Below are 57,671 nucleotides of genomic sequence, written 5' to 3'. Positions count from 1 at the left end.
CCAGATCCACCAGAATGCAGTCAGACGGCAGACGCGGTAGTTTGGCGATCACCTGCTCGGTGACGTGGATCGGCACGCTGACGATCACCATGCCGGCATCAGAGACGATCTCCGGCGCGCGATCCCAGTCCTGCTGTTCTAGGATCCGCACCTGGTAACCTGACAGGGTGAGCATTTTTTCGAACAGACGCCCCATCTGACCGCCGCCGCCGACAATCACCACCGGCCGCAGAGAAGGACAAAGCGTTTTAAACCCTTTGTCGTTCTCACTGGAGTAGGACTCACGCATAACGCGGCGTAGCACATCTTCAATCAGGTCCGGCGGCACACCCAGGGCTTCCGCTTCCGCCCGGCGAGAGGCCAGCATAGAGGCTTCCCGTTCCGGCACGTAGATCGGCAGCCCAAAGCGGCTTTTTACTTCACCTACTTCGGCAACCAGCTCCAGGCGGCGTGCCAGTAAATCCAGCAGCGCCTTGTCGACTTCATCAATTTGATCGCGTAATGCGGTCAATTCAGCAACCATAACCAACCTCTTATGCTACACGCGCCGACAGCTGGCCGCTTAAATCCTGGCTAATTTCACGCAGCAGCGCATCCGTCATTTCCCAGCTAATGCAGGCGTCAGTTACGGATACGCCGTATTTCATTTCGCTGCGCGGCTGTTCGGAAGACTGGTTGCCTTCGTGAATATTACTTTCAATCATCAAGCCAATGATCGAGCGATTGCCATCTTTGATTTGTGCAATCACGGATTCAGCCACGGCAGGCTGACGGCGGTAATCTTTATTGGAATTACCATGACTGCAATCTACCATCAGAGAAGGTCGTAGTCCCGCCTGCTCCATCTCTTTTTCGCACTGGGCGACATCTGCCGGGCTGTAGTTCGGCGCTTTACCCCCGCGCAAGATCACGTGACCGTCCGGATTCCCCTGTGTTTGCAGCAGTGCAACCTGCCCGGCCTGGTTAATACCGACAAAACGGTGCGACTGCGCAGCCGCACGCATGGCGTTAATGGCGGTCGCCAGGCTACCGTCGGTACCATTCTTAAAGCCAACCGGCATCGAAAGACCGGAAGCCATTTCACGGTGAGTCTGCGATTCCGTAGTACGGGCACCGATTGCGGACCAGCTAAACAGATCGCCCAGGTATTGCGGGCTATTTGGATCCAGCGCTTCAGTTGCCAGCGGCAGTCCCATATTTACCAGTTCAAGCAGCAGCTGACGCGCAATTTTCAGACCTGCTTCAACATCAAAAGAGCCATCCATATGAGGATCGTTAATTAACCCTTTCCAGCCGACAGTGGTACGGGGTTTTTCAAAATAGACGCGCATTACCAGGTAGAGGCTATCGCTGACCTCTGCGGCAAGGGCTTTAAATCGACGAGCATACTCAATCGCCATTTCAGGATCGTGAATGGAGCATGGGCCACATACGACCAGCAGGCGCGGATCGCGACCGGAGATAATATCTGAGATGGTTTTACGCGACTGGGCGATTTGCGCCTCTTGCTCCTGGCTCAGCGGAAATTCAGCTTTCAGCTGCTCCGGAGTCATCAGAACCTGTTCGTCGGTAATATGTACGTTGTTCAGCGCGTCTTTTTGCATGATGGTGATCCTGTTTAGCTCGTTTGCGATAGTTGATCCTCAGCGAGGAGGAAATAACGATATCACAACAGGTAAAGATTTCAATCCACAATCCGTAAATTTTAATTTACATGGTGTTATTTTAAGGCAAAAACAGCCCTTATGAATGTACATTTAAATTTACACCACCGAGTTTTCAGATCCACTATGCTTAAAAAAACGAAGGAGCACAGGCAATGAAGCAACTCATCAGCATCTTGTTTCTATTACTTCTTAGCGGATGTCAGATAGACCCCTACACCCATGCCCCTACCTGGACTGGTACCGACTGGTACGACGCCGGGATACAAGATGCCATTTCGGGTTATGCCGTTAAAGATAATGAAACGCTTGCCGACAACTACAATGACCCCGACGTCGATCGTACGGAATACCTTAAGGGTTACGCCGAGGGGCAACGTAAAACCTGCCAGCAGGATTTTGTTTATGCCAGAGGCCTGACCGGGAAAACTTTTCCGCCCAGTTGCGATACTGTCGAAAATGTTGACCAGTTACACAGCGCCTGGCAGCAAGGGGCAAACGAGGGTGCTGCCTCGATAAGGTTAAATTAAACAATGGTTTATATTTTATAAACCATTAAGATTTAACTTAAATCACCAATAGCATTATTCCAGGAATAATGACGGCTTAGGAAAATAATGTTATTTTGTTGCAAACAATCTTGAATGTATTTCGACGTTTTACAGCAAACGCTGGTAGGTAACTATTCATGAGCTATTCTTACCGACTCATACTTCTACTGGCACTGCTCCTGACCGGATTACCGCTGTATGCCCAAAGCGTTACGGAAGAAGCAAAATCTGTACGCGCTATGGTTTCCGGCATCGTCAGTTATACACGCTGGCCTGCACTTTCCGGCCCCCCAAAACTGTGTATTTTCTCTTCATCGCGTTTTTCCAGTGTCCTGAAAGATACCAGTGCAGGCGCATTACCCTATCTTCCCGTCATCATCCGTAAGGAACAAGAAATATTAGTTTCGCAGTGTGACGGTTTTTATTTTGGAAAAGAATCCCCTACTTATCAGGTGGAATTAAAGAATAAATATCCGACTAAGGCATTGTTATTAATTGCTGAACAGAACCCCGAATGCGTTATTGGCAGCGCCTTTTGCCTCATAATTAAAGACGAAGATGTGAGATTTTCCGTAAATATGGATTCCCTTTCACGCAGCGGCGTAAGGGTCAGTCCAGACGTATTGATGCTTGCACGGAATAATAAGCATGGATAAGGGTCATTCTCCCATAGCACGCCCGACGTTTAAGCGAACATTACGGCGTATCAGCATAATCAGCGTTCTGGTAACCATGATGCTGATCTGGCTGCTGCTCAGCATTTCTTCCGTGCTGGCATTAAGACAGTATGCGCAAAAGAATCTGGATCTGACTGCCGCTACCATGACCCGTACGCTCGAAGCTGCATTAGTCTTTTCTGATAGTGTTGCAGCAACTGAAACGCTGGCGGCACTGGGTCAGCAGGGGCAATTTTCCGTTGCAGAAGTTCGTAATAAAAACCAGAAGGTGATCGCCACCTGGCGCTATAACGCGCAGGATACCACTGAAAAGATCAGCGGGATGATCAGCCACTGGCTGTTCCCACAACCGGTCACTCAGCCGATTTTGCATAATGGCAACGTCATCGGCGAAGTACGATTGACTGCGCGCGATAGCGTTATCAGTCATTTCATCTATTTGTCGCTGGCCGTCCTTACCGGGTGCATTCTGTTGGCATCCGGTATTGCATTAATGCTCACTCGCTATTTACACAATGGCGTTGTGGATGCACTGCAAAACATTACCGAGGTGGTACATGATGTTCGTACCAACCGTAACTTTTCACGGCGCGTATCAGAGGAACGCATTGAAGAGTTTCATCTCTTTGCCCTGGACTTTAATAGTCTGCTGGACGAGATGGAGGAGTGGCAACTTAAACTGCAGGCAAAAAACGCTCAGCTGTTGCGTACTGCACTACATGATCCTCTGACGGGTCTGGCAAATCGCGCCGCATTTCGCAGCAGCATTAATGCCTTAATGAATGATGATGCCGCCCACAGCAGCTCGGCATTGTTATTCCTTGATGGCGACAATTTTAAATTTATTAATGATACCTGGGGCCACGCAGCGGGGGATCGGGTCCTGATTGAAGTCGCAAAAAGGTTATCCGAGTTTGGGGGGAGTCGCCATTACCCATACAGACTTGGCGGCGATGAGTTCGCCATGGTGCTGTACAGCGTTCATTCTGAATATGAGGTTCAGCGGATCTGCGCGGCACTGTCACAAGAGTTTAACCGACCTTTTGACCTGCATAATGGTCATCTGGCAAGCATGACGCTCAGCATTGGGTTTGCGCTGACGTGGGAACATGCCTCTGCCGAAAAATTACAAGAACTTGCCGATCAAAATATGTATCAGGCTAAACATTTGCGTTCTGAACGCATTATTAAAAAATAAGGAATTACACACATGCTAAAACGTTTATTATCCCCGTTTCTTCTGCTTTTACTGATTCTGGCTGGCTGTCAGGCACCTCAGGGAAAATTTACCCCAGAGCAAATTGCAGCCATGAAATCATACGGATTTACTGAAGCATCAGGAGACTGGTCTCTCGGCCTGTCTGACACTATCCTGTTTGACAAAAATGACTATAAACTCCGACCTGAAAGTGAAAAACAGATCAAGGAAATGGCATCCAAACTGGCAGCTACCGGGCTTAATCATGCTCGCCTGGATGGTCATACTGATAACTACGGCGAAGACAGCTACAATGAAGCTCTGTCACTCAAACGCGCTAATGTCGTTGCCGATGCCTGGGCGCAGGGCGCTAATATTCCCCGCAGCAACCTGACTACTCAAGGACTCGGGAAGAAATATCCCATTGCCAGCAACCAGACATCAAAAGGTCGCGCTGAAAACCGCCGCGTGGCGGTCGTGATCACGACACCATAATCGTCCCCCAACTGGCTGCGCACCGCGCAGTCCTTCCATTGCCATAAAGAACAAAAGAGTAAACGTCTGGATAAAAAAAGGGCCAGCCTTTCGGCCAGCCCTTTTCTAACAGGATGTCGCTTGCGCGAATCTTAGTTAAGACGCTTTACCTGATTCATTGGTAAACATACATTTTTATTATAATTAGTTTGTTATACCTATCTCTGGTGCAGCCAAATGCGGTCAAAAACATGCTGTGTGGACATTTGATGGACAAATACAGAAAAAATAATTTTACTACGTCTCACTCACCATGGCTCGGTAACGTTCCGTAATTTCAAGAGCCTCAGTGTATGAATCCTCTCCCCAACGCTGATTGAAGTAATCTTCACATGTTAAATCCAGTATCGTTCGGCAAAAACCTACTATCCCCCATAACGGTAGTTCTCCCGGCTCAACAAAATCTGTTTCTTCTAACTCCATAGCGTCTATGAATGGCAAACATTTTTTAATTCTCAATTCGAAATCAGAGACGGTACTATCATATTTTCGAATTTCATTTAATACCTCAGGCAAATGTACTTCATTTAGTTCACGGCCAGGTGAGTACTTCTCTACCAAGGCAACAAGGCTGTCAGAATTTAACATTTCATTAACAAAATTAGCGTTATTTAATTCATCAAACCTCTCCTTATAGTTCAACTTTTCTTTTCTAATAGAATCAAACCTTTCATCTGCAAGTTCAATTAATGCACTAAGTTTGCTTAAATTTCTTTTTATTTCTCTAGGAGCATCATCCTCCTGCTTATAGAGCAATTTATGACTAATTGCTGCCCAAGCATGCATAAGCATCGTCCTAACTTGGATCTCAACCTTAAGACCGCCCAAACCACGATAACTGGGAACACCTAACCACTCATCCTTGACTTTAACTATAAAGTGTCTAGAGGAGTATCCAAATCTATCTACGTCCATTTCCTTCTGCTTGTCAGACTCAGAAATTACATCATATTCTCGTTTTATAACAGCTTCAATGTTATTCAAGTCCGACTCATAATAACAAATCACTCTAACCCCGCATAAATCTTCAATATCATTCACAGGGTTAACGTAAGTTTTCCTTGACACCTTAGATTCTAATGACTCGGTAGTTTTAACGCGTCCATCGATGGAAAATAGGGCAACCCCCTCCTCCTCTAAAATCTTATGAAGAGTGCGTTGAGTTTGATCCATCAATTCATTATATAAAGGAATCTTACGCCTATATTCATCTAAATAATTATTCATCATCTCACCTCTAAATTATAGTTTGGCTATGGGATTATAAATTACTGCCTCTTCCTAATGGCTAGGAACAAAGTGCGCATAACGCATAGTTTCTCGTATGTACAAGTGACCAAATATTCTCTGTAATACAAAGATATTGCCACCATTCATCATAAAGTGGCTTGCAAACGTGTGACGTAAAACATGCATCTTCTGCCCTTCAGCCAACACAATATCGGTCAGTGAGAGCATTTTCTTGAACTCTTGATAGCAAGGATGAAACATTATTCCCTGCAAAGGAGCTAGCTCGTCATACAGCCACCGAGGGATCAGCACCGTGCGATTCTTCTTACCTTTAGTTTTCGTGAAGGTCAGCTTGTGGGGTAAAAGATGTGAACGAATCAGACGTTTGGCTTCACCCCATCTAGTACGCCTCACGAGACGATACTTTTAAGAACACTTTTTCTTAGAGCGACTAATACTACCATCATTACAAACAAATTTTCCGTCAGCGGTGCAATGCGATACTCCACCTTTAGATTTAGAACATGGGTAATTTTTTGCAGATACAGTAGAAGATGAAATTGAGAGCAGTACTATTATTAGAAAAGAAAAGCATACTTTCATTAGTATTATCCTTTAAATAGAGAACATCAAATATTACTCATGATTTTTATTGTTGCTGCCTGACATTCCTCGCACGCTTTAGCACCAGTTAGGTACTAAAATCCTTATCGAGCACTAGCCAGTTACAGAACCAAACCCAGCATAATCACCCAAACAATAATCTTGGTAAATATAGATGCATTGGGTTTCGCAATTACAGACCACATACTATCAAAACAATGTTTACCGTTTGTGATCCGTTTCTAATATGTCGTAAAAACAAGGCGATGCAACCATATCAATATAATTATTTTTATTATAATCACCATCAACATGTAATCAACCGCACTGCATCCACCATTACAACCGTAACAACAATAAACAATGCTTTCTGAACTTCAGTTCCCGCCAAAATATCGGATAATTTATTTATTAACCACACCCCACAATATTTCGACATATTATGGGCAGCATCAATAAAAAAAGGGCCAGCCTTTCGGCCAGCCCTTTTCTAACAGGATGTCGCTTGCGCGAATCTTAGTTAAGACGCTCTTTGATACGAGCAGACTTACCAGTGCGCTCACGCAGGTAGTACAGTTTAGCTTTACGAACAGCACCACGACGTTTAACAGCAATGCTGTCAACTACCGGAGAGTGAGTCTGGAAGACACGCTCAACGCCTTCGCCGTTGGAAATTTTACGAACAGTGAATGCAGAGTGCAGACCGCGGTTACGAATAGCGATAACCACGCCCTCGAATGCCTGCAGACGTTTTTTGGAACCTTCAACAACCCATACTTTCACTTCCACGGTATCACCCGGACGGAAGGAAGGTACGTCCTGCTTCATCTGTTCTTGTTCAAGTTGCTTAATAATGTTGCTCATAATTTAATCTCTTATCCTGGGTAAACTGATATTGGGGGCTTACGCCTGCCCATCATGTTTATGTTGCTGTTGTGCGTGTTCCTTTTTGAACTCCGCCAGCAACCTTGCTTGCTCTTCAGTCAGAGCCAGGTTTTCCAGAAGTTCAGGTCTTCTAAGCCAGGTCCGGCCCAGCGACTGCTTCAAACGCCAGCGACGTATCTCAGCGTGGTTCCCCGACAGTAACACCGCCGGTACTTCCATCTGCTCTAACACTTCAGGTCGGGTATAGTGCGGGCAATCCAGCAACCCATCAGCAAACGAATCTTCGATTGCCGAAGCCTCATGACCCAGAACTCCCGGAATAAACCGGGACACGGAGTCGATCAGCGTCATTGCCGGTAACTCACCACCGCTGAGTACGTAATCGCCGATTGACCATTCTTCGTCAATTTCGGTTTGAATCACGCGCTCATCTATTCCTTCATAGCGACCACATACCAGAATCAGCTTTTGATTCGTGGCCAGTTCGCTGACGCCCGCTTGATCAAGCTTGCGTCCCTGAGGTGACAGATAAATCACCTTTGCGCCTTCACCAGCCGCAGCTTTTGCTGCATGAATGGCGTCCCGTAAAGGTTGCACCATCATTAACATCCCCGGTCCGCCGCCGTAAGGACGATCGTCCACGGTACGGTGCCGGTCATGAGTAAAGTCACGAGGACTCCAACTCTGGATGTTCAGCAGGCCATTTTTTACTGCCCGGCCAGTTACCCCGTAATCGGTAATTGCGCGGAACATTTCTGGAAACAGGCTAACGATACCTATAAACACAAGCCAATCCCCATAACGCCGACTTTTACCGTTTATCCGGTGGTTTAAAAACCAGGATCCCAATCTACTTCGATAGTACGAGTAGCGAGATCGACTTTCTTGATAACCTGCCCATCGAGGAACGGCACAAGACGTTCCTTGATACCAAACGCATCTTTCAGGTTTGCCTTGATGACGATGACGTCATTCGAACCGGTTTCCATCATATCGACGACTTTACCGAGATCGTAGCCTTCAGTAGTCACTACCTGGCAGCCCATAAGGTCTTTCCAGTAGTAGGAACCATCTTCCAGCGCTGGCAACTGCGAGGAATCCACGACAATTTCGCAATTAGTCAGTAGATTCGCCGAATCACGATCGTCAACGCCTTTCAGCTTGATGATCAGATCCTGATTGTGGTGCTTCCAGCTTTCCAGCTGTACTTGCTGCCACTGACCCGCCTTCTGGATAAACCAGGGCTGATAGTCAAAAATGCTTTCGGCGTCTTCAGTGGAAGAAAACACTCTGAGCCAACCACGGATACCGTAAGAAGACCCCATTTTCCCCAAAACGATGGGTTCCACAGGAGCCTGTGCGGCGAGTTGCTTGCTCATCATGACCACCGTGACAGATTAAGCTGCTTTGTTTGCTGCTTTGATCAGCGTAGCTACGCGATCAGAAATAGTCGCGCCCTGGCCAACCCAGTGAGCGATGCGATCCAGATCCAGGCGAGTGCCTTCTTCTTTTTCGCTAGCGATTGGGTTAAAGAAGCCAACGCGCTCGATGAAGCGACCGTTGCGTGCATTACGGCTGTCGGTAACAACAACCTGGTAGAACGGACGCTTTTTAGCGCCGTGACGAGCTAAACGAATAGTAACCATAACATCCTCTTGTGTGAATAAAACACCCAGGCCCCATCGAGGAACGGAGCCCGGGTGTCATATTAAAAGCCCGAAAATTTTACTGATTTCTGGGGAAAATGCAATCAGCAGTTGATAACTCTGCTATAAAAGGCCGTTGGCGGTGCCGTCAGTTCGGTGCCGGCGTGCGCGCAGCCACCGGAGCGTACACGCAGTACGTGAGGATGGCGAGCACACCCCGGTGCCGAAATGGCAAACAAGCCAAGCCGATTAGCGGCCTGGGAATCCTGGGGGCATCATCCCCTTCATACCACGCATCATCTTCGCCATTCCGCCCTTCTTCATTTTCTTCATCATGCGCTGCATGTCGTCGAACTGTTTCAGAAGGCGGTTTACGTCCTGTACCTGCATACCGCAACCGGCAGCGATACGGCGTTTACGGGAACCTTTGATAATTTCCGGCTTAGCGCGTTCTTTCATCGTCATCGAGTTGATGATGGCTTCCATACGCACCAGCACTTTATCGTCCATCTGCGATTTCACATTGTCAGGGATCTGACCCATGCCCGGCAGCTTGCCCATCAGGCTTGCCATACCGCCCATGTTTTTCATCTGGTTAAGCTGTTCAAGGAAATCGTTGAGATCGAAGCCATCGCCTTTTTTCAGCTTGCTGGCTAATTTTTCTGCCTGTGCGCGGTCAACCTTGCTTTCGATATCTTCGATCAGCGACAGCACGTCGCCCATGCCGAGAATGCGCGAAGCAATCCTGTCCGGATGGAACGGCTCCAGTGCTTCGGTTTTCTCGCCGACGCCGAGGAATTTAATCGGCTTACCGGTAATATGACGAATAGAGAGCGCCGCACCGCCACGGGCATCACCATCAACTTTTGTCAGCACTACGCCGGTTAACGGCAGCGCTTCGTTAAAGGCTTTTGCGGTATTCGCGGCATCCTGACCGGTCATGGCGTCGACCACAAACAGCGTTTCTACCGGCTTGATAGAAGCGTGGACCTGTTTGATTTCGTCCATCATCGCTTCGTCAACGTGCAGACGACCGGCGGTATCCACCAGCAGCACGTCGTAGAATTTGAGTTTGGCTTCTTTCAGCGCGGCGTTAACGATATCGACCGGCTTCTGGCCGACATCCGACGGGAAGAAGTCGACACCGACCTGCTCGGCCAGCGTTTCCAGCTGTTTGATCGCCGCCGGGCGATAAACGTCCGCAGAGACCACCAGCACTTTCTTCTTGTGCTTCTCGCGCAGGAATTTACCCAACTTACCGACGCTGGTCGTTTTACCCGCACCCTGCAGGCCTGCCATCAGCACCACGGCTGGCGGCTGTGCAGCCAGATTCAGGGTCTGGTTTTCTTCGCCCATTGCCGCAACCAGTTCGTTACGGACAATCTTGACGAACTCCTGACCCGGCGTCAGGCTTTTGTTAACTTCATGACCAACCGCTTTCTCTTTTACGCGATTGATAAACTCACGCACTACCGGCAGCGCTACGTCAGCCTCCAGCAGCGCCATGCGCACTTCGCGCAGCGTCTCTTTAACGTTGTCTTCAGTAAGGCGTCCACGGCCACTGATATTGCGCAGCGTGCGCGACAAACGATCGGTTAAATTATCAAACATTGTCTCTCGCCTGGGGTGGAAACGGTCGGTCGCGACAGCGACACATCAACAGAAATTTGTCGCAGTATAACATGAAGCCGCCTTTGTTGTTATGCAACGGTTGGAGCAGCGGTCACGTAACGCTATACTGCTTTTCTTTATCACTGGCCAACTGTCGACACCTATATGCCCGTTTTTGCTCTGCTCGCCCTTGTCGCCTACTCAGTCAGCCTCGCGCTGATTATTCCCGCTCTGCTGCAAAAAAACAGCGGCTGGCGGCGTATGGCTATTCTCTCTGCGGTCGTTGCGCTGGTAAGCCATGCTATCGCCCTGGAAGCGCGTATCCTACCCGGCGGTGAAAGCGGACAAAACCTGAGTCTGTTGAACGTCGGCTCGCTGGTAAGCCTGATGATCTGTACGGTAATGACCATCGTCGCGTCCCGCAATCGTGGCTGGCTATTGCTGCCCATTGTCTACGCCTTTGCGCTGATAAACCTGGCCTTCGCCACGTTTATGCCTAACGAGTTCATCACCCATCTCGAAGCTACGCCAGGCATGATGATTCACATCGGGCTATCACTGTTCGCTTACGCCACGCTGATTATCGCCGCGCTCTACGCGCTACAGTTGGCATGGATCGATTACCAACTGAAAAACAAAAAACTGGCCTTCAGCAATGAGATGCCGCCACTGATGAGTATTGAGCGGAAGATGTTTCATATCACCCAAATTGGCGTGGTTCTGCTGACGCTCACCCTGTGCACTGGCCTGTTTTACATGCATAACCTGTTCAGTACCGAGAACATTGATAAAGCCGTTCTCTCTATCGTGGCATGGTTTGTCTATATCGTTCTGTTGTGGGGGCATTACCATGAAGGTTGGCGCGGACGTCGCGTCGTATGGTTTAACGTCGCAGGCGCTGGCATTCTGACGCTGGCCTATTTCGGCAGCCGTATCCTGCAGCAGTTCGTGAGTTAAATCTTTAAGGAACCCTACGTGGAACACATCTCCACCACCACGCTCATTATCACGCTCCTCATCATGGTGGTCATTTCCGCCTATTTTTCCGGTTCTGAAACCGGAATGATGACCCTGAATCGCTACCGCCTACGCCATCGGGCCAAACAGGGAAATCGCCAGGCAAAACGGGTTGAAAAGTTACTTCGCAAGCCGGATCGCCTGATAAGCCTGGTGCTCATCGGTAATAATCTGGTGAATATTCTGGCCTCCGCACTCGGCACCATTGTCGGTATGCGCCTGTATGGCGATGCTGGCGTCGCCATTGCCACCGGGGTACTGACGTTTGTGGTGCTGGTTTTTGCCGAAGTGCTGCCAAAGACGATTGCCGCGCTATATCCGGAAAAAGTTGCCTATCCGAGCAGCGTCCTGCTGGCTCCGCTGCAGATTCTGATGATGCCGTTAGTATGGCTACTCAACACCATTACGCGGCTTCTGATGCGCATGATGGGCATCAAAACGGATATCGTAGTGAGCGGTTCGCTGAGTAAAGATGAACTGCGAACGCTGGTGAATGAATCGCGCTCGCAAATCTCACGCCGTAACCAGGATATGCTGTTGTCAGTGCTGGACCTGGAAAAAGTCAGCGTCGATGACATCATGATCCCGCGTAATGAAATCATCGGCATTGATATTAACGATGACTGGAAATCAATCGTGCGTCAGCTTTCGCACTCCCCGCACGGTCGTATTGTGCTGTATCGCGACTCGCTCGACGATGCCATCAGTATGCTGCGCGTACGTGAAGCCTGGCGATTGATGGCCGAGAAAAAAGAGTTCACCAAAGAGACCATGTTACGCGCCGCCGACGAAATTTATTACGTTCCGGAAGGCACACCACTCAGCACCCAGCTCATTAAATTTCAGCGCAATAAGAAGAAAGTGGGCCTGGTCGTTAATGAATATGGCGATATTCAAGGACTGGTTACGGTCGAGGATATTCTGGAAGAGATTGTTGGTGACTTCACGACCTCAATGTCACCCACGCTTGCCGAAGAAGTCACGCCGCAGAATGACGGTTCGGTGATCATTGACGGTAGCGCCAACGTTCGTGAAATCAATAAGGCGTTTAACTGGCACCTGCCGGAAGATGACGCACGTACCGTGAACGGTATTATTCTTGAAGCGCTGGAAGAGATCCCGGTTGCCGGCACACGTGTGCGTATTGGGCAGTACGATATCGATATTCTCGACGTGCAGGATAATATGATTAAACAGGTGCAGGTGTTGCCCGTTAAACCGCTGCGGGAAAGCGTATCGGACCAGTGAGAGTAATCCAGACCGGGTAGCGCATCAGCATTACCCGGTCTGAGGCTAATTAGCCTTTGGCTTTCGCCACAGAGACCATCGCCGCACGGATGGTACGTCCGTTCAGGGTATAGCCTTTCTGCATAACCATCAGCACATTACCGGCAGCAACGTCGTCAGACTCTACCATTGCAATCGCCTGGTGCACGTTCGGGTCCATCGGCACGTCGATATCTGCAACCACCTGTACGCCAAACTTCGCCACGACATCCAGCATTGACTTACGGGTCAGCTCAATACCTTCGACCATAGCCGCCATAGCGTCATTGCCTTTGTCCGCAACTTCCAGCGCACGGTCCAGGCTATCCAGCACCGGCAGCAGTTCGTTGACGAATTTTTCCAGTGCAAACTTATGCGCTTTTTCTACGTCCAGTTCGGTACGACGACGCAGGTTTTCCATTTCCGCTTTGATACGCAACACGCTGTCGCGTTCGCGCGTTTCGGCTTCAGCAAGCTGAGCTTCCAGATTCGCAATTTTTTCATCGCGCGGATCCACCTGCTCAGCAGAAGCGTCTGGTTCAACCGCCTCAACTTCTTCGTGCTGATCCATGATAATTTCTTCCGGGGCTTGCCCCTCAGGCGTTTTCTGTTCTTTACTACTCATGAATTTCTCCGCGTTTTTTTCGCATTCATCTCGCTAACTTGGCTTATTATGGGGATCAGATTCAGGGATTCAAGGGAAGTACTCACATTGTCACTAATCTTCGTTACAAGGACCTCGAGAAAATGAACAAACATTTCAAGTGTATTGGCATTGTGGGGCATCCACGTCACCCCACTGCACTGACCACACATGAAATGCTCTACCGTTGGCTGTGCGCCAAAGGTTATGAGGTTATCGTTGAGCAACAAATCGCCCACGAGCTGCAGCTGAAAAATGTGAAAACCGGTACGCTCGCAGAGATTGGCCAGCAGGCAGACCTCGCCGTGGTAGTCGGCGGCGACGGCAATATGCTGGGCGCCGCACGCACCCTGGCACGTTATGACATCAAGGTTATTGGCATTAACCGCGGTAATCTTGGTTTTCTGACCGACCTTGACCCAGACAATGCTCAACAACAGTTAGCTGACGTGCTGGAAGGCCACTACATCAGCGAAAAGCGCTTTTTACTTGAAGCCCAGGTGTGCCAACAGGATTGCCAAAAGCGTATTAGCACTGCGATCAATGAAGTTGTGTTGCACCCCGGAAAAGTGGCGCACATGATTGAATTTGAAGTCTATATCGATGAAATTTTTGCCTTCTCCCAGCGTTCGGACGGCTTGATTATTTCCACACCGACCGGCTCTACCGCCTATTCGCTCTCTGCCGGAGGTCCGATCCTGACGCCTTCGCTGGATGCTATTACGCTGGTCCCGATGTTCCCGCATACACTTTCCGCACGACCGCTGGTGATCAACAGTAGCAGCACCATTCGCCTGCGCTTCTCTCATCGCCGTAACGATCTGGAAATCAGTTGCGACAGCCAGATCGCCCTGCCTATACAGGAAGGTGAAGACGTATTAATTCGCCGCTGTGATTATCATCTGAACCTGATACACCCAAAAGATTACAGCTATTTCAACACATTAAGCACTAAACTAGGCTGGTCAAAAAAATTATTCTAATTTAACGCCAACCTCTTTACTGTATAAAAAACCAGTTTATACTGTATGTAATTACAGTTATGGTTTTTCATACAGGAAAACAGCTATGTTGGCACAACTGACCATCAGCAATTTTGCTATCGTTCGTGAACTTGAGATCGATTTCCAGAACGGAATGACCGTTATTACCGGTGAAACTGGTGCGGGTAAGTCCATTGCCATTGATGCTCTCGGTTTGTGCCTGGGCGGACGCGCAGACGCCGACATGGTACGTGCAGGCGCCACGCGAGCCGACCTCTGCGCGCGATTCGCCTTAAAAGACACCCCCGCGGCTCTGCGCTGGCTGGAAGAAAACCAGCTTGAGGAAGGCCGTGAATGTTTGCTGCGTCGTGTTATCAGCAGCGATGGACGTTCACGCGGCTTCATTAACGGCACTGCCGTACCGTTGTCACAGCTGCGCGAGCTGGGCCAGTTGCTTATTCAAATCCACGGTCAGCATGCGCATCAGCTCCTGACAAAATCAGAACACCAAAAGTCTCTGCTGGATGGTTACGCCAATGAAGCGTCCCTGACTCAAGAAATGGCTGCGCGCTACCAGCTGTGGCACCAAAGCTGCCGTGACCTGGCGCATCATCAACAACAGAGTCAGGAGCGTGCAGCCCGGGCGGAACTGTTGCAATACCAGTTAAAAGAACTGAACGAATTCAACCCGCAGCCGGGTGAATTTGAGCAAATTGATGAAGAGTACAAGCGTCTGGCTAACAGCGGGCAATTGCTCACCACCAGCCAACAGGCGCTGGCTATCCTGGCGGATGGCGAAGACATCAACCTGCAAAGCCAGCTGTACACTGCAAAGCAGCTGGTCACTGAACTGGCAGGCATGGACGGCAGACTTTCCGGTATCCTGGATATGCTGGAAGAGGCCACGATCCAACTCAGCGAAGCCAGCGACGAGCTGCGCCACTATTGCGATCGTCTGGATTTGGACCCTAACCGTTTGTTCGAACTTGAACAGCGTATTTCCAAACAAATCTCATTGGCCCGCAAGCATCATGTTGCCCCTGAAGCGCTGCCACAGTTCTATCAGTCATTGCTGGATGAACAACAGCAGTTAGACGATCAGGCCGACTCGCTCGAAACCTTAACCCTGGCGGTGAACAATCACCACCAGCAGGCTCTGGAAACGGCAAAAATGCTGCACAAACAGCGCCAGCATTATGCTCAGGAGCTGGGACAACTGATTACAGAGAGCATGCATACTCTCTCAATGCCGCACGGTGTCTTTTGCATTGATGTGAAATTTGAGGAACATCATTTGAGCGCAGACGGTGCCGATCGCGTAGAGTTTAAAGTGACCACTAACCCAGGCCAGCCGTTGCAGCCGATTGCGAAAGTGGCTTCAGGTGGGGAACTGTCGCGCATTGCGCTGGCTATTCAGGTTATTACCGCACGCAAAATGGAAACACCGGCGCTGATTTTCGATGAAGTGGATGTCGGTATCAGCGGCCCGACTGCTGCGGTAGTGGGAAAAATGCTGCGTCAGTTGGGCGAGTCAACTCAGGTAATGTGCGTTACTCACTTGCCGCAGGTTGCTGGCTGTGGTCATCAACACTTCTACGTCAGCAAAGAAACGGATGGCGCGATGACCGAAACACACATGCAGCCGCTTGATAAACGCGCTCGCCTGCAGGAATTAGCCCGCCTGCTTGGCGGTAGCGAAGTGACGCGCAATACCCTCGCAAATGCAAAAGAACTACTGGCGGCATAAACTTTTTTACCTTGTTAAGGTCTGAGTTCAACATAAAATCGCCGACCGACCCGACAGCAAAAGGTTTTAAAGTGGTGAAAGGTCTATTATCATCGGCATATTACATATGAGCCGCGTACTGCTCGGGCCCGAAAAGGAATCAAATCACTATGCGCTGTAAAACGCTGACTGCTGCTGCAGCAGTACTACTGATGTTGACTGCAGGCTGTTCCACTCTGGAGCGAGTGGTTTACCGCCCTGACATCAACCAGGGAAATTATCTGACACCTACCGATGTCGCCAAAGTGCGCACGGGTATGACGCAACAGCAGGTTGCTTATGCTCTGGGTACACCAATGATGTCCGATCCTTTTGGCACTAACACCTGGTTTTATGTGTTCCGTCAGCAACCTGGTCATGAAGGCGTAACCCAGCAAACACTGACACTGACCTTTAACAGCAGCGGCATTTTGACGAACATTGATAACAAACCTGCTTTGACCGACAACAAGTAGGATTAACAGATCAAAAAAAGGTGCTCAATGAGCACCTTTTTTATTGTCTGCTATTTTTTAGCAGATTTCTCTGCTCGCTGTCTGCGCAGCTCTTTCGGATCGGCAATCAGTGGCCGGTAAATTTCCACCCTATCACCGTCCTGGAGAACATCAGCAAGCTTTACCGGACGGCTGTAAATGCCCACTTTATTTTTGCTGAGATCGATATCGGTACGTAATTCCAGCAGCCCGGAAGCGCGGATAGCCTCTTCCACCGTAGCGCCCTGTTGCAGCGTCACACGCTGTAGATACTGTTTCTCGGGCAGCGCATACGCCACTTCAACGACAATTTTAGCTGACGCTGACACTGTAAACCTCTTTCGCGCGGACCGTGAAGGCCTGCACCATGTTCGAAGCCAGCTCTTTAAAGATACGACCAAATGCCAGCTCGATTAACTTATTGGTAAACTCAAAATCGAGATGAAATTCAATGCGGCACGCTTCATGACTCAGTGGCGTAAACTTCCATCCGCCAATGAGTTTCTTGAACGGTCCGTCGACCAGATGCATCAGGATGCTCTGGTTACTGGTCAATTGATTGCGCGTGGTGAACGTTTTGCTAATCCCTGCTTTCGAGACATCCACCGCTGCGGTCATCTGTCCCGGAGTCGACTCCAGCACACGGCTACCGGTGCATCCCGGTAAAAACTGGGGATAGGATTTAACATCATTCACTAGCTGATACATCTGTTCCGCACTGTAAGGTACTAAAGCGGTCCGGCTAATCTGAGGCATAACAATTTCCATCAATATCAATCACACAAATAATACCATTTATCCCCCGCTAAAAAAAACGCTATAGCCTAACTCGTGCTAAGATAGCGCCTTGCGCCCCGCTGGATGAAATGGGGTGTTTTTCGATTCCAGATTACCTATACTGAGCGGCATTATGACGAAGAAAAAAGCACACAAACCTGGCTCAGCCACAATCGCGCTTAACAAGCGCGCACGACACGAATACTTTATTGAAGAAGAGTTCGAAGCAGGACTCGCTCTGCAAGGTTGGGAAGTCAAATCCCTGCGGGCGGGTAAAGCTAACATCGGCGACAGCTACGTCATCCTTAAAGACGGCGAAGCGTTCCTGTTTGGCGCCAACTTCACGCCAATGGCTGTTGCCTCAACGCATGTGGTATGTGATCCCACCCGTACCCGTAAGCTGTTGTTAAACCAACGTGAGCTCGACTCCCTGTATGGTCGAATGAATCGTGACGGTTATACCGTTGTTGCGCTTTCACTGTACTGGAAAAATGCCTGGTGCAAAGTGAAAATTGGCGTCGCGAAAGGTAAGAAACAGCACGACAAGCGCTCCGATGTGAAAGAACGCGAATGGCAGTTAGATAAAGCGCGTATTATGAAAAATGCTGGTCGCTAAACGCTATTCTCCTGTGACCAGTCTCTCATCCTGAGACTGGTTCTTATTTTTTAGTTATTGAAACCCACTCAATACATTCATCAGGTTTATGGTTTATTTGTGCTGAATCGTTCAGGTATGAAATAAACTCCCCTGGCATTACCGTAGCGCCCCATAGTCTAATAAAATAAAACTTCAAGACCATGTCACCTATATTCAAACTTATTTAATAACACTATTATTACTGTTGTTTATTATATCACCTCTCATTTCAATTAAAATACAAAGCCTTTAAATACAATAAGTTAACTAAAAATAAATCATTAAATACACACCGGAAAGTATACTTTTCAATTAGCCAAATATATTTTTAATATGGATAAGTTGCAGAATACATTCTTTCTGACTATATCATCTAATACGAAAGAACTATTCAGCTAACAGGGCCCGAACGTATTTGATAAGTAAATGAACCTCTGCATGACCTAATCAATGTAATTACCTGTGTAAATTCATCTTTATGGTGAACGGGGTCCCTGTCTGCTCATTTTCCCAGCGCGCTGTTGCGGATTAATACTCCCGACATGCCATCAGGAGTGAACATATGCGTCTACTCGCCGTTGTATCAAAATTAACTGGCGTTTCCACAAATGTTGAATCCTCTGAAGTTACGCTCAGTTCGCCTTCTATCGTGAAACTGTCGGTGTCACGTGAGGAGGTAAGTCAACTGACTCGCGTGAATCAGGATCTGGTTGTCACACTCCGCTCAGGTGAAACCATCACCATTAAGAACTTCTATGTCGGAAAAGGTGATGCGCAAAACCAGCTTGTTCTGGAAGACAGTAATGGCGCGCTGTGGTGGGTTCAGGATACTGATGGGGCATTCCATTTCCAGCATCTGGACGATCTCACTCCGCTAATGACTGCCGAGGGAAGCCATGAAGGCGGCGCCGTCTGGCCGTGGGTTCTTGGTGGGATCGCGGTCGCAGGCGGAATTGGCCTCGCGGCGGGTGGTGGAGGTGGCGGCGGTGGTGGCGGCGGGAGTGATAATAACGCCGGCAACGGAAATGGCGGAAATGGCAACGGTAATGGCAACGGTGGTAATGGGGATGGTGGTTCACCGCCAACAACAACCCCTAACATGCCTGACGTACCCGTTATCACCAGCGTAATCGATAACCAGGAGCTGATTACTGGCCCTGTTAATCAGCAGGAATCCACCAACGATAATATGCCTACTCTCCAGGGCACCGGCCCCGCAAATGCCACATTGCATATTTTTGATAACGGCGTCGAAATAGGCCGGGTCACTATCGATGCCAACGGCAACTGGTCGTTTACGCCATCCTCTCCACTCACAGACGGTACCCACAAGTTTACCGTCAGTGCATCAGACGGTACGGGCAGCAGCGACATGTCGGACAGTTGGGAGATTATTGTCGATACGCTTGCCCCCGACGCCCCTGTGGTCACAGAAGTAACTGACGATTCAGGCTCCATTAAAGGCTTGATAGGTAATAACGGTGTAACCGACGATGCCACGCCAACCCTCACAGGCACTGGTGAAGCGGGCTCTTACATCAGCATTTCTGATAATGGCATTCTGATTGGCATGGTTCAGGTGGATGACAATGGTAACTGGACGTTTACACCTGACACGCCGCTTAGCGACGGTGTTCATAATCTGACGCTGACGCAAACTGACGATGCGGGTAACGTGAGCGCGGAAACGAGTGTACCGACATTCACCATCGATACTACCCCGCCTGAAGGCGCGGTCATTTCCTCCGTAAACCTGCAAGGCACCGAGGTAACCGGTAGTGCTGAGGTAGGAAGCCAGGTCATTATCATCGGTAGTAATAATCAGGTTTTGGGTTCAACTACCGTTGATCAAACCGGCAATTTCGTCATCGCGATTTCACCTTCACAGACGCACGGTGAAGCGCTGATCGCGAAGATTCAGGACCAGGCAGGCAACGTCGGGCCAGACACGTCCTTCAATGCCACCAACTCTGGCTACCCGGGCGTGCCTGTTATCATCAGCATTGTGGATGATGTTACCCCCTCAACAGGGCCATTGAACAATAATCAGGCCACCAACGACCCAACGCCTACGATCTCGGGTACCGCAGACGCCAACAGCACGGTTAACATTTATAACAACGGCGCGCTTGTTGTAAGCGTGCTTGCCGATTCCAGCGGCAACTGGACCTGGACCTCCAACACCAACTTGCAGGACGACTCATACTCCTTCACCACCACAGCAACCAACCACCTGGGCACGGGAGGAACGTCAGCGGCATTCAATATCACTATCGATACTCAGCCACCGTCAGCGCCGGACGATCTGAACGTATCTGCCGACGGCTCTGTCGTCACCGGTACAGCCGAACCAGGAAGTACCGTGACCATCAATAATAATAACGGTCTTCAGATCGGCAGCGGCGTCGCCGGAACGGATGGCTCATTTACCATCACCATTAACCCGCCTCAGACCAATGGTGAAACCATTACCGCTATCGCCACCGATCCTGCCGGGAACCCAAGCCTACCGGAAACCGCGCTCGCGCCAGACATCACGGCCCCGCTGCCGCCAGCTAATCTGGTGATTAATCCTACAGGCGATCAGGTTACCGGCATGGCGGAACCCAACAGTACGGTACATATTCTGGATCCTGGTGGCGCGATAATTGGAACAGTAACCGCCGGCTCGAACGGAGAATTCACCGCCACGCTGGTTCCGCCGCAGACCAACGGAGAACATCTTGTCGCCAACGCGACGGATGCTGCTGGCAATACCAGCGGCAACAGCGCGATTACCGCCCCGGATACCACGGCGCCTGACGCGCCAACCGGCGTCACCGTCGCCGGGGACGGTGGTTCTGTAAGCGGACATGCTGAAGCGGGAAGCACCGTCACCGTAAAAGACAGCAATGGTAATCAGATCGGCACAGGCCAGGCAGACAGCGGCGGCAACTTCACGGTGTCGATTACGCCGTCGAAAATGAACGGCGAAACGGTAAAAGTTACCGCAACGGACAGTAGCAATAACGAGAGTCAGCCAACTTCCGCGGTGGCTCCGGATATTACCGCCCCCGGAACACCCATCATCACCGCCGTGACGGATGACCAGCCCATGTACCAGGGCCCTCTCAATAACGGCGACGTCACCAACGATAGCAAACCTAAACTGGAAGGCACCGCCGAAGCAGGTTCTCAGGTCAAAATTTACGATAACGGCACCCTGCTGACGACCGTTGTCGCAGATATCAACGGTAACTGGAACTATACGCCAGCCTCGGCGCTGAGCGAGGGTGCTCACATCTTCACGGTGACCGCCACAGACGCCGCGAATAACACCAGTAGCGCGGCAAGCTGGAAAATAATTGTCGATACAATTGCGCCAACTGTTCCAGTGATAACGTTGGTTAACGATGACGTTGGCAGCATTACGGGCAGCGTTGCAAATAACGGTTGGGTCACCAACGACAATACGCCAACCATCTCGGGTACCGGTGAGCCAGGTTCACTGGTAAACCTGTACGATGGCATTCAGTTATTGACGGTTATTCTTGTCGACAGCTCGGGTACCTGGAGTTATACCGTTCCGGGGAATCAGGTGCTCAGTGATCGCACCCATCAGTTTACGGTATCGGCAACTGATGCCGCCGGTAATGTCATCACCTCACCCACAGTGGTCAGCGTTACCGTAGATACCCAACCGCCAGGCGCTCCTGTCATTTTGGCTGCTACCGACGACGTTGGGAATGCACCGATCGATCTGCCTACCGGAAGCCGTTCAAACGATACCTTGCCAGAGCTGAAAGGAACCGGAACAGACGGTTCTAAGATCACTCTTTATGATGGAGCTACGCCAATTGGAAGCACGACTGTTTTGCCCGGAGGCACCTGGAGTATTCAACTCGACCAACCGCTCAGTGAAGGCACACACAATTTATCCGCTATTGCCACGGACGTTGCAGGCAACGCCAGCAATGCCGGAAACTTTACGCTAACGATTGATACCACTCCACCAGCAGCCCCGGTTATCAGCTCCGCAGAAGGTCTGATTGGCACAAATCTACAAACGCTGAGTAACGGCAGCAGTACCAAGAGCTTGAATCCCGAACTCTCCGGAACCGGCGAGCCCGGCGCGAAGATTACGATTTATGATAATGGCGGTTCCATTGGTACCGTCACCGTACAGCCAGACGGCACCTGGACATTTACCCCAACCTCACTCACCGACGGGCCGCATAAGTTCACCGCTACAGCGACTGACGTTGCAGGCAACACGGGGATCCCATCGGCCAGCTTTACCTTGACGGTAGACAACACACCTCCCGCACAACCAGCCGCGCCAATCATTACCGACGATGTGGCTCCGGTAACGGGTGTGGTCACTAACGGCAACACCAACGATACCACACCAACCTTTAGCGGTACGGGAAACGTCGGGGATTTGATTACCGTTTACCTGAACGGCACTCCTCCTTTGCAGGGAACGACAACAGTAGGTGCAGACGGAACCTGGAGCTTTACTCCGCCAGCACCGGTTACTCCAGGTGCTTACCAGGTAACCCTCACCGCAACCGATCCGGCAGGCAACGTCAGCCAGCCATCAACAGCTATAACACTGAACATCGACACGACGCCGTCTGCGCCGCCGGTGATTATCGCCGCCAATGATAACGTCGGCGATATCATGGGTGACCTTGCACCCAACGCCGTGACCGATGACACCACGCCAACCATTCGTGGTACAGGTGTCAATGGAGACATCATCACTCTGTATAACGGCGGTACGGTGATCGGTACTGCAACGGTGGCTGGCGGCACCTGGAGTATTACTCCCGGGACTGCACTAGCAAACGGGAACTACACATTAAGCGCTACCGCAACAGACCCCGCAGGTAACGTCAGCAACAATTCAAACAGCATTTCGTTTACGGTTAACAGCACGAAGCTGACACTGCCGCAGGTAACGGATATCCAGGATAACGTTGGCGTCTTTACCGGTTCGCTAACCAGCGGCAGCGTCACGGACGATACAACGCCAACCATTAGCGGGACCGGCACACCGGGCAGTACGGTGTTAATTTACGATGGCAACAATCCCATCGCCATTGCGACGGCTACCGTTGCCGCAAACGGCATCTGGAGTGTGGATGTTCCCCTCACGCCCAACGTCACTCACACACTGACTTTCGGCGCCGTAGATAACGCAGGTAACTCACTGGCAGCAGATAACCCGCTGACGTTGTTTGTCGATACCCTGCCACCTGCAACACCAACGGTTACCAATGTAGACACTAACGGGACGCTGGTTAGCGGCACCGCCGATGCAGGCAGTACCGTCATCATTCGCAGCGGTAGCACCATTCTCGGCCAGGGGGTGGCAGACGGTTCAGGTAATTTCTCTGTCACAATTTCACCGGCACAAACAGCCGGCCAGGCGCTCAACGCCATCGCTCAGGATACCGCCGGAAATCAAAGCGACCCGACAACGTTTAACGCTGCTACCTCCAGCGTTCCGCATCCCCCAACGCTTGAGATCGTTGATGACATTGCGCCCATCATGGGGGTGATTGGCAACGGTAAAACCACCAACGACACCTTACCGCTGCTGCAAGGGACGGCCACTGCCGGGGCGACTGTTAAAATTTATATAGATGGCGGAACGCCCCCCATCACGGTAACCGCCGATGCCGTCTCTGGCGCATGGAGTTATCAGTTACCCACCCCGCTGACTAACGGCACAACCTATAACTTCACGGTGTCACAAACTGTAGGCGGCATCACCAGCGGTTTATCGCCCAACTACGCTATCACCATCGACACGACGGCACCACAAGCGCCAACGATCACCAGCATTATCGACGATGTTGCCCCCGGCACTGGATCGTTGGATAAAGGGCAAATTACAAATGATTCACGTCCGACGCTCAACGGAACTGGCGAACCCGGGGCAACCATTACCCTCTACGATAACGGTGTCGCTTATGCCACAACGACCGTAAACAGTAACGGATTCTGGAGCTTTACCCCGACAGCACCGCTGGGAGAAGGCGATCATCTCTTTACCGCCCGCGCAACGGACGCCGCTGGCAACCAGGGAGATCCATCCAGTGATTTCCGGATCATTGTCGATACCCTGGTACCGAATGCGCCATCTATTGTGACGGTCACGGACAACGTTGGTACGATCCAGCCCCTGACCTCAGGGCAGTTGACCAATGATAATACCCCAACGCTTGCTGGCGTTACCGAGGCGGATTCGGTTGTTACCATCCGCGATAATGGCACGGTAATCGGCACAACCACCAGCGACGAAAATGGCAACTGGAGCTTTACGCCTGCCCCAGCTCTCGGAGAAGGAAGCCACTCGCTGACTGCCAGTGTTACAGATAACGCGGGTAACATTAGCCCGACAACGCCACCATTTGTGGTCGTCGTCGACACGCTGGCGCCAGCCGCACCGAGCATTACCTCAGTAATTGACGATCAGCCCGGCAATACCGCGCTGACCAACGGACAGCTTACAAACGATGCTCAGCCTACCCTGAACGGCAAAGGCGAGATTGGCGCCATCATCACGATCCGTGATAACGGCGCTGAAATAGGTACAACTCAGGTGGACGAGTCGGGTAACTGGAGCTTCACTCCGGATGCTCCGCTGGGACAGGGGCAACATATTTTCACCGTCGTTGCCACAGATCAGGCGGGAAACACAGGCGGAGTATCATCATCGTTTACTATTGAGCTGGACTCTATTGCCCCGTCAATACCGGTCATCAGTTCGGTGCAGGACAATACTGCGCCGACAACCGGGCCTATCTCCAACGGGCAAATCAGCAACGAAAGTCGCCCGGCGCTCAGCGGTACCGGTGAAATTGGCGCGACCATTACCGTGCTGAGCGATGGTCAGCCGATTGGCACCACCATCGTCGGCGCAGGCGGAAGCTGGAGTTTTACACCCTCCGCGGCATTGGGTAACGGCCAGCATACTCTGACCGTCACGGCTACAGATAGCGCAGGCAATACCAGCCTGCCTTCTGGTGGCTTTACCTACACCGTCGATACTCTGGCACCGACAGCACCAGTGATTACTCAGGTTGCGGATGATGTCGGCCCACTGATTGGAAATCTGAACAACGGTCAGGCCACGAACGATCCACTTCCGACGCTTAGCGGTACGGCAGAAGCCAATTCCATGGTGAAAATTTACGATAACGGAGCGCTGATCGGATCTGCTCCTGTAGATGGTACGGGCGCCTGGACCTTCACACCGGGAACCCCACTTAGCAACGGTAACCACGCGCTGACGGTAACAGCCACCGACGCGGCTGGAAACGTCAGCCCGACGTCTGCGGGATTTAACATCGTTGTTGATACCGTCGCCCCGCTTGCGCCAACGATTATCCAGGCGTTTGATGACGTGCAGCCGGGAACCGGAACGCTATCGAACGGAGCCTCTACCAACGACACCCGTCCCGTACTCAGCGGTTCAGCGGAAGCCGGTGCCCGGGTAGCCATCTACGATAATGGTGCGCTGCTGGCAACGGTGACTGCGACGATAGACGGCACCTGGGAATATCTGACCACCACACTTGGCAACGGTCAGCATGTGTTTACCGCCATCGCCACCGACGCCGCCGGGAACGTGAGTCCTGTCTCAGGTGGGTTTACGATTAATGTCGACACCATTGCACCATCCGTCCCGCTGCTGGTCTCGGTGGTGGATGATATCGCAGGCGGCGTGTTCAATGCAGCACTCAGCAACGGACAGCTGACCAACGATGCACGCCCGACGCTGAACGGCACCGCCGAGGCAGGCAGCACCGTCAGCATCTATGACGGAAGCACCCTGTTGGGTACCGCGCTGGTGCAAAGCAATAACAGTTGGTCGTTTACCCCAACCACACCGCTGGCAAATGGATCGCACACCTTCACAGTCACCGCCACTGATGCGGCGGGCAACACCAGCGGCGCGACGGCAGGCTTTAGCGTGGTGGTTGACACCACGGCGCCGACGCAGCCTTCAATCAGCAGCATTATTGACGATGTCGGGCCAAATACCGGGCCGGTTGGCAGCAATCAGCCGACCAACGACGCGCGCCCAACGTTAAACGGCATCACGGAAGCCAACGCGCGAGTTGATATTTATGATAACGGCAGCTTTGTCACCAGCGTAACGGCGGACGGCAGCGGCAACTGGAGCTACACCCCGACTACCGCGCTGGCACAAGGTACCCACTCGTTTACCATCACTGCAACGGACAGTGCGGGTAATACCAGTGGCATATCGTCTGCGGCAGCGATCGTGGTCGATACCGTTGCCCCGGGTATCCCAACCGGGCTGGCGGTAAACGCCAACGGCACCGCGCTCACCGGCGTAGCCGAACCAAACAGCACGGTCATTATTAACTCCAGCGGCGGAACGGTGCTCGGCACGGCAACCGCCAACGCCTCCGGTAATTTCACCTTCACTCTGAACCCACCGCAAATCAGTGGGCAAACTCTGCTGGTCAGCGCACAGGATGCCGCAGGCAACATCGGTACGGCGGGTAACGTGCTGGCACCGTTTACCGGCGTACCGCCTGCGCCTGTTATTGCCAGCGTGCTCGATGACGTCGGCACTATCATGGGACCCGTCGCTCCCGGTAAAACCACCAATGACACCCTGCCAACGCTCAGCGGAACGGCGCAGGCTAACGCCGTCATCAATCTGTACAACAACGGCGTGCTAATGGGCTTCACGACCGCAGACGGTAACGGGATCTGGAGCTTTACCCCATCCGGTGCACTCAGCGAAGGTAACCATGCGTTTACCGCCACGACAACCAACGCCAACGGCGCAAGTGGGTTATCCGGTTCGTTCAGCGTGATTGTGGACACCACGCCACCGACCGCGCCAACGCTCCTGATCAACGCCGATGGCGGTACCGTCAGCGGCGTCGCCGAAGCGGGAAGCACGGTCACCATTTCTCTGCCCGGCGGCACCAGCGTGACGGCAATCGCCAACAGCAGCGGTGTCTACAGCGTCAACCTGCCGGTTCGCCAGATTGAAGGGCAGTCGCTGTCCGCCACGGCGACCGATGCGGCGGGAAATACCTCATCGCCGACAAGCGCTCTCGCACCAGTATTGCCGCTGCTGGCTGAAGACAATGTCACCAGCCTGCCGCTACAAACCGATGTCACTGTCAGCACCGAGCATCAAAGCGATTATGGTTTCCTGTTGGTCAATGCGCTGGGAAATGTCGCCAACGTGCTGGGGAACGATACGGCAAGCGTGAATTTCAGCATCGCTTCTGGCGGCAGCGGATCCATTACAATCAATGCCGCAGCGACCGGCGTAGTGCTGTCGCTGCTAAACACGCTTGAAGTCGTCATCCAGCGCTTTGACACCGCGCTGAATGCCTGGGTGACGGTGGTGGATACCGGAAAACCAGACTTTGCCAGCCTCCTCACTCTGGGCGCCTCAGGCGTAACGCTCAATTACAGCGGACTGACTGGTGGTGATTACCGCGTGGTCAGCTACAACACCAACCTGCTGGCGACCGGGGCATACACCAGCCTTGATGTCTCAGTGGTAAAAGCCAGCGCAGGAACCATCACCGGCGGTACTACTGAGTCTGGCAATATCATCACCGATATCGATCCCGCCAACGGGCAGGATAATGCCCCTTCCGGCACGCTGGTTACCGCCATCACCGACGGTAACGGCAACGTCGTGAACATACCGTCGGGCGGCATTGATGTGCAGGGGAAATACGGCATCCTGCATATCAATCAGAACGGTAGCTACACCTATACCCTGACCGATACGTCAATCTCGGTGTATGGCCGTTCCGAAAGTTTCACCTACACGCTGACGCATGGCAGCGATCACTCCTCGGCAAAACTGGTGGTAACGCTCGGTCAGGCGCCAACCACCAGTACGGTAACCGCGGCAGACGATGTGGCTGCGCTGACTTACGGGACGCAGGTCATCGCGGTTGATCATGGCACATCACAGCAAACCGGTTTCACCCTCGCCAACATCGGACTGGGTAATGTGCTGGATGTCAGTCTGGTTAACGGTTTAACCAATCCTATCAAATTTAATGTGGATGATGGCGCAACCCGCACGCTGACCGTCAAGGCCAGCGTTCTCGGCGTCACGGTTGGCGGTTTTGATCTCTATGTTTATCGCTTCAACGAGTCCATTCAGCAGTATGAGCAGTTCCGCGTGAAGCCTAATTGGGTCACGGCGCTGCTAGGAGGTAGCTCAACGGATTACACCATCACCCTGCCTGGCGGTGACTATCTGTTCCTGCTTAACGCCTCCGGTGGTCTGACGCTGCTGACCAGCTATACCCTGAATATCCAGGCCGATCACACCTACGCCGTCGACAGCCTGAGTGCGACAACCAATGGAAACCTGCTGGTAAACGACTCGGCTCCGGCCAATACCGTTATCACCGAAGTTAACGGTGTCACCGTAAACGGAACGGGTACAACCACCATTAACGGGCAGTACGGCACGCTGACTATTGATGCGAAAGGGAACTACACCTACACGCTGAGAAGCGGACTGGGCGCAGACGGTATCAATACGCCGGACAGTTTCGTGTATAAGGTCAAAGCGCCAAACGGCGATACCGGCAGTGCATCGCTGAATATCAAACCAACCCCACAGGCGCTGGATGCAGTAAATGACGTCAGCAGCACGATGGCGGTTAGTACCCAGGCGGATACTTCCCGGTCGTTTACCGACGACAGCGTCGGGAACGCCAGCTGGAGTGCCCAACTCCTTTCACCCACCTCAAAAAGTGGTACTGGCGTCATTGAAATCGCTACGGGAACGGCGGTGCAAAACGCCATACTGCATTTTAACGTCGCGTCAGGTCTGACGCTGGGCGGGCTGACCGTCACCTGGGCGCTGTATGACAGCAACAACATCAAGATTGCCGGTAACTCTTTCAATGGCGGATTGCTGGTTGGTGGCAATATCGATATAGCCTTGAGCGGGATCGTACTGCACCCCGGCAACTATCGCCTCGACTATACCGGAAGCGTCGGGGGGCTGGGCCTGGGGAATATCACCATCACCCCCAGCGTGAAAGGTACGATAATCGACCTGCAAAACTTCGAGACTTCCACAGCGAACAGCGTCACCGGCAATATTTATGACGGAGACCATATTGCCAGCGTGCATACCTTGCTGACGGTGAACGGCACGGGCGGCAGTACCGTCACGCTTGATCCGCTGAGTAGCACGACCAGCGCCATCATTAACGGGTTGTACGGCAAACTGACCATTGGCATTGATGGTCATTACACCTATGCCCTCAACAGCGATGTCTCGCTCTCCACCATCGTCACCAAAGAGACATTTACCTACACCCTTAACGACCAGAATGGCCATACCGATACCGCTACGCTGACCATCAATATGAATCCGCAAGTGGTGAGTACCGTCGATGCCGATCGCCTGACTGGCAGCGCCTACGGCGATACGCTGATTTATCACCTGCTCAACGCCAACGACGCTACCGGCGGCAACATTAGCAATGGTGCTACCGACACCTGGACCAACTTCTCACTGGCCCAGGGTGACAAGATCGATATCGGCGACCTGCTGGTGGGCTGGAACGGGCAGAACGCTACGCTCGGCAACTACCTCACCGTAACCACCAGCGGTAACAACACGGTGATTGCCATTGACCGCGACGGTACGGGCAACACATATCACTCAACCAATCTCATAACGCTGGAGAACGTACACACCACGCTCGATGAGCTGGTGCAACAAAATCACATCGTGCCCTGACGTTAACGCAATGCGTTAAAGCGCCATAACTACAGCCCCGGATGCCATGACGTCCGGGGCAATAACAGTCGTCGCTGCCGTATTTTGTAAGGGATAAACTATGAGAAATGTCGCGCCTGTTGCATTACTTCTGGCATTAACGCTCTGTACCCTGCGGGTGAATGCCGAAGATGAACCGCAAATTATTACGCCGGAAGGACTGGCCACCAGCCAGATGCTTCCCTCGCTGGACGGCGCGGTTGCCGATCTGCCGCTGAGCGCTGCCGCCCCCGGCAACCTGATGCTCAACGACGCGGTAAGTCGTGCCGTGAGCTGGCATCCTTCTATTCGTGAATCGATCGGCAAACTGCTTTCGCAAAACGAACAGATCGACGTGGCGAAATCGAAATATTACCCGCAGGTTTCTGCCGGAATGAATAACGGTTACAGCAATACCTATACCGACCACGGCTTTAGCCCGGCGCTGGTTATTTCGGTGTCACAAATGCTGTACGACTTCGGCAAAGTGGCAAGCCAGGTCCGAGCCGAGACCGCCGGAGCCGCACAACAGCAGGCGAATGTGTTACTCAGTATTGATACCATCGCCCACGCAACCGCCAACGCGATAGTCCAGGTGCAGACGTGGCAACAAATGGTGGATGCCGCCGAAGAACAGCTCACCGCCTTAAACGACATTGGTCGACTGACCCGACAACGCAATGATGAAGGGGCAACCTCGCTGTCCGACGTGGTGCAAACCGATGCGCGTATCGAGTCTGCGCGTTCTCAGCTGGCGCAGTATCAGGCCAATCTCGACAGCAGTAAGGCCACATTGATGAGTTACCTCGGCTGGAACTCACTTAACGGCATCAGCAACGAATTCCCGGCCAAACTGGACAGCAGCTGCGATGTGGTCAAACCGGAAGATAAACTGGTTCCCGCGGTTCTGGCGGCCTGGGCGCAAGCGAATGTGGCACAGGCAAATCTCGATTACGCCAACGCGCAGATGACGCCCACCATCTCTTTGGAACCGTCGGTTCAGCATTATCTCAACGACAAATACCCCAGCCATGAGGTGCTCGACAAAACCCAGTACTCCACGTGGGTAAAAGTTGAGATGCCGCTGTATCAGGGGGGCGGACTCACCGCCAGGCGCAACGCCGCCAGCCATGCGGTAGAGTCTGCACAATACTCCATCCAGCGCACCCGACTCGAAGTACGACAAAAATTACTGGAGTCCCGCAGCCAGGCAATGAGCCTCGCCACCGCCCTGCAGATTCTGCGCCGCCAGCAGCGACTGAGTGAACAAACGCGCGAGCTTTATCAACAGCAGTATCTGGACCTCGGTTCGCGCCCGCTGCTCGACGTGCTTAACGCCGAGCAAGAGGTGTATCAGGCCCGTTTTGCGGAACTCCAGACTCAAAACCAGCTGCGCCAGCTCCAGCTGAACTGCCTCTATAACACTGGCTCGCTTCGCCAGGCGTTCGCCTTAAATAATCGCAGCATTCAATCGGTGGAGATCAAGCTATGAGCGACCTCGATTCACATGCAAAAGATGCGATTAGCGAACACGCTCTTAGCCAGTGGGCGCAGGCGATGACGCATATTGCCAATCACTATCGCGTGGCCTGTTCTCCCGGCGCAATCCAGGCCAACGCCCCGTGGTTTGCGGGAAAAAGCCGGGCCACAGCCCTGTCGCAACTGGCGCGTCAGGCGGGACTGTCATTTCATGCGCTGGATACCGTCACGCAGGTGTTCGGTCAGTGGCGTCTGCCGGTGGTGGCGGAACTGCGCGACGGCCAGCTAATGGTGATAGAACATTTCAACGGCGAAGATGCACTGGATGTGTTTATCATCGCCGAAGAGGGCCAGCGTAACCGGCTCACGGTCACAGAGCTTCTGCCGGAGATCGTGAGTATTACCGCGATGCGCCCGCTGTCGGCGCTGAAGGACAGTCGGGTAGACCGCTATATTTCGCGCTTCAAGCCCGACTGGATGCGCGAACTGGTGTTAAAAGACATTAGTCCTTATCTGCCGGTCATGATTGCCGCCTTTCTGATTAACGTTCTGTCGCTCGCCGGGATTATCTTTTCCATGCAGGTTTATGACCGGGTGATCCCCGCCCAGTCTTATCCAACGCTGTATGTTCTCTCCACTGGCGTTCTGGTGGCGGTGCTGTTTGGCTTTTTGCTGCGCGAAGCGCGTACCCACATCATGGACCTGCTCGGCAAACGCGCCGATATGCGCATTTCCGATCGCGTGTTCAGCCATGCATTGCGCCTGCGCAACAGCGCCGTCCCCCGCTCGACGGGGAGCTTCATTTCTCAACTGCGCGAGCTGGAACAGGTTCGCGAGATGATCACCTCCTCGACCATGTCGACCATTGTCGATCTGCCGTTTTTCTTTTTGTTTATCGTGGTGCTGGCTTTTATTGCCCCGCCTCTGGCATGGATAGCGCCCGTCGCGGCCCTGCTGATGATCCTGCCCGGTTTGCTGTTACAGAAGAAACTGGCGGTGCTCGCCAACCAGGCTGCCCATGAATCCACCCTGCGCAACGCGGTGCTGGTCGAGAGCGTTCAGGGGCTGGAAGACATCAAGCTGATGCAGGCGGAAAACCGCTTTTTACAGCAGTGGAACAGCTACATCCGCATTACCGGAGAGTCCGGGCTGCGCACGCGCAGGCTGACTCAGGGGCTGATTGGCTGGGGCATGTCGGTACAAAGCCTGGTCTACGCCGCCATCATTATGTTCGGCGCGCCGATGGTCATTGAAGGCACGATGACCACCGGTGCCGTGGTAGCCGCTTCGATGCTCGGTTCCAGAATGATTGCCCCAATGGCTAATCTGTGCGGCGTGCTGGCCCGCTGGCAACAGGTTAAGGCGGCGAAGATGGGGTTGGATAGTATCATGCAGCTTCCCACCGAAACGCAGTACGACGAAGACCGGGTGCATCAGGAGATTTTTCACGGTCATTATCTGTTTGAGAACGCACACTTTCGCTACCACAGCGACGATCAGCGCGTTCCGCTGCGCATCTCGCGCCTGGAGGTCATGCCCGGCGAGCGCGTGGCAATCCTCGGGCGTAACGGTGCAGGGAAATCAACCCTGCTGCAGGCCATGGCGGGTGGTGTGGAGATTATCCAGGGCGATGTCCGGCTCGACAACCTGAGTCTGGCGCAGATCGATATGGCTGATTTACGCCGCAACATCGGTTTTCTTAGCCAGAACGCGCGGCTGTTTTTCGGCACCCTGCGCGAGAACCTGACCCTCGGCGCACCGCATGCCAGCGACGCGCAGATCTTCGAAGCGCTGGAGGTCAGCGGCGCGGCAGCTTTCGTTAAACAGCTCGCCAAAGGGCTGGCGCACCCCATTATGGAGGGCGGCAACGGTTTGTCCGGTGGACAACGGCAGTCGATCCTGCTGGCAAGAATGCTGCTGCGATCGCCCAATATCGTGCTGCTCGACGAACCCAGCGCCTCGCTGGATGAACATACCGAGCGGGAGTTTATTCAGCGCCTGAACCAGTGGCTGGGCAACCGCACATTGATTGTCGCCACCCATCGCGTACCGGTTCTGGAGCTGGTCGAGCGCGTGGTGGTATTAAAAGAAGGCCAACTGGTTATGGATGCCCCGAAAGCGCAGGCATTAAATGCGAGCCGGGCACCCGCCCCAACTCACGGTCGGGAGTGGAAAAATGAAAACCAATCCGCATGATGCCGCCATGGACGACCTCGATATCCGCCGCGAGCACCGTTTTTCCGGGGCCAGCCGTATTATTCTGCTCAGCACGCTGCTGTTTGCCGTCCTGGGTATCTGGGCATATTTCGGCAAGCTGGATGAAGTCTCAACCGGCAGCGGAAAAGTGATCCCCAGCTCGCGAGAGCAAGTCTTGCAGTCGCTGGATGGCGGCATTCTCGCCGAGCTTACGGTACGCGAGGGAGATAAAGTGCAGGCCAATCAAATAGTCGCCCGCCTCGACCCCACCCGTTCTGAGTCCAATGTTGGGGAGAGCGCAGCCCGTTATCGCGCCTCACTGGCTTCCAGCGCAAGGCTTAATGCCGAAGTTAACGATCTGCCGCTGGTCTTTCCCGATTCACTGCGCGCCTGGCCGGATCTCATCGCCTCCGAAACTCGCCTGTATAAAAGCCGTCGCGCGCAGCTTGCGGATTCAATGGCAGAACTTCAGGATGCACTGGTCTCAGTAAATAAAGAACTGGCCATCACCCAACGGCTGGAGAAAAGCGGTGCCGCCAGCCACGTAGAAGTGCTGCGCCTGCAACGACAAAAAAGCGATCTGGGATTAAAAATCACCGACCTGCGCTCGCAATATTTCGTGCAGGCGCGGGAAGCGCTGTCAAAGGCCAACGCCGAAGTGGATATGCTGGCGGCGATTTTAAAAGGACGCGAGGATTCCGTCACCCGCCTGACCGTACGCGCGCCGATGCGCGGTATTGTGAAAAACATCCAGGTCACCACCATCGGCGGCGTTATCCCGCCCAACGGCGAGATGATGGAGATTGTGCCGCTGGACGATCACCTGCTGATAGAAACCCGACTGTCACCGCGTGATATCGCTTTCATCCATCCTGGACAACGGGCGCTGGTGAAGATAACCGCCTATGACTACGCCATTTACGGCGGCCTGGAAGGCGTAGTCGAAACCATTTCTCCGGACACCATTCAGGACAAAGTGAAACCGGAAATCTTCTATTACCGCGTGTTTATCCGCACGCATCAGGACTTCTTACAGAACAAACTGGGACGCCATTTCTCCATCGTACCAGGCATGATTGCCACAGTGGATATAAAAACAGGTGAAAAAACCATCGTCGACTATTTAATCAAACCGTTTAATCGCGCAAAAGAAGCGCTGCGCGAGCGCTAAATCCTTGAGGATTAGGGGTTGCGGGGGCTGGTCACGCGTGTCACAAGTCTGTTATACTTGCTCTAACACATTGGGGCTGATTCTGGATTCGACGGGATTCGCGAAACCCAAGGTGCATGCCGAGGGGCGGTTGGCCTCGTAAAAAGCCGCAAAAAAATAGTCGCAAACGACGAAAACTACGCTTTAGCAGCTTAATAACCTGCTCTGAGCCCTCTCTCCCTAGCTTCCGCTCTTAAGACGGGGATCAAAGAGAGGTCAAACCCAAAAGAGATCGCGTGGAGGCCCTGCCTGGGGTTGAAGCGTTAAAACTAATCAGGCTAGTCTGGTAGTGGCGTGTCTGTCCGCAGGTGCCAGGCGAATGTAAAGACTGACTAAGCATGTAGTACCGAGGATGTAGGAATTTCGGACGCGGGTTCAACTCCCGCCAGCTCCACCACTTTTTAGTTGTTTGAAGTATACTGAAGTCTACTAAGCCCGCATGGAACCAGCCTTGCGGGCTTTTTTACGTCTACAGAAGTCTACTGAAATTTGCTAGAAGCTACTCCTTATGGCACCCTTTTTGGGACCCAACGCAAAGGGTCCCAAAATCGAGGGTCCTAAAAATGGCAAAAATCGCTAAGAAACTCACTGACACTGAAATCAAAAATACCAAGCCAGCAGAAAAGGAGATCAACCTTTTTGATGGTGACGGCCTGATGCTACGAATCGCTCCCCTATCAAAGGGTGGTAAGAAAAATTGGTATTTCAGGTATGCAGTGCCAGTAAGTAAGAAGCGAACAAAGATGAGCTTAGGAACCTACCCTCATCTCACACTTGCCAAAGCTCGGGCTTTACGTGATGAATACTTATCGTTGCTTGCAAATGGTATCGATCCGCAGATTCACAACAACGATAAAGCCAATGCCCTTAAGGATGCCACTGAGCACACGCTACAAGCGGTTGCTAGGAAATGGTTAGATGAAAAGGTTAAGACCTCTGGTATCTCTCCAGACCACGCAGAAGACATCTGGCGAAGCCTTGAACGAAATATTTTCCCCGGTTTAGGCAACGTTCCTATCAAAGAGATCCGTCCCAAGCTCTTAAAACAACACCTTGATCCCATAGAACAACGAGGCGTATTGGAAACCCTACGCCGTATCATTTCACGTCTAAATGAAATTTTTCGTTGGGCTGCGACAGAAGAACTTATTGAGTTTAATCCTGCTGATAACCTCGGTCAGCGATTCAGTAAGCCCAAGAAGCAAAACATGCCTGCTTTACCACCAGATGATTTACCCCGATTCTTAATTGCTCTATCTAACGCTTCTATACGACTCGAAACACGTCTTCTAATTGAGTGGCAACTCCTTACGTGGGTTCGTCCGGGAGAAGCTGTCCGTGCTCGGTGGAGTGATATAGACGAAGATAATCGATTCTGGAACATCCCCGGTGAGTTTATGAAGATGAAACGCCCTCACAAGATTCCGCTGAGTAAAGAGGCTATGCGTATACTTGAGTTAATCAGACCAATCAGTGGTCATAGAGAGTGGGTTTTCCCAAGCATTAAGGCCCCGCTTAACCACATGCATGAGCAAACAGCTAATGCTGCAATCATCCGTATGGGATTCGGTGGTGAACTGGTAGCACACGGAATGCGTTCTATAGCAAGAACGGCTGCTGAAGAAAGCGGTAAATTTAGAACAGAAGTGCTTGAATCCGCCTTAGCTCATACTAAGAACAACGAAATCATAGCCGCTTACAATCGTGCTGAGTATCTTGCTGAAAGAACAGAGCTGATGCAGTGGTGGGGAGATTACGTTCAAGCGCAAAAACTTAAGGCCATTGCTGCATGACGGATTACACCTCTTGGTATGACATCCTAAACATCTAAGGCTAAGGTCTTTACAGACAAAGGGGCTAGTTAGGAAGGGGATGCCTGTCACTTAGTCGTTCTGTTAGGCAAAAAAGTTTGAACATCGCCACTCATCATGCTATAAAAAAAGAACTCTTTAGCGTATGGGCTTTAGTTTAATAGCCTTGTCGGGCGTTTCGCCAGACACTAACTTATTGTTTAGATTTAGGGTTGCGTCAGATGCAAATCGGCCGATCCTGCTCGCTCACTCACACGATCGGCCGATTTGCATCCGCCGCATCCTTTAGTAAAGAGTTAAAAAGAGACTTAGGTCTCTTTTTTTATTTGGACAATTAGATGTACGAACAAATTATAAAAGATACATTTAAAAATCTTGAAGTTGAAAATTTTACTGTCATTAATAACAGCCTAAATTTGATATTTGTTTGTGGTGGGCTTGTAGATGTAAAACAACCCATTCCTACAAGTATGCGCGGACAGCTATACGCTTATACAGCTACTGAACATGAAGAGTTTCATAATTGCCTAAGAATGGCTGAATCTTTCAAAGACTATATTGAGTCAGGTCAGTATGATGATTTGCTTCATTTCGAGCACGACATCGCAAAAATATCATCACAAGTTCTTCTATTTCTCGAAAGCCCCGGATCATTAGTTGAGTTAGGGATATTTTCTTCTTTCGAAAACTTATATGATAAAATTTGTGTTATTGCACCAGAAGATCATGTTGAGAGCGAAGACTCATTTATTTTTTTAGGGCCACTAAAAAGAATATCCACTTATGTAAATGAAGCAGTACTCACATACCCATATGATGCCGAAAAGGGAAAGTTTGACAAATCAGTGTGGGGCGAAATTTGCGAAGATATTCTTTCAAGAGTTAACAGTAAAAATAAGATTGAAAAATTCAGGAAAAATGATGACGGTCATTTATGTATGCTTATACTTGAGATAATAAATATCTGCTTTCCTGTTCAAATCTCTGAAATTGAATCAGTTCTTTTGTCTTTTCAAATTAAGATTCCGCAAAAACGTCTTTCTCAATTAATCTACCTACTACTCACATTAGAGCTAATACAAAAAAAGAAAAGAAGTTCAAATGCATATTTCTTCCCCCCAAAGAAACTGGCTAATGATAACTATATAAAATTTGGCTCTTATTCAGATAAAAAACAATTCGACAAAACAAAAAATAAAATAAATTTAAAGCAAGAACTCGCCTTTAATTTAAAGGATAAAGAACAACGGCGCCTTAGTGTATTAGCCAAGTATGGTGAAGAAAATGACCAATAATCTAAAATCATTACGCAAGCTTTTACAAAGCACACTTTTTTTAAGTGATGATCTCATTAATATTTTTATTGCCACAGCTCCTTATAGATACAAGATTTATGAAATAAACAAAAGAAACTCTGATGAAAAGCGTAAAATTGCGCATCCTTCAAAGGAACTGAAATTCATTCAACGGATTATTATTAAAGAACTATCTGATATACTGCCTGTACATGATTGCGCTTATGCTTATAGATCTGGGCGAGGAATTAAAGAAAATGCGCTCATTCACTCAAAAAATAGTTATTTGTTAAAACTGGATTTATCCAACTTTTTTAACTCGTTAACACCTGAAATATTTTTTGCTGAATGTAAAAGAAACCACATTGATTTTGATAAAGACAATGCTTCTATTATATCAAACTGTTTGTTCTATCGTGAGCATAGGAAATCAAGTTTAAAATTGAGTGTTGGAGCACCCAGCTCACCGTTTATCTCCAATGTAATAATGTACTCATTTGACAAAATTATTGAAACAGAGTGTCTGAAAAGAGAGATAACATTCACAAGATATGCTGATGATATGACATTTTCGACCAATATAAAGAATACACTTATTGGGTTTGATAATTTAATAAGACAAGTTTTAATCGATCTTTTCAAAGACTCTATCTCTTTAAATAATGATAAAACTATTTTTTCTTCGAAAGCTCATAATCGACATATTACGGGTATAACAATCTCGAACAATGATAACATATCACTTGGGCGAGAAAGAAAAAGATTAATATCATCAGCAATACATCGTTTTTCTTATGATAAATTAGATCAGGAAGCCGTGGACAAGTTGAAGGGCTTGTTAGCTTTTGCACATTACATTGAACCTTCATTTGTAGCTGCAATGGAAAAAAAATACGGAAGGGAAACAATAAATAAATTAAAGAAGTAGAACAAAAATTACACTACCAATGCGACATTATAAAAGAGGTTTGACGCCTCTTTTATTTTGTCTTAAATCGGTTGTTCTCTATTTTACTTACCTCTTCAACATATAATTTCATCTGTTCTTTTTTAAGGCTTTCTTTTAACTTATGTTTAAATCTATTTTCATAATCAACCATAGAAGATGGCTTTTTCTTTATATCTTCTTCAATTGGTTTTTCTTTATTTTTTGCCTGTATCAAAGGTTTTTTTATATTGAACCTTTCTCTTATCTCTTCGATCTTAGTTGCTCTGCTATTGAAACGGCTACCGCTCTTGCGTCTAAATTTATTTGTGGCTGCGTTGGCTGTTTCTGCATGATCAAGTATCCTACTGATAGAACCGCCGCTAAATTTAGGACTCCAACTATTGAGGCTACTTTTAGTATAAGTTTTGATTGATTCTTTATTGTATTGTTTTTTAACTCTGTTGAGTATTTGTGCAGCTTTTTGTGTTGTTCTTCTAACTTTAGGGCTTGTTGGTCTAATATATTTTTCGCTGAGTTTAAAGCTGTTGTTGTTGTTTCTAACGAGTTGTTCAGCCTTGTTAGTGTCTGCTGTGTCTGATTCAATGCTGTGCTGACTGATTCTGATAATATCATCATCGATTCGGTCAGTGGCTCTACTGTCATTGATATTTGGTTCAATAAGTGATCGTTCAATACTATTTGGTTCATCATCTTTTCTTGCTGAGAAACTTCTAACGAGTTCATCATCTCTATTTTTGTCATATTTCACCTTTTTTTTAATAGTGTTCCAGCTAAATTTTTTGCCTAAAGAAGATCCCTTAAACGCTATGTCATTTACACTGAATGAAACCCCCGCCACGTTGCCAGTTCTGGCAACATTGAACCTTGGTTCAATGCCTACGGCCTGCAGACGTTCTACGAACGTCTCTAAGTGAGGTTTTCCTGTCATAGCCGCCTGTAAGGCGTTCTGTAGCACGATACGAGCTGGTTTTTCACCTGTACGAAGAGCTTGCTCGATCTCGTTCTTGGTTGGTGCTGACACGTCTGATTTTTGACCTTTAAGCCCCTGTGTAATGGTTAAGCCGTGCTTTACTTCTAAACGTTCACAAGCTGCTATTGTATTAAATGCTGAGTGCTGACCGTGCCATACAGAACCATCAAGGCCGACGCGATTCGCTACTATATGGATATGGTCTTTATCAGTATCTTTATGACGCACACAAATATATTGATGTTTGTCTATATCGATATTCATTTCTCTCAAATAGTCTTTTGCTATCTCTTGCCATTGTTCATCTGTGAGCATCTCATCTTTTGGAAGAGATAAAAACGCATGAAAAGTTGGTTTATTTATATCAGGTCTAAAACTGCTTACAGCTTTAAACTCATCAGTTAAATCACTAACGTTATTTTTATCTGCTGACATATTGCTACAAATAAAGCTGTGATCATCTTTTAATATATAATCAACCCTATTTTTAAAAGACTTGCCCGTCTTGGCTACGTTTCCTTTCATATATAATCCAAATCCTTATTCACTTCTATTATTCTTCTGCTGACTTGTTTTATATTAAAGTTAAGCTTATCAACTTCATTTTTATCAAAATACTCATTGCCATTTAACTTTTTAACAGCCTGATTTATATTATTACCTATCGCTGAAAGCTGCATATATGTTTTTTGATTAACTTTTGGCATCTTTCTTTTAACAACGGGTTCAGAGTTTAAAATCTCTTTTCTAATGTAATAACCTCTTTCAAGCCCTGATGCTTCCACTAATGATTTTAAATATTCAAACTCTGCTTTGTTTACTCTGAACTGTATAGATATATCTCTGCGTTCTTCGTGATTTAATTCTATACGACCTCTTTTTCTGTCTGTATCCATATTTTATTATCCACCTGTAAACATATAATCTCTTATTGCTTTTATATAGTCTTCATCATTTTCATCAATCAACGATTTTAGAAGGTCATCAGATTTATTTTCTTGTATATATCTATGAGACACGAAATAACATAGCCTTCTTTCATCACTATTTATTTCACTAAAAGGTATGTCTTTGTCTTGTTCTATGTAATAAAAAAACCTTGCTAATAACTCAAACTTCATTTTTAAACTCATTTGTTTTTCTATGTCATCTTCAGTCATATCTTATTACTCCTCTTATATTTGATCAGTGCTTTTTTATCTATTATTTTTTTAACATCTGATATTGCTTGTTTTGCTTCGCTTGAAGAGTTAGTTTTTCCTGTACAGCTTCTAATCATAAAACCGCCTAACATAATACAAAGTATTACCATTACTACAGACATAAACATCATATTTATTTCTCCTATATTTATAATATCCAATGTAAAACTAACTATGGTTTATCGCCAACCCTTGATAGGGTGATCAGGCGGAAGGGTAGATCTTTTTCAACCTTGCGAGTGAAACGAGACAAGGCAATCCGATAGGATTGGGTAAAATAGCGGATACGCTATTACACCTTGCCTCAGTTTCCGAAAAAACGAAAGAATAAAGCTGAACTACACCTATATTTAAATAAATAACCGATAATAATATCTAGTCAATAGCGGCTACATAAATAAATACACTGCACGACGAATAAAATGCAAGTAAAATATAGGGTAAATAATATATTGTCTTGATCGGTAGCTGTGCGTAAGGGTCAAATCGTCAAGTGCTAAATCGTGGGGTCCCACAAAGTGGGTTCCGATTTAGTGCTTGATGACATAGGGGAGGAGATAAAATTTATATGGGTGATGTTTCACGTAGTGGAGCATCACCCTGACAGACAAGACTGACTTACATTCTTCTTCTGAATATAATGTTATCTGAGAAAATAGCTTTACCCACGACAAAACCGACAATAGCTATTATTGGTAAGCTTATAGTAGCTCCTGCCATACCTGCAGACATTCCAATGAGCGCTGACAGACCAAAAGCTAACAGGATGATCACCGCCGCATACCAACCGGGATATGTTCCATATAGCACGGATGCCTGACATCCGGTGCATACATGAACACCTTTTTGACTTTCTTTATAACAAAAAGGACACTGAATAATATTTTGTTCCATCACTTAATCCTTCTTAAAAACCGCACCTTGGTAAACGACTCCATCTTTGACCTTTTCGATTTTAAAAGTCCAAGAGCCAAGATCTTTGTTTTGCGTTTTGGCTATATAGATGGGTTTCTTGCTTTCATCCCAGCTTTTAACAGTAAAAACGCCATTTCTGAACTTGATCACATCTTTCTGAACATCAAGCCTGACACCGTATTGCTGATTAACGTAGCTGCCATAGATGCCATCATCATCACAACCAGACAATAGCGTCACCAAACCTGCCACCATCATAAGTTTACGCATACCTTTTCCTTCACTGATGAGACACAGACCACCGCTTGGCCTGTAAACATCTTAGAATTCAATTATTTTCATAGTTCGTCATATCGTTTGTACCGATCGAAAAAAAACATACTATAGATTAAAACTATCATAATCAATTAATCGATCGTCAAAACCAATTAAATACCGATCGATAAGGCCATATCAATAGATAAAAAAGATCAATATCTATATATTGATCTTTTTTATCGATCATTATTTTGAAGTAAAATTTAGAATGACGTATTTTTAATTTTATGATAAATATCGCTTTTTATATTTATATGGCTCTATGGATAAATTATAAATTAAACATCAATTTTATACTTTTTAATGACTTAACAAAATATCATCACCAATTAAATCACTCAACATTTCATCAATAAATTCATCAGACAAAAGATAAGAATTAACACCAATCATTTTTTGAAGTTCATTCATATTATGAATAGGCTCCTTGCAAATAAAAAAATCAGTTGAACATTGTGCTATTATATCGTTTATATTTTCAATGTTTGGGTTGTCATCAAGATATTTTGCGCCATACAATATAGAATGTGAATTAATTGGCATATATACTGCTTTTAAATCATCATCTTTTTCATGGAATGGTTTAAATCTACGATCCCCATCAACTTCAAAAATCACGAGACAATCCCCTAATATCAATGATTGCTCAACACTTATTACTTTATAAGTTAGCTTCTTATACTCTTCAATTTTCAAACTTTCATCCAACTCAAGTCCTTTTAAATGTCCTTTTTTAGCGGCCTCAGGAATACCGGATAAAACCATATTTTCGAATAAAGGAATAAGTTGCAATGAAAGTTTATTTGCTATGTCGGGAAGCCAAGCATGAACGTTATTAATCAAAACACCCTTAATATGTGGGTGCAAAACTTGTGGAACATTTAACTCATTAAGCTGTCTATTAATCAACCTATCAAATTTTGATGGATCAGAAATGACATTTTTATTTAAATATCTAGACAAAGCATCTTTGCTTAAAAGCCTTATTCGCATCTGGTCTATTAGATGAGATGCAGTACTGGTAAAGTTAGAACGTAAATTTTTAGTTCTGATTTCCATATGAAAGACAAAGTCAGACAAACTTCCTATATCATCCATGTTAAATGTACCATTAACTAACTCACGGACGATTTTTGAATAAATATAAGTTTCCTTTTCAGTTATTTTGTCATCAATTGACGAATCGCCATCGAGAGTATAAAATTTATTTTCCAAACCAATATTTTCAATTACTATATTTTCTTTTATAAACTCTTTTTTACATAAGCAAGAAAAAAACTTTCCTTCTTTCTCTAATGAAAATCCACGCTGTAAGAATCTAGGGATAAAATGCTGTCTTTTTCCTGCCATCTTTGAATCCTTAAAAAATAACTTTATCATATAAGAAATAACATTTTAATATTTTTCGTACAGTAGTACTAGAAATTTAAATTTTAAAGTTTTCGGGTTTTAGATGGCGACTTTCAGTCGTAGTAGTTTTCCGTTAGGAAAACTTAGTTTTTCTTGGAGCATTCCCCCCCCTCCCCCCGTGCGAAAAATGAAAATCGCTAAAGAGATAGAGAAAGGAAAAAAGAATGCTCATTGCGCTTTGATTACTCAAAAAGTATTCAGACCGTTTCCAATCTGATACTCCCCCCCGCGACCCGCGCAAACCCTACCATGATCTTTTAAGCACTTCTCGTTTTACTAAAGAAGCTATAACGCTTTATAAATTTTAGGTAAGGCGATTCAGGCTGACAACATCGCTCCCGGTTAACCGCTGTCGCAATAACTATAAGATTCACCATCACTTGAGGGACCTTCGTATTCTTATACCTGATACAACAGGTTTTAACGTTATTGCTTTTGAGGATTAAAAAGGATTCTGGAAAGGGTATTTAAAAGACTTGTAAAAAGCTGGGATTTAGATTTGACAAATATAAGTTGATTAGATAATACTTTATTTATATTTGTAATCACGTTCTCGTATAACTGATTACAAGACTTAAAAAAGTCAGCGAAAACTTTTTAAGTCCTTTAAAAGTCAGATTTAACATCTGGCTTTTTTTGTATCTTTTCTTTTTATAGATCTTCTATCTAATTAGTCAATAGAAATATAAAAATATTTTACACAATCATTATTGATTCTGAAATAAATGAAGGCCAGATATATATCTGACCTTTAGTTTGATATGAACTCATTTTTCATAAATGGCCCTAAACGCCCACAAATCAAATCGAGCTGCCTTATTTTACATATAGGAAATCATAATAACTTGTGTGTGCATGCACATTATATCCATTCTAACTTTTTCAAAATCAATATACTTATGTTGGCTTTTATCAATACTCTTCTTTGTTTTTTTAAGAATGTCATCATAAACTGTTTCCATATAATATTTATCAGTAAATAAATCAAAAACTTCGCTGGAAGGCTTTGTTAGAGTTCTCTTCGTAAAACGAGAATATTCCAGTAATGCAGCTAAATCCGCTGAAGTTTGACTTGCATGTTTATTTTCTTTTTTCATCTTTTTTTCCTTATTTATTTTTTAAGTAAATATCCCCCTACACTTTCATGTATTATTATTAAAGGGATCGTTATTTTTAAACACAGGTCTATATTTTTATTACTTATAGCCTCCTAACTTCATTTATAAAAACATTATCATGCTGCTTTATTACGAGATGCGTAAATCATTTGGTCGATCCATTCATCGACTTCGCTTTCTACGAACCTTATTGCTCGATCACCTAGTTTTATAGGTGCAGGGAATTGACCACGACTAATCAATCGATAAATCCAAGCTTTACAAAATCCGGTTCTTTCCAACACTTCAGGCATACGGATAAATCTTTTTCTTTCTGTCATACATTTCTCCATTGTTGTTTTGATGGATGCAGTATCCTCAGATCGCTTATGGCGATCAACTATCAAAAAGCACGAATTGTTCAAGAGATGGTGCTTTTTTAGTCAGATTTATGAAGGGTGTTTTGAAAGCAAGCCAGCATAGGCTTAGGAGGACTTTTGCAAAAAATGCTATTTTTTTGGCCCATGTAAGATTTTTTAATAAATACTTAATTATCAATTAGATAAGTTATTTATGATTTAATTCCGTACCATCCCCCTTTATAATTCTTGTTTAACACTTTGAGAGGACTAAGTTAGAGGTAAGATCTTGCATATGGGAAATAGCCTCCGGAACAGAAAGGCTATGTTTCGTGAGTTCAACTCCTCAACGTTAGTAGTATCTAAGATTTTGGCTCTGGAATAAGTAAAATCTGTGCTGACGTTTCTTAGGACCCTTTATTGAACCCTTAATGAATCAAGGCACAAAAATAACAATAAAAATCAGATTATTAAGATATAAAGCACAGGGACGCCAGCCCACCAAAATTCTCCATCGGTGATTACCAGAGTCATCCGATGAAGTCCTAAGAGCCCGCACTGCGCAAGCCCTGCGGGCTTTTTTGTGCCCTCAATTTGTCCCGCGAAGTCTGATGCCAACTAATTAAATCCGATCCTTTTAGGCACCTTGTTAGGCACCTCGTAAAGCTTTATTGTTTTTGAGGTGCCTAAAACTATGGAAACCCGGCAATGGCAAGACAAACCAAACCTCTATCCGTTAAGGAAATCGAATCTGCTAAACCCAAGGAAGCGGACTACGTTCTCTATGATGGCGATGGCCTTGAGCTACTCATTAAATCCAGCGGGAGTAAAATCTGGCAGTTTCGCTACATTCGCCCTGTCACCAAGAAACGAGCAAAGAAAAGCATAGGCCCCTACCCGTCAGTTACCCTTGCCGATGCCAGAAACTACCGTGCAGAGTCCCGCTCACTCCTAGCTAAACAGATTGATCCGCAGGAACATCAGCAAGAACAATTGCGTAGTTCGCTGGAAGCCAAAACCAATACTTTCCAGCTCGTAGCTGAACGTTGGTAGAATGTGAAGAAAGCCAGTGTGACAGAGGACTATGCGGAAGATATCTGGCGCTCTCTTGAAAGAGATGTCTTTCCTGCGATCGGCGACGTTAGCGTTACAGATATTAAAGCTCATACACTGGTTCAGGCCGTACAACCGGTTCAGGCCAGAGGAGCACTGGAAACTGTTCGTCGCCTGTGTCAACGTATTAATGAGGTCATGATCTATGCCCAGAACACAGGGCTGATTGATGCTGTTCCCTGCGTTAATATCGGTAAAGCCTTCGAGAAGCCTCAGAAAAAGAACATGCCCAGCATTCGACCGGATCAGCTACCTCAACTGATGCAGACAATGCGAACAGCCAGCATTAGCCTTTCCACACGATGCCTGTTCATGTGGCAACTTCTTACTATTACCCGCCCTGCCGAAGCGGCTGAGGCTCGCTGGGAAGAGGTAGACATAGAAGCGCAAGAGTGGAAGATTCCCGCAGCACGCATGAAAATGAACCGCGACCATACTGTTCCATTGTCAGATGAAGCTATTGCGATACTAGAGATGATGAAGCCGTTAAGTGGAAATCGAGAATTTATCTTTCCCAGCCGCATCAAGCCAAACCAGCCTATGAACAGTCAGACCGTAAACGCATCACTAAAACGCGCAGGTTTTGGTGGAGTGCTCGTTTCACACGGCTTGCGTTCTATCGCCAGCACGGCCCTTAATGAGCAGGGATTTCCACCTGATGTTATTGAGGCTGCACTTGCTCATGTGGATAAGAATGAGGTTCGTCGTGCGTATAACCGTAGTGATTATCTTGAGCAGCGACGGCCTATGATGCAGTGGTGGGCTGATTTTGTGATGGCTGCAGATCACGGTAGTATGATTGAAGGAGGGATAAAGGCAATGCGGTTAGTTGGATGACATGTCGTAGCTAAAACCCGTTCTGTTTTTGGTAGATTAACCTGAAGGTCTGCAAGTTTAAATGACACTGAAAGAAGTTAAACCCTGCTCTTAAGCAGGGTTTTTATGATTTATTCTAATTTTTGTTTTGAATCTTTCTATTTTAAATCAGCCTTGGCGGCTCGAATATCTGCGTTTTTTGCTGAGTATTCCCATTCGTCAGCGATTCTAAATAGCATTGCAGAAGTACGGACGCAGTGGGGCATTGAATTTGCCCATTCTCGGTACTGCTCAGCTAATATCCTTTCTTGGTTTCCACCTTCGTAACGCATACGAGCAAATACCCCCCTTTTATTGTACCTACCAATTTGTATACCTTGCTCTAACTCATCAGAAGATAATATTTCAATGATGTGCCGAATTGCTTCATGTGGCCAGGAATTATCTACTGAGCTATTAGGGGCATGTGCCAGAATTTTTCCTATTACATGATCAGTGATTTCTTGGCGATGATGCAATTTTGCTAAATGGCGTACATTCTCACACCAATCTTCAAGTTTATCTTGAACAATTTCATTGTCTATCTGCCCTGGTAGTATTCGTAATTTTTCAAGTAATCTGTATATAGAAGTAGCTCTTTTAACTTCCAACTCCGATGGTTCTGTTTGTTCATCTTCGTCACTACGATATACAATACATATTGCTTCTATAAAAACCTCTGGCTTTTTCATCATTAGACGATGCAGGATAAGTGGCTCATCTCTATCCGGAAAACAAGGCAAGTAGGTCATTTCTTTAAATGCCAAATCTGTTTCAGAAACATCGTTACGTTGTTTGAGTTCATCAAAAACTTTTTTTACATAGTACGATAGCATTGTATCAAATTGGATATCCTGGCTATTTATTTCTTTAACGACTATATCTAGAAGATATAAAAGTGTTGTAGATGGAATCTCAGAAAGGCGTTGATTTGCTGATATAATAGCAGCAAGACCCCGGCCCCTTTCTATATATTTATCCATAAGGACAAATAAATCCGAAGTTTTACCCATCATTGCAATGGGTTGTTTTTGCAACCAATATTTTTCGTTGATGTTATCTTCAAACCCTTCAATAATGTTCCATATCTCTTGTGAGTCTCTTAACGATGCTAAGATTTTCCCAGCCCTATCAGGAGTAATTTTAAACTGTTTAAAATACACTTTTATTTTATTAAGCCATTCAGCACCAAAGCATTCAACACCATATTGCATTAACAACCCACAAACTTCATCAATATTTTTTTTGTTGTTAATAAGCATTACAAACAAATCATTTAATTTTTCTTCATCCAACGAGAGTGCTGATATATGCCTTGCTACAATAAAAACATTATTAACTTGTTGAAAAAGGTCTTTCACCCCAGACAAACCTAAAGTAAAGTATATTTCCCTAAGTTTTTCACTTCGCATTTCTTCGACGGAAGAAAAAATTCCGCCAGCATTTTCAATTGACTCTTCAATATCAGAATCCCAATCATTGAAAATCCATAAACTGGCTCTAACCATGTCAATTGGTTTATAATTATCAAGTATTTTCGCTATTTTTTCCATAGACTCAAATTTAAATACCCAGTTCGCATCTGAATATTTTTTATGGCGAGAATACTCATGACGCAAAGCCTCCCATACGATGAACTGATCCTCTTCAGTTTGTTGAGAAAGGCAAAGTTCAAGATGAGAAAGTGTTTCATCTATTGCATCCTCAGGGAATGAGCTTAAATGAGAGATTAGGATTTCCCATCTTGTTGGGAGTATACCTGCAAGTTTAATTGCTTCTTGGATAATAAAGATTTGCCCCTCCCAAACAACGCCCCACGTTAGTTTTTCTACATCTTTATCCGACTCTCTGAACTTCATTTTTTGGTTTTGATCAGAGGTATCATGGGAGCGAGGAAGGAGATTTTGTAACAAACTCCACCCAATACTAGGAACAATAGTGATAATTTTTTTTATAATTGCATTTCTAACTTTTACTGGTGCCCATGTATTAGGAGACCATGCCAGAAAAATGGTTCTTAAACTATTAAGAGGGCGATCTGAGTAAGTTCCACCGGGATCTATTACAGCGAGTTTTGCAAGACAGATTGCAGCGCGTAATAGATATGTTTGTTCCCAAGCCAAGGCTTCCAATGCCCATTTTAATCCATGATAATGACTTCGAGGAGTTAACAGCCCTTTATCTTCATTGAATATTGGAGCAATCATTTCCCCATTGCCCTTAAGCAATTGCTCAAGGGCATCAAGGAAAGGGCCAGGGGCAGCTTCTGCCAGCAGCGGAAGTTGATCTCGCAAACTAACAAATAGTCGATGGTCGTTAGCAAGTCCCGGAATACTCTGAACTATTTTGTTAACAAAATCTTGGGGTGTCATACCAGTAACCCGGAATTCGGCCTGTTCATGTAGTATTGCCATATGTAGCAAAACTGTTGTCATTCCATTACGTAACCACGAGCTATAAGACGTTTTAATACCATTGTCAGGTACAAACAGATCTTCGGCCTTTGGTGGTTCAGGAATATAGGAAAAAACCTCTCTTACGGCCTTCTCAAAACGCTCCAGGTGTTCTTCACCCAGCAAATAGCCTAAATGTACAAAAGCATCTACCGACGAACGCAATGACCAAATATCATCCACTCGATCAATTGGAGAATCGCGGCGCTTTGTTAATAGCCTTAATGGATTTTCAACTTGAGAATAGTCTGTATAGCCAGCTAGTTGCTTGAGAATTAACTTATCTTTCTCTGAACATGTACTCCATGCACCAGCTAATAAAGCAGGGAGCAACTCAGGGCTGTCTTTCCATTCAGGTGATTCAGCCGTGCTACTTGATATCTGGCGAGCCAAAACAGACAAACTTCGGCCACACTGCCGCGCTATTTGATAACTTTTATCTGAATCAAACCCCATAGATTCAAGAGCCTTACCTAAAGATATACTATCTGGGCGGATCAGAAGTTCGTGATCAGTTCGTGTTTCATCGGCTCCGGCACTTACTACTGTGATAGATGCTTGCTGTAATAAACCGGCTAAAGCTCTTGCTCGATCACGTGGTAAGAAGATCATTCCTCTTTTTCCAGAAAGCTGTCTTGCAGCATCATCCGTATCAATAATTAGTGCTCGACTTTGAAAGGAATGTCGAAGTTCCGCTTCAGTGGTTCTGATAGCTGCAATCGCAAAAGCAATAACCTCATCCGGAGAATCTGCAGCTAAAGATATTTTTCGACCATTTTCTCGTAACTCATTCAGAAAACGCTCTTTTTGCTTTTCTCTCCCCGCCAGCAAGACTGCTTCAGTTAAAGGGGGATTAAATTTAGTGGAAAATTCATCCCAAAACTCCTTAATGCTTCTAACACCAACCTGTGGCATTAGCTCAAGATGGTAGCGAGCGTAGTAAGCAGCTACAGCAGGGCAAACACCGAGCCAATCTTCAAGCATAGAACCATCAATTAATTTGATGTCTTTCCACTTACCACTATTGCGTTTCTCTTGTAGCCAGTCTTCAAGCTTTACCTTAGGATTATCCCATGTTCTTAATGAAGCGAAAACAAAAGTAGTCTTTAGACGTATCTCTGGAGCAACTTCGCGTGTTCTTTTTTCGTAATCAAAGTTAGCTTTATCAAGCAATTTTTCATTAACACCAAATTCCCAGAATGAGTCGCCATCAGGAACATAGGGGGCCACCCCCTCGGCTTTAAGTACACCGTCATAACCTCTAACCTGTCCCTTATCACCATTAGGAAATCTAATTTCAGTAATACTGTTAGTCGTTGCACGTATAAGATCAGCGATTAGTGCTGGAAAAATAACTTTTGCAGGAATAGAATCTGCCCATTGCTGAAGGTTAAGTGCTTTTATCCATTTCATATTGGTACTCCACCCAATAAAATTTTAAACAACCAAATCTAAAAAAAACTAATATTAAAAATTCATTTTTAATGTACACAAAATGCTAACAAAATTGCTAAAGAGTAAAAAATCCGGACTTATTTCTTGATCTTAAACATTAGCCAAATTTTTAAACTCGCACTAAACCACCTCAAGAATAACAAATCATCAAGTTAGTGGAACTTTTTGCACCTAGAATGCTCGTTAACCTCACAGTCATATTAAGCATGAGCCTGTCCTTTGTTCATACTAGACCTTAGTTTCATACATACTGATAGCTCTACGTAAAAGTAGGTATGATCGACATCACAGTTCTGAGTCAGAACATCTTAACCAATTGAAGTGGATGGTTTTAATTGTAAATGTTCAGCGGACATCTCTTCCCTCATTGGTTAGACTAAGAGCAACTTTTTCTATGGTCGCAATATCTTTTATAGGGTTTAAAAGTGGCAATCTTTGACATTGAAAAGGACGAATTACTTCGGCTCTCCGATATCCAGCTGGAAGAGCTGATCGCTCGGCTAGCAGAAGCTGAAGTGGCAATGCACGGCCATAGCCCAGCATGTGTAAATTGGTCTGGTTCAATTACAGCCCCTGACGGAGGAATTGACATCCATGTTCAGGTTCCAATTGATCAACTCAAAGCAGGCTTTCTTGTAAGACCTGATACGGTCTTTCAGGCAAAGAAACATAAGATGCCTAAGTCTGCAATTGAGAGGGAAATTGGCACCGGCAAAGCACTTTCTCCCATCATTTCTGAACAAGCCAGAAAGCAAGGCAGTTACATCATTGTCAGCCTGGGTGATGATTGCTCGCCGTCAGGAAAGAAGGATCGTCTCAAAGCGATGAGGGATGCAGTAAAAGATGATCCTAACGAAAGTTATCTTCATCTTGATTTCTACGACCGCTCCAAACTCATCCAATGGTTGCGCCAACATCCATCAGTCATGCTGTGGGTAAAAGCAAAGCTTGGGCAAGGGTATTCCGGTTGGCAACCCTACGGAGCCTGGAGCAATCCACCACAAGGTGTTATAGACACTTTAATCTCAGCCCCAGGCGTAACCATTACTTTACCATCGGGAAAGGGGCAAAAACTCAAAATTGATGAAGCAATTAACCCAATGCGAGCACTGATCCGTTCGACAAACAAGGCTGTTCGTATTACAGGATTGTCTGGTGTTGGGAAGACTCGAATCGTTCAGGCGCTCTTTGATGAAACTGTTGGAACAGATGCGCTTGACCGAACAGTAGCTATTTATGTTGATACTGGCTATGAGCCAGTACCGTCGGCTACAGCAATGCTTGATAACCTGCTCGCTGAAGGCCGGCGAGCAATTATGATCCTTGATAATTGCCCATCAGAACTCCATGCTTCGCTTGCCAGCAAAGTATCAGCCGCAGGGAAAGAAGTAAGTCTCATCACGATCGAGTACGACATATAGGGATGACAAACCACAGACAACTGAGGTCATCCACATTGAGACAGATGGTCCAGACGTGGCAGAGCAACTTCTTATCCGTCGCTTCCCTTCTATTGGTCAGAATAATGCCCGTCGGATTGCAGAGTTCGCAGATGGGAATGCAAGAGTGGCTTTGGCTATAGCGGAAAGAGTGGAAGAAGGTGAGAGTTTAGCCCTACTTTCAGATGCGCAGTTGTTTAATCGCTTGTTTGAACAACGTAATCATCCCGACGGCCATTTACGGGAGCAAGCTGAAATATTGTCACTGGTGTATTCGTTCTCGATATCTAGTCCAGATGCAGCTACCGATGAACTGGAAATATTGGGTGTGCTCTCTGGGTATTCCAAAATCCAGTTATTCAAAGCTGTTACGAAGTTGATGGAACGTCACGTTGTTCAGAAAAGATCCCACTGGAGAGCCATCCTTCCCCATGCCATTGCTAACAAGTTGGCAGCATCTGCACTTAATAGTATTCCGATTGATCAACTTAGAACGACCTTTGAAGCTCCGGATCGGCAACGATTATTGATGTCGTTCGCGCACAGGTTGGGACTATTGCATAGCCATGCTGTGGCTAAAGAGATTGTTGAAGCTTGGTTACAGCCCGAAGGGCTGCTTGGAAAAATAATAGACCTAGATGATGTATCGACACGCATTCTGAATTATATCGCTCCAGTTGCCCCGGGAGCTTTGCTTGAGAGGATTGAAGAAACGCTTGTTACGTCTAATTTTGAGCATTTTAAATCACGCTACAACCCACAACGAACAGCAATTATCAAATTGTTGCAGTTACTTGCATATGAATCGAAATACTTTGAACGATGCATTAAGCTCTTAATCCGTATCGCAGACCAGGAAAGCGCGAGCAATAATTATGATTCGGCTCGAAATAAGATAAAGAGGTTTTTCCAACCTTATCTATCCGGTACCCATGCCTCTTTAGAACAACGTGTTGCGATCATGAATGAATGCATTGATTCAAGTATGGCCGGACGTAGAAGGATGGGGATCGAAATGCTTGAAACTGCTCTCGGCGGACCTCCGTGGACAGGATTCGGAATTAATGAGTTTGGTGCTAGGCCAAGAGATTATGGATTTCGACCCAGTTACGATGAACTTGTTGCGTGGCTATTCGCCTTCATCGATATTTTGGTGAGATTAGGAACCTCAGGAGTGCCCGAGCTTGAAGATGATGCCAGGCGGATCTTGGCTGATAAATTTCGCTGGATTTGGCGTCATGGAGGAATAAGGTCAAAATTAATTGATGCGGCTCGTAAGTTACATGCCCATCGCCCTTGGGGTGAAGGCTGGAAAGCTGTCCGCTCAACAATCTACTTTTTCCATACAAAAAGAAAAGATAACGAAGACGTAGAACCATTGCCGGAAATACTTGTGACATTGGAACGAGAATTAGAACCTAAAGACTTGGTTTCGGCAATCATGGCTTATGTACTCAGTAATAGGCGCGATTATTGGGCTCTAGATGCTGATTATGAACACCAAGGACCTAATAAATTCAGTGAAATCAGGAAAATACTTTGTGCCAAAGCTTTCAAGTTGGGGCACGAATTTGCAGTATCTTCCCATGGACTTGATGAGTTGTGCCCTAATCTTTTTTTGCGGGATGGAATGCCGTATCGCGTCGAATTTGGTAAAGGCTTAGCTAACGGGGCTCCTGACCTACGAATTTATTGGCAACAACTAGTCATTCAATTGGATCTACAACACAAATCTCAACGTGATGTTTCGGTCATTCGAGGTTTCATTGAAGAGACTCATTCTATCGATTCAGTATTAGCGCAGGAACTGCTCGATCAGTGTGCACAACATTCCGAACTTCGATTCGAATTAGTCAACCTTCATCCTTGGCAGGAGTTTACTGAAATCGATCTTGATCGTTGCATGTCGCTTCTGGATGACTCTGACATACAGCCCCATATGTATGGGGCAATTCTGTGGGGTGAGCAATTCTCTAATTTGCCAGAAAGCAGGGTCCTCGAGCTTGCTCAAAGGCTGCTGAGTAAACCGAATGGTGATGAAGTAGTATTGGAAGCACTGAGTATGAAACTAGCTGATAAAGGAGATGCTACGGATACACTAGGTCTTGCGCTACGAACAATCGGACTATCCGCTGCAATCCAGAGGTTCCAAAGAGAACACAACGATCTCGGCGGATATCTGGATTATGCAATGGAACGTGTTATCGATGCCACATTGCGCTTCGATGGCAACGAGGCTGAAAAACTAGAATGGCTGAATACAATCTTCGCTGTTGTTGATGAGCATTTTGGCTACATTTATTCTTTCGAAGACGCTATCGGTATCACCGCTGCATGGATGCCAAAAGAATTTCTCAGTCGCATTTTTGATGGTACGGAGGATCAACAACAGAGGCGGCTGCATTTCATTAATCATGATGATTCACATCAGTCTCCTATTGCGAAAATCGATATAGATATTTTGATTGAATGGTGCAGGACCACTAAAGACCCTCAGGTTTGGGCTTCAGTCGCTTCAGGTATTAATCTATGGTCAAAAGACGGGGAGCAAAGTCCTATCTGCTTGCAGGATGATGCTCTGAGATTTCTAGAAGCCTCACCCGAGCCACGAGCCGTCCTTGAGATCTTTGCCGAACACGCAGCACCTTCATCATGGTTCGGTAGTCGTGCGAACGTGATGCAACCTAGGGTTGAAGCGATAGGCCAGTTGGTCACCCACGAGCGTGCAGACATTTCTAAGTCGGCTAGAGCTGTTTATGAAAAACTGACTGACTGGGTTGAAAAGGAAAAAGAACGTGAGCGATTGGAAGATGAGGCATTGGAACAACGGTTTGAATAAAGGCTAGTTGCCGCCTTCAAAGGAATTCTGTTTAAAGGAGAAATCATGGAATCTGCACGTAATAAATATACCAGTGAGATTATTGAGGCAGAAGATCTTTGGTTACTTGATGTTGTAGATACGAACGGTTACGTATGCTGGGGATGTGGGATTGAGATGTATCCTTCCGCTTGGCAAAAAGGAAGTAAGAAAAGACCGTCGTTTAATAAAATGCCTGGAAAAGAGCATATTAACTGTGATGCAGATGCTGAAAGCACAGTGGTTAAGCAGGGACAGAAAAAAAGCGTCCGCAACATGCTAGACAGCGCACCGGGTTTGATGCCCGCAGGCTTAAAATTGATTGAACAACGACCCGTTGTTGATCCTGGCACTACTGGTAGCGACAACAACACCAATCCAATACGTTCTACATCGTCAGCATCCAGCGGGGGAAATGCTCCAGCGCGGCAATCCCGCCGCCCGGTTAATGCTATTCGCCAGATTTGTAGGGCATTTATTCGCTTCCCGTATGACCGTGGTATGTCATTAAATATCCCAGGTATTAATGCCGATACTTACATGACCGTGTTTAAAAAACTAAAAGACCCGGTTCAACCCTACCCTGAGCGCCGAGTTTTTTATTCGCAGTTGTTATGGCAGAAATTTGAGCAAGACGAAAACCGAATTGTCATTCCGCTCTCGGGAGAATGGGTAAAAGACGAATCTGGTAAGTTTAAGCCCTCGCGTAGCTATAAACTACACATTGAGTGGGGAGACTGGTCAAAAGCCAAAAAGACTATGCTTTTGAATGAGCTTGAAACTGTGCAGGAAGAAGCAAAAGAAGCAGTAAATAAAAAAGCTAAAGAGAGAGCTCAAGTCTTCTTTATCGGTGAACAAAGCACTGAGAATCCGGAAATCTTCTACGTGAGTGATTACCGGTTAATCTGCGCGATTATGGGATATATAATTTACCCCTGACGTAAATGGGCCTTCTTGCAAAATGTAGGCCCATTTAAATAAATATTTTCGACTACCACCAAGGCTACGTCAAACCTATAAATTTTATTCAATTTCTCGTGTAGACACAATTACAACAGTCATCATAACAATAGTCATATACTCGTCATACTTCAAGTTGCATGTGCTGCTGTAAATAGACCCGTTTTAGTTCCAGGCATTTTTTGAGACCCCGGCCAAATGATTGTGTTGCCGATATTCCTCCGGCGTCATATTGTTCAGTGATTCATGCGGGCGTTCACAGTTATATTCTGACACCCATCTTTCCGTGATTTCCCGCACTTCATTCAGCGTTCTGAACAGATAAAAATCGAGTATTTCTGTACGGTATGTTCGGTTAAAGCGCTCAATAAAAGCGTTCTGCGTCGGCTTACCCGGCTGAATAAATTCCAGTTTTACTGCATGTTGCTCTGCCCATTCAGCCAGTGCAAGTGAGATAAATTCCGGACCATTATCCATGCGTAGCATGACCGGATAGCCGCGATTTGCCGCGATCCTGTCGAGTACACGGACCACGCGCAAAGCTGGCAGATTCAGATCGATTTCAATCGACAATGCCTCACGGTTAAAGTCATCAACGACATTGAACGTGCGAAAACGACGGCCACAGACCAGAGCATCATGCATAAAATCGACAGACCAGCTCTGGTTCAGCGCTTCCGGTGTGGCCAGTGGCGAGGGATTACGCACCGGCAACCGTTGTTTGCCTTTACGGCGAAAATTCAGCTTCAGCAGACAATAAATACGATGGATCCTTTTGTGATTCCACGGGTATCCCTGCCGCCGCAGAACCTGGAAAAGTTTTGGAAAACCATACCGTGGGTATCGCTCTGCCACTGCCTGCAACGCGACAATAACGGGTTCGTCCCGCGTGATATCCGGACGGTAATGGTAAACTGTTCTGCTCAGGTTCAGACTCCGGCAGGCCTGACGGATACTGAGTCCAAATGTCGTTATCAGATGAGTGACCAGCTCACGCTTAAAGGCTGGTTTTAAAGCTTTTTTTCGATAACGTCTTTCAGCGCCCGGTTCTCAAGGCTCAGGTCGGCAAACATCTGTTTGAGACGCCGATTCTCGTCCTCAATATCCTTGATCTTTTTAATATCAGAAGCCTCCATGCCGCCGTATCTGGACTTCCAGTTGTAGTAGGTGGCTTCAGAGATACCGGCCTCCCGGCAGACATCTTTAACGGTTCGTCCGGCTTCAACCGATTTAATTACGGCAATGATCTGATGCTCAGTAAAACGGGCTTTACGCATAGCGATCTCCTTTGTTGGCAGAGTGATTATGCCGGCGGATCTCTAAATGTGAATGGCACGATTATGCGGGATACTTACA

At 47.4% G+C, this 57,671-nt stretch carries 43 protein-coding genes, 1 other RNA gene and 2 pseudogenes (1 of these 46 running past the window's edge); 22 read left to right on the top strand and 24 right to left on the bottom strand.

Annotation, left to right across the window (positions count from 1 at the left end; genetic code table 11):
• Both tyrA and aroF read right to left on the bottom strand, forming a co-directional pair.
• On the bottom strand, positions 1-523 hold the start of the coding sequence (gene tyrA, locus OGY09_RS07150; RefSeq protein ID WP_003826456.1) for a bifunctional chorismate mutase/prephenate dehydrogenase. It extends 599 nt beyond the left edge of the window; the window shows 523 of its 1,122 coding nt (coding positions 1-523); it begins with the start codon at positions 521-523; its stop codon lies beyond the left edge, outside the window.
• Positions 524-533: 10 nt separating this feature from the next.
• Positions 534-1,604 (bottom strand): 3-deoxy-7-phosphoheptulonate synthase AroF, encoded by a 1,071-nt coding sequence (gene aroF, locus OGY09_RS07145; RefSeq protein ID WP_032944601.1) that lies wholly within the window; start codon positions 1,602-1,604, stop codon positions 534-536.
• A 215-nt stretch (positions 1,605-1,819) separates the two neighbouring features.
• On the opposite strand from aroF, the gene OGY09_RS07140 reads away from it, so the two are divergent.
• The 4 genes from OGY09_RS07140 (at position 1,820) to OGY09_RS07125 (ending at position 4,585) form a co-directional block, all read left to right on the top strand.
• Positions 1,820-2,194: a DUF2799 domain-containing protein gene (locus OGY09_RS07140; protein ID WP_008785516.1), complete on the top strand. Its 375-nt coding sequence runs from the start codon at positions 1,820-1,822 to the stop codon at positions 2,192-2,194.
• Between the two features lie 158 nt (positions 2,195-2,352).
• Positions 2,353-2,871 carry a regulatory sequestration protein YfiR gene (gene yfiR / locus OGY09_RS07135; protein ID WP_032944603.1) on the top strand — a complete coding sequence of 173 codons (519 nt, stop codon included), beginning with the start codon at positions 2,353-2,355 and terminating at the stop codon, positions 2,869-2,871.
• The gene (dgcN, locus tag OGY09_RS07130; protein WP_003826449.1) at positions 2,864-4,090 is read left to right on the top strand and encodes a diguanylate cyclase DgcN/YfiN; all 1,227 of its coding nucleotides are present in this window, start codon (positions 2,864-2,866) and stop codon (positions 4,088-4,090) included. The genes yfiR and dgcN overlap by 8 nt, the downstream gene beginning before the upstream one ends.
• A gap of 12 nt (positions 4,091-4,102) precedes the next feature.
• Complete coding sequence (locus OGY09_RS07125; protein ID WP_032944605.1) at positions 4,103-4,585, top strand: OmpA family protein; 483 nt, start codon at positions 4,103-4,105, stop codon at positions 4,583-4,585.
• Between the two features lie 276 nt (positions 4,586-4,861).
• Here OGY09_RS07125 and OGY09_RS07120 read toward each other — a convergent pair whose 3' ends face one another.
• The 8 genes and pseudogenes from OGY09_RS07120 to ffh form a co-directional block, all read right to left on the bottom strand.
• Positions 4,862-5,854 carry a GTP pyrophosphokinase gene (locus tag OGY09_RS07120; protein ID WP_080685931.1) on the bottom strand — a complete coding sequence of 331 codons (993 nt, stop codon included), beginning with the start codon at positions 5,852-5,854 and terminating at the stop codon, positions 4,862-4,864.
• Between the two features lie 51 nt (positions 5,855-5,905).
• Positions 5,906-6,262, bottom strand: a pseudogene (locus OGY09_RS07115) (tyrosine-type recombinase/integrase); the annotation flags it as partial.
• Positions 6,263-6,280: 18 nt separating this feature from the next.
• Positions 6,281-6,457, bottom strand: coding sequence for a YdcA family protein (locus OGY09_RS25395; RefSeq protein WP_459208802.1), 177 nt, complete (start codon positions 6,455-6,457; stop codon positions 6,281-6,283).
• A 516-nt stretch (positions 6,458-6,973) separates the two neighbouring features.
• Complete coding sequence (gene rplS / locus OGY09_RS07110) at positions 6,974-7,321, bottom strand: 50S ribosomal protein L19 (RefSeq protein ID WP_002914145.1); 348 nt, start codon at positions 7,319-7,321, stop codon at positions 6,974-6,976.
• A gap of 39 nt (positions 7,322-7,360) precedes the next feature.
• A complete protein-coding gene (gene trmD / locus OGY09_RS07105) occupies positions 7,361-8,128 on the bottom strand; it encodes a tRNA (guanosine(37)-N1)-methyltransferase TrmD (RefSeq protein ID WP_003031232.1) in 768 nt (255 codons plus the stop codon).
• Between the two features lie 44 nt (positions 8,129-8,172).
• Positions 8,173-8,721, bottom strand: a complete 549-nt coding sequence (gene rimM / locus OGY09_RS07100) for a ribosome maturation factor RimM (protein ID WP_003031230.1) — start codon at positions 8,719-8,721, stop codon at positions 8,173-8,175.
• A gap of 18 nt (positions 8,722-8,739) precedes the next feature.
• Positions 8,740-8,988: a 30S ribosomal protein S16 gene (rpsP, locus tag OGY09_RS07095; RefSeq protein WP_003031228.1), complete on the bottom strand. Its 249-nt coding sequence runs from the start codon at positions 8,986-8,988 to the stop codon at positions 8,740-8,742.
• A 249-nt stretch (positions 8,989-9,237) separates the two neighbouring features.
• On the bottom strand, positions 9,238-10,599 hold the full coding sequence (gene ffh, locus OGY09_RS07090) for a signal recognition particle protein (RefSeq protein ID WP_003031226.1): 1,362 nt from the start codon (positions 10,597-10,599) through the stop codon (positions 9,238-9,240).
• Between the two features lie 165 nt (positions 10,600-10,764).
• Here ffh and OGY09_RS07085 point away from each other — a divergent pair, with 165 nt between their 5' ends.
• Both OGY09_RS07085 and OGY09_RS07080 read left to right on the top strand, forming a co-directional pair.
• Positions 10,765-11,556 carry a cytochrome C assembly family protein gene (locus tag OGY09_RS07085; RefSeq protein WP_003031224.1) on the top strand — a complete coding sequence of 264 codons (792 nt, stop codon included), beginning with the start codon at positions 10,765-10,767 and terminating at the stop codon, positions 11,554-11,556.
• An 18-nt stretch (positions 11,557-11,574) separates the two neighbouring features.
• Positions 11,575-12,864 carry an HlyC/CorC family transporter gene (locus tag OGY09_RS07080; RefSeq protein WP_008785520.1) on the top strand — a complete coding sequence of 430 codons (1,290 nt, stop codon included), beginning with the start codon at positions 11,575-11,577 and terminating at the stop codon, positions 12,862-12,864.
• 49 nt (positions 12,865-12,913) lie between these two features.
• Here OGY09_RS07080 and grpE read toward each other — a convergent pair whose 3' ends face one another.
• Entirely contained in the window at positions 12,914-13,507 is a 594-nt protein-coding gene (grpE, locus tag OGY09_RS07075) for a nucleotide exchange factor GrpE (RefSeq protein ID WP_008785521.1), read from the bottom strand.
• A 122-nt stretch (positions 13,508-13,629) separates the two neighbouring features.
• On the opposite strand from grpE, the gene nadK reads away from it, so the two are divergent.
• From nadK to bamE, 3 genes are all read left to right on the top strand, one after another.
• Positions 13,630-14,508 (top strand): NAD(+) kinase, encoded by an 879-nt coding sequence (gene nadK, locus OGY09_RS07070; RefSeq protein ID WP_032944608.1) that lies wholly within the window; start codon positions 13,630-13,632, stop codon positions 14,506-14,508.
• Between the two features lie 85 nt (positions 14,509-14,593).
• Positions 14,594-16,255, top strand: coding sequence for a DNA repair protein RecN (recN, locus tag OGY09_RS07065; RefSeq protein ID WP_032944610.1), 1,662 nt, complete (start codon positions 14,594-14,596; stop codon positions 16,253-16,255).
• Positions 16,256-16,404: 149 nt separating this feature from the next.
• Complete coding sequence (bamE, locus tag OGY09_RS07060; protein WP_008785524.1) at positions 16,405-16,749, top strand: outer membrane protein assembly factor BamE; 345 nt, start codon at positions 16,405-16,407, stop codon at positions 16,747-16,749.
• A 50-nt stretch (positions 16,750-16,799) separates the two neighbouring features.
• Here the strand turns inward: bamE and OGY09_RS07055 are convergent, their stop codons facing one another.
• Entirely contained in the window at positions 16,800-17,096 is a 297-nt protein-coding gene (locus OGY09_RS07055) for an RnfH family protein (protein ID WP_008785525.1), read from the bottom strand.
• Complete coding sequence (gene ratA, locus OGY09_RS07050) at positions 17,080-17,523, bottom strand: type II toxin-antitoxin system toxin RatA (protein WP_003826396.1); 444 nt, start codon at positions 17,521-17,523, stop codon at positions 17,080-17,082. The genes OGY09_RS07055 and ratA overlap by 17 nt, the downstream gene beginning before the upstream one ends.
• A 154-nt stretch (positions 17,524-17,677) precedes the next feature.
• On the opposite strand from ratA, the gene smpB reads away from it, so the two are divergent.
• The 9 genes from smpB to OGY09_RS07005 all read left to right on the top strand — a co-directional run bounded on the left by smpB (position 17,678) and on the right by OGY09_RS07005 (position 38,891).
• Positions 17,678-18,160: an SsrA-binding protein SmpB gene (gene smpB, locus OGY09_RS07045; protein ID WP_003031211.1), complete on the top strand. Its 483-nt coding sequence runs from the start codon at positions 17,678-17,680 to the stop codon at positions 18,158-18,160.
• A 583-nt stretch (positions 18,161-18,743) separates the two neighbouring features.
• Positions 18,744-29,954, top strand: a complete 11,211-nt coding sequence (locus OGY09_RS07040; RefSeq protein ID WP_286590148.1) for a BapA/Bap/LapF family large adhesin — start codon at positions 18,744-18,746, stop codon at positions 29,952-29,954.
• Between the two features lie 100 nt (positions 29,955-30,054).
• Positions 30,055-31,464 (top strand): TolC family outer membrane protein, encoded by a 1,410-nt coding sequence (locus OGY09_RS07035; protein ID WP_008785529.1) that lies wholly within the window; start codon positions 30,055-30,057, stop codon positions 31,462-31,464.
• Positions 31,461-33,647: a type I secretion system permease/ATPase gene (locus OGY09_RS07030; protein ID WP_032944614.1), complete on the top strand. Its 2,187-nt coding sequence runs from the start codon at positions 31,461-31,463 to the stop codon at positions 33,645-33,647. Before OGY09_RS07035 ends, OGY09_RS07030 begins: the two co-directional genes overlap by 4 nt.
• 7 nt (positions 33,648-33,654) lie before the next feature.
• Complete coding sequence (locus OGY09_RS07025; RefSeq protein WP_085951585.1) at positions 33,655-34,818, top strand: beta-barrel domain-containing protein; 1,164 nt, start codon at positions 33,655-33,657, stop codon at positions 34,816-34,818.
• 72 nt (positions 34,819-34,890) lie between these two features.
• Positions 34,891-35,254: a transfer-messenger RNA gene (ssrA, locus tag OGY09_RS07020) on the top strand.
• A gap of 166 nt (positions 35,255-35,420) precedes the next feature.
• Complete coding sequence (locus tag OGY09_RS07015; protein WP_058802858.1) at positions 35,421-36,650, top strand: integrase domain-containing protein; 1,230 nt, start codon at positions 35,421-35,423, stop codon at positions 36,648-36,650.
• A 356-nt stretch (positions 36,651-37,006) separates the two neighbouring features.
• Positions 37,007-37,963: a retron St85 family effector protein gene (locus OGY09_RS07010; RefSeq protein ID WP_058802857.1), complete on the top strand. Its 957-nt coding sequence runs from the start codon at positions 37,007-37,009 to the stop codon at positions 37,961-37,963.
• Positions 37,953-38,891, top strand: a complete 939-nt coding sequence (locus OGY09_RS07005) for a retron St85 family RNA-directed DNA polymerase (RefSeq protein ID WP_058802860.1) — start codon at positions 37,953-37,955, stop codon at positions 38,889-38,891. The genes OGY09_RS07010 and OGY09_RS07005 overlap by 11 nt, the downstream gene beginning before the upstream one ends.
• Positions 38,892-38,943: 52 nt before the next feature.
• Here OGY09_RS07005 and OGY09_RS07000 read toward each other — a convergent pair whose 3' ends face one another.
• The 9 genes from OGY09_RS07000 to OGY09_RS06960 all read right to left on the bottom strand — a co-directional run bounded on the left by OGY09_RS07000 (position 38,944) and on the right by OGY09_RS06960 (position 45,165).
• A complete protein-coding gene (locus tag OGY09_RS07000) occupies positions 38,944-40,407 on the bottom strand; it encodes a relaxase/mobilization nuclease domain-containing protein (RefSeq protein WP_058802855.1) in 1,464 nt (487 codons plus the stop codon).
• The gene (locus OGY09_RS06995; protein ID WP_058675799.1) at positions 40,404-40,778 is read right to left on the bottom strand and encodes a plasmid mobilization protein; all 375 of its coding nucleotides are present in this window, start codon (positions 40,776-40,778) and stop codon (positions 40,404-40,406) included. The genes OGY09_RS07000 and OGY09_RS06995 overlap by 4 nt, the downstream gene beginning before the upstream one ends.
• A 6-nt stretch (positions 40,779-40,784) precedes the next feature.
• The gene (locus OGY09_RS06990) at positions 40,785-41,042 is read right to left on the bottom strand and encodes a hypothetical protein (protein WP_058802853.1); all 258 of its coding nucleotides are present in this window, start codon (positions 41,040-41,042) and stop codon (positions 40,785-40,787) included.
• On the bottom strand, positions 41,039-41,215 hold the full coding sequence (locus OGY09_RS06985) for a hypothetical protein (RefSeq protein ID WP_170310344.1): 177 nt from the start codon (positions 41,213-41,215) through the stop codon (positions 41,039-41,041). Before OGY09_RS06985 ends, OGY09_RS06990 begins: the two co-directional genes overlap by 4 nt.
• Positions 41,216-41,702: 487 nt before the next feature.
• Positions 41,703-41,978 (bottom strand): hypothetical protein, encoded by a 276-nt coding sequence (locus OGY09_RS06980; RefSeq protein WP_058675798.1) that lies wholly within the window; start codon positions 41,976-41,978, stop codon positions 41,703-41,705.
• Between the two features lie 3 nt (positions 41,979-41,981).
• Positions 41,982-42,269 carry a hypothetical protein gene (locus OGY09_RS06975; protein ID WP_058802851.1) on the bottom strand — a complete coding sequence of 96 codons (288 nt, stop codon included), beginning with the start codon at positions 42,267-42,269 and terminating at the stop codon, positions 41,982-41,984.
• Positions 42,270-42,617: 348 nt separating this feature from the next.
• Positions 42,618-43,667, bottom strand: coding sequence for a DUF4238 domain-containing protein (locus tag OGY09_RS06970; RefSeq protein ID WP_058802867.1), 1,050 nt, complete (start codon positions 43,665-43,667; stop codon positions 42,618-42,620).
• 881 nt (positions 43,668-44,548) lie between these two features.
• On the bottom strand, positions 44,549-44,824 hold the full coding sequence (locus OGY09_RS06965) for a hypothetical protein (RefSeq protein WP_046687682.1): 276 nt from the start codon (positions 44,822-44,824) through the stop codon (positions 44,549-44,551).
• Between the two features lie 137 nt (positions 44,825-44,961).
• Positions 44,962-45,165 (bottom strand): helix-turn-helix transcriptional regulator, encoded by a 204-nt coding sequence (locus tag OGY09_RS06960; protein ID WP_044695395.1) that lies wholly within the window; start codon positions 45,163-45,165, stop codon positions 44,962-44,964.
• A 726-nt stretch (positions 45,166-45,891) separates the two neighbouring features.
• On the opposite strand from OGY09_RS06960, the pseudogene OGY09_RS06955 reads away from it, so the two are divergent.
• Positions 45,892-47,133: pseudogene (locus OGY09_RS06955) on the top strand (integrase).
• 137 nt (positions 47,134-47,270) lie between these two features.
• Here the strand turns inward: OGY09_RS06955 and OGY09_RS06950 are convergent.
• Complete coding sequence (locus tag OGY09_RS06950) at positions 47,271-51,017, bottom strand: hypothetical protein (RefSeq protein ID WP_286590143.1); 3,747 nt, start codon at positions 51,015-51,017, stop codon at positions 47,271-47,273.
• Positions 51,018-51,484: 467 nt separating this feature from the next.
• Between OGY09_RS06950 and OGY09_RS25250 the strand changes: the two genes are divergently transcribed.
• Genes OGY09_RS25250 through OGY09_RS06940 form a run of 3 tightly spaced genes read left to right on the top strand, consistent with a single transcriptional unit; the run spans position 51,485 to position 56,294 of the window.
• Positions 51,485-52,480, top strand: a complete 996-nt coding sequence (locus tag OGY09_RS25250; protein WP_353622462.1) for a P-loop NTPase family protein — start codon at positions 51,485-51,487, stop codon at positions 52,478-52,480.
• 55 nt (positions 52,481-52,535) lie between these two features.
• The gene (locus OGY09_RS06945; protein WP_353622461.1) at positions 52,536-55,337 is read left to right on the top strand and encodes a hypothetical protein; all 2,802 of its coding nucleotides are present in this window, start codon (positions 52,536-52,538) and stop codon (positions 55,335-55,337) included.
• A 45-nt stretch (positions 55,338-55,382) separates the two neighbouring features.
• Positions 55,383-56,294, top strand: coding sequence for a hypothetical protein (locus OGY09_RS06940; RefSeq protein ID WP_286590142.1), 912 nt, complete (start codon positions 55,383-55,385; stop codon positions 56,292-56,294).
• A 186-nt stretch (positions 56,295-56,480) separates the two neighbouring features.
• On the opposite strand, the gene OGY09_RS06935 is transcribed toward OGY09_RS06940, so the two are convergent.
• Positions 56,481-57,592, bottom strand: a protein-coding gene (locus OGY09_RS06935) for an IS3 family transposase (RefSeq protein WP_115642877.1) whose coding sequence is annotated in 2 segments (ribosomal slippage) — positions 56,481-57,331 and positions 57,331-57,592 — 1,113 coding nt in all. Because the reading frame shifts where the segments join, the coding sequence is not laid out codon by codon here.
• Positions 57,593-57,671 lie beyond the last annotated feature (79 nt).

This window comes from Citrobacter sp. Cpo071, from assembly GCF_030332765.1.
In the GTDB taxonomy this organism is placed as follows: Bacteria; Pseudomonadota; Gammaproteobacteria; order Enterobacterales; family Enterobacteriaceae; genus Citrobacter; species Citrobacter portucalensis.
Note: the sequence above shows the minus strand (reverse complement) of the source record. Positions and strands in the feature narration are given on the sequence as shown.

Bases quoted from the DNA above. Each gene is read 5' to 3' on its own strand.
- OGY09_RS06940 (WP_286590142.1), top strand. From the start codon at position 55,383: ATGGAATCTGCACGTAATAAATATACCAGTGAGATTATTGAGGCAGAA.
- OGY09_RS06970 (WP_058802867.1), bottom strand. From the start codon at position 43,667: ATGGCAGGAAAAAGACAGCATTTTATCCCTAGATTCTTACAGCGTGGA.
- OGY09_RS07035 (WP_008785529.1), top strand. From the start codon at position 30,055: ATGAGAAATGTCGCGCCTGTTGCATTACTTCTGGCATTAACGCTCTGT.
- ratA (WP_003826396.1), bottom strand. From the start codon at position 17,523: ATGCCTCAGATTAGCCGGACCGCTTTAGTACCTTACAGTGCGGAACAG.
- rimM (WP_003031230.1), bottom strand. From the start codon at position 8,721: ATGAGCAAGCAACTCGCCGCACAGGCTCCTGTGGAACCCATCGTTTTG.
- bamE (WP_008785524.1), top strand. From the start codon at position 16,405: ATGCGCTGTAAAACGCTGACTGCTGCTGCAGCAGTACTACTGATGTTG.
- OGY09_RS07085 (WP_003031224.1), top strand. From the start codon at position 10,765: ATGCCCGTTTTTGCTCTGCTCGCCCTTGTCGCCTACTCAGTCAGCCTC.
- aroF (WP_032944601.1), bottom strand. From the start codon at position 1,604: ATGCAAAAAGACGCGCTGAACAACGTACATATTACCGACGAACAGGTT.
- grpE (WP_008785521.1), bottom strand. From the start codon at position 13,507: ATGAGTAGTAAAGAACAGAAAACGCCTGAGGGGCAAGCCCCGGAAGAA.
- rpsP (WP_003031228.1), bottom strand. From the start codon at position 8,988: ATGGTTACTATTCGTTTAGCTCGTCACGGCGCTAAAAAGCGTCCGTTC.
- yfiR (WP_032944603.1), top strand. From the start codon at position 2,353: ATGAGCTATTCTTACCGACTCATACTTCTACTGGCACTGCTCCTGACC.
- OGY09_RS07040 (WP_286590148.1), top strand. From the start codon at position 18,744: ATGCGTCTACTCGCCGTTGTATCAAAATTAACTGGCGTTTCCACAAAT.
- OGY09_RS07025 (WP_085951585.1), top strand. From the start codon at position 33,655: ATGGACGACCTCGATATCCGCCGCGAGCACCGTTTTTCCGGGGCCAGC.
- OGY09_RS07015 (WP_058802858.1), top strand. From the start codon at position 35,421: ATGGCAAAAATCGCTAAGAAACTCACTGACACTGAAATCAAAAATACC.
- dgcN (WP_003826449.1), top strand. From the start codon at position 2,864: ATGGATAAGGGTCATTCTCCCATAGCACGCCCGACGTTTAAGCGAACA.
- OGY09_RS06985 (WP_170310344.1), bottom strand. From the start codon at position 41,215: ATGATGTTTATGTCTGTAGTAATGGTAATACTTTGTATTATGTTAGGC.
- OGY09_RS07030 (WP_032944614.1), top strand. From the start codon at position 31,461: ATGAGCGACCTCGATTCACATGCAAAAGATGCGATTAGCGAACACGCT.
- OGY09_RS06960 (WP_044695395.1), bottom strand. From the start codon at position 45,165: ATGACAGAAAGAAAAAGATTTATCCGTATGCCTGAAGTGTTGGAAAGA.
- OGY09_RS07005 (WP_058802860.1), top strand. From the start codon at position 37,953: ATGACCAATAATCTAAAATCATTACGCAAGCTTTTACAAAGCACACTT.
- ffh (WP_003031226.1), bottom strand. From the start codon at position 10,599: ATGTTTGATAATTTAACCGATCGTTTGTCGCGCACGCTGCGCAATATC.
- OGY09_RS07125 (WP_032944605.1), top strand. From the start codon at position 4,103: ATGCTAAAACGTTTATTATCCCCGTTTCTTCTGCTTTTACTGATTCTG.
- OGY09_RS25395 (WP_459208802.1), bottom strand. From the start codon at position 6,457: ATGAAAGTATGCTTTTCTTTTCTAATAATAGTACTGCTCTCAATTTCA.
- OGY09_RS07140 (WP_008785516.1), top strand. From the start codon at position 1,820: ATGAAGCAACTCATCAGCATCTTGTTTCTATTACTTCTTAGCGGATGT.
- OGY09_RS07120 (WP_080685931.1), bottom strand. From the start codon at position 5,854: ATGATGAATAATTATTTAGATGAATATAGGCGTAAGATTCCTTTATAT.
- rplS (WP_002914145.1), bottom strand. From the start codon at position 7,321: ATGAGCAACATTATTAAGCAACTTGAACAAGAACAGATGAAGCAGGAC.
- OGY09_RS07000 (WP_058802855.1), bottom strand. From the start codon at position 40,407: ATGAAAGGAAACGTAGCCAAGACGGGCAAGTCTTTTAAAAATAGGGTT.
- nadK (WP_032944608.1), top strand. From the start codon at position 13,630: ATGAACAAACATTTCAAGTGTATTGGCATTGTGGGGCATCCACGTCAC.
- OGY09_RS06990 (WP_058802853.1), bottom strand. From the start codon at position 41,042: ATGACTGAAGATGACATAGAAAAACAAATGAGTTTAAAAATGAAGTTT.
- OGY09_RS06975 (WP_058802851.1), bottom strand. From the start codon at position 42,269: ATGCGTAAACTTATGATGGTGGCAGGTTTGGTGACGCTATTGTCTGGT.
- recN (WP_032944610.1), top strand. From the start codon at position 14,594: ATGTTGGCACAACTGACCATCAGCAATTTTGCTATCGTTCGTGAACTT.
- OGY09_RS06950 (WP_286590143.1), bottom strand. From the start codon at position 51,017: ATGAAATGGATAAAAGCACTTAACCTTCAGCAATGGGCAGATTCTATT.
- OGY09_RS06980 (WP_058675798.1), bottom strand. From the start codon at position 41,978: ATGGAACAAAATATTATTCAGTGTCCTTTTTGTTATAAAGAAAGTCAA.
- OGY09_RS06965 (WP_046687682.1), bottom strand. From the start codon at position 44,824: ATGAAAAAAGAAAATAAACATGCAAGTCAAACTTCAGCGGATTTAGCT.
- OGY09_RS06995 (WP_058675799.1), bottom strand. From the start codon at position 40,778: ATGGATACAGACAGAAAAAGAGGTCGTATAGAATTAAATCACGAAGAA.
- smpB (WP_003031211.1), top strand. From the start codon at position 17,678: ATGACGAAGAAAAAAGCACACAAACCTGGCTCAGCCACAATCGCGCTT.
- OGY09_RS07010 (WP_058802857.1), top strand. From the start codon at position 37,007: ATGTACGAACAAATTATAAAAGATACATTTAAAAATCTTGAAGTTGAA.